This is a genomic window from Marinimicrobium sp. LS-A18, from assembly GCF_000463525.1.
GTDB classification, from domain to species: domain Bacteria; phylum Pseudomonadota; class Gammaproteobacteria; order Pseudomonadales; family Cellvibrionaceae; genus Marinimicrobium; species Marinimicrobium koreense.
In genome coordinates, this window is record NZ_AWEP01000005.1 from 401,998 (window position 1) to 458,540 (window position 56,543).

A 56,543-nucleotide genomic window follows, 5' to 3' on the forward strand; every position below is an offset into this window, starting at 1 on the left:
CTACCAGACACTTGAGGGATAAAGCCGGCTTCTCTGAAGTAGATCTGCCGGAGCCCGAGTTCATATACCATTATATTATTCCAAACTTTCTGTTCCACGCGAGTATGGTCTATGCAATAGCCCGGGCAAATGGTGTCAAGCTGAGCAAGGGAGATTACGACGGTATTCACTCATATCCAACCGGCTTCAGCTTTGTGTAAACTCTGCATACTGGGACGCATGCCGTAATGCCTCTTGAGGATCGTCAATGGGAGGCGCTGGTTAGTAACACTTGAGGCTTGGGTTCTTGATTCCGACCATTCCTAATTGATACAGGATGTTACCTATGAAAAGCATAAAAATTGAAGTATTTGAAGGCGAAGAAAGGGACGCCACGATAAAGATTCCCGTACCGGTACTGCGCGTGGCGGCAAAGCTCTTTCCGCGAAAATATCTATCTTCCCTTGAGAGCAATGATGTTTCGCTCTCTGACATTATTGAGGCAGCAGACAGCCCCGACGTTTCTGGCCGCTTGATTGAATTTGAAGACCATCAGGACAATGAGCGGGTGGTCATATCGGTGTGCTAGCCCGCTCGGGGTCCTTACAACCACCGTCGTACTAACAGGCGATAATCCTGGTATTCGACTCCGTAGGCCCGGCTCAATGCGACTTCTTCGCAGCGCGCCTGCAGTACGATCACGACGGCGCCCACCAACAGACAAAGCAGGGTAAACACGCTGGGGAACGTCAGAAACAATCCCAACTGGCCAAGGATGATGCCGATGAACAAGGGGTTACGGGTAAGCCCATAGGGGCCCCGAGTCAGGAGCGGCTGACGCTTGTCCGGGTCGATGCCGGAGCGCCAGTCATTGCGCATATAGGCGTGGACATAACTGACGATGCTGTAGGACACCAGCAGCATTGCCATGCCGGTCAGTAGCACCGGCGCCTGATAGAGTGCGGGGAAGACGCCGAGCCACGGGTCGATGGGCCAGACGATGCGAGCCAGGCACACCCCCAGTATGGCGGCACGGAACAGGTTGAACGTCTGCCGGTACCACCAGGTGGCGGAGCCCCGGTTGCCGTAGCGAATGTGGCTGATGCCGGTACGCTTCCACAGGCCGACACTGGTGCTGGTGTAGTGCACCCCTATAAAGAGGAAATACAGCCCTAGGAAGTGTCTGGAGAGCTGATCGATATCGTACATGGAGTGTTCCTATTATCTCTCTAGCGCCCCGATACTAACGAACTGCCCAGGGCTGTGGCCAGTCAAATCTGGTTGATAGCGCAATCTTTACAATTCTCTGGAAACCCGTGTTGACGCTTCAACCGCGAAGGGCAGACTCAATGCATAGTCACAGGAACCCTGACATACTGTATCTGTCCAGACTTGTCAGTAAACTGTCACTATCGATTGGGTGGATTGGAGTATCGTTTAATGGGCAGCCTGCCAAATAATGATCACCGAAGTATCCCTGAGGTGCTGGCGGGGCCCGTGCTACGCCATTGCACTACCGACCGCCTGACGCTCTGGCTGGTCGCACGTCGGCAACTGTGCCTCAGGGTCCGCCTCTCCGATTCAGAAGGTCAGTATCTTGATCGAGAGGTACACCCCTCTGAGCAGCAAGTACTGCGCGTCGGTCAGCACGCCTGGCTCTACTTGATAGAGCTGCCCTTGGATACACCGTTACCGACCGACACGCGATTGTCTTACGATGTGGGCCTTTCGAGCGACCCGGCAGAGGAGCCCAGGTGGATAGCGGACTGGGCGCCCCACTTGTGTTACAGGGGCGACTTGACCCCCGGGTTCATGCTCTGTTCGCGAGCCACACGAGTGCTTCACGGCTCTTGCCGTCGCCCTCACCACAAGGCCCGGGATGGCCTTGCTCGAGTGGATCACGAGTTACAGAAAGCAAGGGAGGAAGGAAGCCCTCCCGCGCTTCTGATGCTGACCGGCGATCAGGTCTACGTCGATGACGTTGCCGGCCCCATGCTGCACGCCATACATTGCGTTATTCAACGACTGGGCCTGTATGAGGAGCAATTGGAAGGCGCCTCTGTCGACTCCAGCGCCGAGTTGGGGTCGCTAGCACATGGTTACTACCATCGGGAAAAATTGCTGCCCAGCACTCAATCCAACGAGAGTCTGGCCGAACGGTTTTTCGGTGGTGTCCGCAAACCCGTATTCACCACAGCACACGCGGGCAATCACCTGATTTCGTTCGCGGAAGTATTCGCAATGTATTTGCTGGTTTGGTCTCCCGCACCTTGGGCACTGGTTTCATCGATTGAGCCGGTGAGTCGTGAACCCGAGCTGTCCCGCTACCGTGACGAGAAGGTGAACATTGAGGCATTTCGGGAAACACTGCCTCAGGCGGCACGTGCGCTGGCCAACATCCCCGTCTATATGATTTTTGATGACCATGATGTAACCGATGACTGGAATCTGTCAGCATTATGGGAGCAGACCGCCTATGAGCACCCGTTTTCCCGGCGGATTATTGGCAACGCTTTACTGGGATATCTGCTCTGCCAGGGCTGGGGAAACCGACCCGAGCATGTTTCCGAGCTCATGCCCACTTGCCAGGAGCTGTTCGAATCCAGCCCACAAACTCATACCCTGGACAAAGAGCAGCAGAATGCGCTGATTGATCGGTTGTTGGCGTTTGGTCATTGGCACTTCACGCTGGACACGAAGCCCAAGATCATTGTCTTGGATACAAGAACGCATCGGTGGCGTAGCGAGATCAGACCGGGACATCCCTCTGGCCTGATGGACTGGGAGTCACTTACCGACTTTCAGCAGTCGGTCATGGGAGAGGAGTCCGTGCTGGTTGTGTCACCGGCCCCCATATTCGGCGTTAAACTGATCGAGATGATTCAACAGGTATTCACCTGGTTTGGCAAACCACTGCTGGTCGACGCGGAAAACTGGATGGCTCATCGTGGGGCGGCCAATGTACTGCTCAATATTTTTGGGCATTCGCGAACGCCCAAACATTTCATGATTGTCTCTGGCGATGTGCACTACTCATTTGCCTACGATGTTCGCTTACGACACAAGCAGAATGGCCCTCACATTTGGCAAATAACCAGCAGCGGCATCAAGAACGAGTTTCCCCATGGATTGCTCGAATGGCTGGACCGCCTCAACCGTTGGTTGTACAGCCCCCTGTCCCCGCTGAACTGGTTCACCAAGCGCCGGCGAATGCGGGTAAGCCCTCGATTGCCACGGGGTCGGGATCTGGGGGAGCGGCTATGGAATAATGCAGGCATTGGCGACCTTCATATTTCGTCGGACGGGAAACCCGTCCTTATCAGCCAACTTGGCGCAGACCACAACGACACCGTCTTTGAGTACCGGGAGGAGGGCCGCTTCGAAACCGAGGCCCACCCCGAGCAATGACCCCGACCGGCGCGTTGCTGTTATTTGTCACTCTGGTGACGCTGGCCGCCCTACCCAGTACCAGCGTGGCACTGGTATTAACCCGGTCGGCCGCCTCGGGGCTTGCGGCAGGCGCCGCCGTCACGGCGGGCATTGTGCTGGGAGACCTGCTGTTTGTGTGCCTGGCATTACTGGGCATGGGTGCCTTGGCGGAGGCATTGAGTGGTGCCTACTTCTGGGTGCGACTCGCGTGCGGCGGCTATCTGATCTATCTGGGCTGGTGTTGCTGGCGTGCCGCGCCGCAATCCGCGAACAGCCCGGTGACCGCTACGCCGAAACGCCTGTGGCGCGATACGCTGACGGGACTGCTGATCACACTCGCGGATGTAAAGGCCATCGTGTTTTACGCCAGCCTGTTTCCGGCGTTTGTCGATTTGTCCCGGATGACCGTTCAAGGGCTGGGCGTGGTGATGGCCATTACCATTGTGGCGGTGGGCGGCACCAAGCTGGCGTATGCCTACGGCGCCCACCGGATTACGCAGGCGACACTGATTCAGCGCTTCGAGCGCCCGGCGCAGCGAATCGGCGGAACATTGCTTGGCGTCATTGGTCTGTATCTGATCATCGGAGCCTGAGTGCGCTCTGCTACACTGACAGCGTGTTTCCGCAATGGCGGGTTCGCGGATCATTGATTCACCAAAACGGAGCGGTGACATGAAGTACCAAGCGGGACTTTTGTTCGTAATCCTGTTGTCTGGTTTGACCGGATGCGCGCAACTTGTGACGGACCAATACCTGGACCGCCACTGTGACAAATCTCATATCGATTGCCCAGGCCGGGAAACCGTCGAGCGCAAAGCACAGAAAGCCGACATGGCGGCGTTTCGGGCCATTGGTGAGCAGTTTGAAGACAAAGGCAACACGCTTGAACCCGCTCCATCCTATCGCGACCCCGCCGAGCCCCTCTGCCCTGACGGGCAGAAGAAAGTGTGCTCGGCCAGTGCCGGTTGCCGCTGCGAAGCGGACTGAGCCGGTTATTCTCCCAGGGTGAATTCGAACTCGGCGGTTTCACCGGGTAACAGCTCAATGGCCTGCTCAACAGGCTGGCCATTGATCGTTACCTGATACGTTCCATAGAAACCGCGCTCGCTGAACTCCCCATCGCCATTGGTGGTGCCGGTAAAGTCGTTCCACCAATCATTGAAAATGGCGTCTTTCCAGGCAACGGCGTTGGGTTTTTCCCGCCAGTCTTCGGTGTACATGGCACCATCCGGCGTCCAATGGGCACCCGCCCAGAAGCCCCACTTCTGCACCCCGACGGTGGCCGGATGACTGAACACGGCGGTGAGGAAATCCCGGGTGTAGTCCGCTTGCAGCGCTTCATCCGTGGTGTTGATATCGAACTCGGTCACCCGGATGGTCAGCCCGGGAAAAGCCTCGTGAAAGCGGTCCAGAATTTCCAGTACTCGGGGAATGGCCGTAGGTGATGGGCCAAAATGACCCTGCATGCCAATGCCATCAATGGGTGCGTTCTGGTCAACCAGATACTGGATGGTCTGCTGGTAGTGGTCCTGATGCGCGGCGTCGCGTCCACCGCCGGACAAAATGGAGTAATCGTTGATGTAGAGCTTGTGGTGGGCCAGGTTCAGGCGCGCCCGCTCGAACCAGTCGACCATCACCTCGTCGCCAAAGGCGTCCATCAGGTAGTGGTTGTCATAGGGTTCGTTGAGCACATCCCACTCATCCAACACATCCGCCGTGGCACTGGCGATATCGTCGATATGATCGAGGACGATCTGCTTTGCTTCCGGGTCGGCGTTTTCCGGTTCGCCTTCCGGCAGGTACTCCTGAATCAGCTCCGGCAGGTTGCGCTTGGACGGCCAGACCATGACGTGGCCTCGGGTGTAAAAGTCGTGATCCTTAAGCCACTGAAGGGCATCTTTGGTGGTCTGCTGACTGAAGTCCTCACCCCACTCGCCCGCCCAGGGCGCCCATTTCAGGTCATTCTCCGGGCCGCTCTGATTGAACAGTTCCAGCACCTTTTCCCGGTAGAGGTCGTTATCGTCGCCCTCGCCCATGAGGATGTGGCCGACGGTCACCGAGCCAAAGTGATAGGCATGGCGGGTCATCTCAACCGCCACCTCGGCACCCTCGACCGGTTGACCTTCACCGTCCAGTACCCGCACGGTGAAATCCCCTTTGCGGTGCTCATCAATGCGGGCGGCGGCTTCATCGCGCCAGTCGGCATCCGCCTCCCGGCCGCCGTAACTCAGCTCGGTTCGGGGCAGGTCGTCCACCGCCAGGCTCTGCCCGAAATGCAGCACTTCCACGCCGCCAATGTCGAAGCTCTGGGGGCGGTCACCACCACCAAAACCGATCTTCAGGATCAGGTCGTTGGCGGCCTCGGCCCCGGACATTTCCAGCGGAATGTCATAGGCCTGCCAGTCTCCAGTACTGGTGATTTCCCGTTCGGCGTATTTGGTGTAGTCCGGTCCCGGACCTTCCAGGAAGGCGGTGGCGAAGGTCGCGCCGGTTTCATCGGTGGTACTGACTGAACGCATATAGAGGCGAATCAGCATCACATCGCCTTCGGCCGTGGCCCGGAGAATGGGGTACTGCAACTGACCATTGAAAAACGCGCCCGGGGGATTCTCGGCGTGAATGCGCACCGCCTGGGTGAAATCGGAGTGGTCTGCGGCCACGGTTTCCGCCCGGCCGACCGGCTCACCGTCGTTGTCGCCTTCCCAGAAGCTGTAGTCGGTGGCGGGCGATGCGGTGATCACCAACTCACCCTGGTCTAGGGGGTCACCGTCAGGGTCAGGCTCAGGCTCAGGCTCAGGCTCAGGCTCTGGTTCGGGTTCAGGCTCTGGTTCCGGCTCGGGCTGCGGTTCTGGATTTTCGGTAGATGGCGTCGAGCCGCCACCGGAGCCTCCACCGCAGGCGGTCAGTTGGACGGTAAAACCGAAAATCATCAAAAATATGAGCAGGGCGCGATACATGCGGGAAACTCCAAAAGTTATTCGTTATTGTTTATATGACTTTATGCTACCCCGTCTACGGCGTGATCACAATACATCCTCCGGCGCCATCTGAACGTACACCCGTTATAGCCCATCACTATCAAGGAATGGACATTACCCCGAACGCCATCCTGAAAGAGAGCACTGAATGACCCGCACCTCAGTCTTCACCCGGCATTTTGAAGCGCCCGTCGCTGTTCACGAGCCGCTGTTCACCCTGGAGCCCCTGGCGCCCCAACACAACGACCTGGACTACGACGCCTGGCAGTCCAGCGTAGAGGAGCTGCAGGGGATTTTTGGTCCGGGCCATGAGTGGCCGAAGGCGGAGTACAGCAAGGCCCGGAACCTTGAGGACCTTCAGCGTCATTACCGGGAGTTCGAGCAGGGTGAAGCTTACGCCTACACCATTCTGAGCCCGGACCAAAGCCTGTGCATCGGCTGCGTTTATATTCAACCTCCGCTGGTGCACCCTTACGATACGCACGTCGACTTCTGGTTCAGGAGCTCCCACAAGCACCTTGAGGCTCCCTTCATGGCCTGGCTCAAACAATGGCTGGCGACAGACTGGGGGCTCAAGACCCCAGCCTTCCCGGGCCGGGAGCTGTCGTGGCAGGACTACCACCAACGCCGGGATAAAACGACTGATCATCCCGGGGCGTAATCGGGCGGTATCAGCAGTCATAGCATTAAACCCACACATAGACAGGAGGCCCCATGCGCTTACTTTTACTGTTCGTAGCTCTGATCAGCCCGCCCCTCTGGGCCGACGACATGGCCGAGGCGATTTTTGCCGGCGGCTGCTTCTGGTGTATGGAGCCACCCTACGATGAGGTCGAGGGCGTGAAGGAAACCATTTCCGGTTATGTCGGTGGCACGGTCGCCAACCCCAGCTACGAGCAGGTGGTGGCTGGGGGCACCGGGCATACCGAGGCGGTCAAGGTCGTGTACGACCCGGCCAAGGTGGACTATCAGGCGCTGCTGGAGATTTTCTGGCGCAATATTGATCCTCTGGATGCCGGTGGTCAGTTCTGCGACCGGGGTGACTCCTACCGGGCCGGGATCTTTTACCTGAACGATGAGCAGGAAGCCCTGGCCCGATCGACCAAAGCCGAGGTGGAGGCGCGCTTTGAAAAGCCAGTGGTCACCGAAATCACCGAGGCCACGGCGTTCTATAAAGCGGAGGGCTACCACCAGAATTACTACCAGAAAAACCCCGTGCGTTATAAATACTACCGCTACCGCTGCGGCCGGGACGCACGGCTGGATGCACTGTGGAAATAGATTCGCAGCGGGCTGGCCCAACAAGCCTACTCCCGGACAGGCCGAACGCGTAAACTGTCGCTTTTGAACCGGACAAGCGACGCACTTATGCACATTCACATTCTCGGGATTTGCGGCACCTTCATGGGCAGCCTGGCGCTGCTGGCACGCGAGCTGGGGCACACCGTCACTGGCAGTGACGCCAACGTCTACCCGCCCATGAGCACCCAGTTGGAAGCGGCCGGTATTAAGCTGCTGGAAGGCTACAGCCCCGAGCACCTTGAGCCCGCGCCGGATCTGGTGGTGATCGGCAACGCCCTGAGCCGGGGCAACCCGGAGGTGGAGGCGGTGCTGGATAAGGGCCTGCCCTATACCTCCGGCCCGGAATGGCTTCGCGAACAAGTGCTGCCAGGCAAGTGGGTGCTGGCGGTCTCGGGCACCCACGGCAAAACCACCACTGCCAGTATGCTGGCCTGGATTCTGGAATACGCCCATATGGCGCCGGGTTTTCTGATTGGCGGGGTGACCCAGAATTTCCCCCAGTCCGCGCGCTTGGGCGAGACACCGTTTTTTGTGGTGGAAGCGGACGAGTACGACAGCGCCTTTTTCGACAAGCGCTCCAAGTTCGTTCACTACCGCCCCCGCACGCTGATCATCAATAACCTGGAGTACGACCACGCCGACATTTTCCCGGACCTGGCGGCGATTCAACGCCAGTTTCATCACCTGGTGCGCACGGTACCGGGCACAGGGCTGATTGTCAGTCCCGCCGGGGTCGAGGCCATTGAACAGACGTTGGATCAGGGCTGCTGGACGCCCCGCGAAACCCTGGGCGCCGAGGGTGACTGGCAGGTGAAACTGACCGCCGCCGACGGCAGCGCGTTTGAGGTGTGGCACGAGAGCGCCGCCATTGCGACGGTGAACTGGGACCATACCGGCGAGCACAATGTGATGAACGGCCTGGCGGCGTTGATCGCGGCCCGGCATGTGGGCGTAACGCCTGAAATTGGCGCTCAGGCGCTGGCGGCGTTCAAAGGGGTCAAGCGCCGGATGGAGTGCCTGGCGGACGTGCACGGTATTCGGGTGTACGACGATTTTGCCCATCACCCGACGGCGATCAAAACCACTCTGGCCGGGCTGCGGGCCAAGGTGGGGGATGAGAAGATCATCGCGCTGATTGAGCCGCGCTCGAATACCATGCGTCTGGGTGTGCACCGGGAGGCGCTGAAAAACTGTTTCAGTGATGCCGATGCGGTATTGTGGTATCAGCCCAGCCACAGTGATTGGGATCTCGATGAGCTGGTGAATCACAGTTCGGTACCCGCGCAGCTGGAGCACACTATCGATGAGTTGATTCACGGGGCGCTGTCGTTGGCGGAGAGCGGCAGTCATATTGTGATTATGAGTAATGGCGGGTTTGATGGGATTCATCAGAAGTTGGTGGGTCAGTTGAATCGGCATGCGTTGTAATTTTTAGCGGAAAGTCCGGTAACGGCGGATGCGGGCTTCGCCCTTATCCGCCCTACGGCCGAGCGCAGCGGTATAAACTCGCGTAGGGCGGATAAGGGCGAAGCCCGCATCCGCCGTAACGATCAATGAAACGGGGACCCACTATGGACTACCAACGTACCGTCACCCTGGCCATGACCGGCGCTTCCGGGGCGCAATATGGTCTGCGGTTGTTGCAGTGTCTGCTGGCGGCGGACTGTCGGGTGTATCTGCTGTTGTCGAGTGCGGCAGAGGTAGTGATTCGCACGGAGACCAATGTCGAGCTGCCCAGTGACCTGGAGGAGCAGCAGTTGCTGCTCAGTCAGATGTTTGGCGCTGAGGATGAGCAGTTGCAGTTGTTTTCCCGGGAAGATTGGTTTTCGCCAGTGGCTTCGGGGTCGAGTTCGCCCAGTTCGATGGTGATCTGTCCGGCCAGTGGCGGGTCGTTGTCAGCGATTGCGCATGGTGCAAGCAACAATCTGGTTGAGCGGGCGGCGGATGTGGCGTTGAAGGAGCGGCGGCAGTTGATTCTGGTTCCGCGGGAGGCGCCCTATTCCGAGGTGCATCTGGAGAATATGTTGAAGTTGACCCGGATGGGCGCGGTGGTGGTGCCGGCCAGCCCGGGGTTTTATATGCAGCCGACCCGGATTGAGGAGTTGGTGGATTTTATTGTGGCGCGGGTGTTGGATCAGTTGGGAATTGAACAGGATTTGATGCCGCGTTGGGGGGAGGATTAGCCCCCCTACAAATACCGCCGGATCAACGTCAGAGTTTTTTCCAACGCCCCCCGGTTGGCTTCCGCCACTTCTCTGGCCGCCTGGCCCCGCACCGTGCGCAGCTCCTCGGTTTCGATCAGGCTGATCACCTGCCCCGCCAGATCCTTCGCGTTTTCAACGACCTGTAAGGCGCCCGCTTCTTTCAGCAGGTCCGACACTTCCGCAAAGTTGTACAGGCTGGGGCCACTCAGAATCGGCAGGCCCCAGGCAGCGGGTTCGATCAGGTTGTGGCCGCCGTTGTCGATCAGTGAGCCGCCCACAAAGGCGATGTCGCTGGCGCCATACAGGGTCAGCAGTTCGCCCATGACATCGCCCACCAGTACCTGAACATCCGCTCCCGGGGCCTCTCCGGTACTGCGCCGGGCGGTGACGAAACCGCGCTCGTTGCTCAATTCGGCCACCGAGTCAAAGCGCTCGGGGTGACGGGGCACCAACACCAGCAGTGGGTTGCTGGTGGTTTGCGCGCGCACTTGGGCAAACGCCTCCAGTAGGGGGCCGTCCTCGCCGTCGTGAGTGCTGGCGGCGATCCAGATGGGACGCGCCGGGTTGCCTTGCCACTGGGTTCGCAGCGCCGCTGCGCGTTCCCGGACGCTGTCATCCAGGGTCAGGTCAAACTTGATACTGCCAGTGATGTGGGTGGCATCCGGGCGCAGCCCCAGGTCCTGAAAGCGCTCGGCGTCCGCCCGGTTCTGGATGCCGGCCTCGGTCAGGCCCTGAAGCATGGGTCGGGTCAGGCCCGCAAAGCGCTGATAGCCCCGGGCGGACTTTTCCGAGAGCCGACCGTTGATCAGCACACCGGGAATTTCCCGCGCCCGGCAGGCGGCCAGGGTATTCGGCCAGAGTTCGGTTTCCATCATCAGATACAGACGGGGCTGCACCCGGTCCAGAAACCGGCGCACGCTGCCCGGCAGATCAAAGGGCGCATAAACGTGTTGAACCTGATCGCCAAACAGGGCCGCGACCCGGTCGGCACCGGTGGGCGTGGTGGTGGTCATCAGCAGTTGCAGACCGGGCTCCTGCAGCAGCGCGCGGGCCACCGGCGCGGCCGCCAACACTTCACCCACCGAGGCGGTGTGCAGCCACACCAGGGTACGGCCGGTCTCCTGAGGCGGGACCCGGCCAAACCGCTCCCCCCAGCGCTGCCCCCAGGCCGGGTTGCGCCGGGCGAGCAGGCGCAGCCGCAGCAGCAACAGGGGCGTGAGCAGATAGAGCAGCAGTGTGTACAACCAGCGCATGCGCAGCGTCATCCTTTCGTGGGGCGGACGCACAGGATACCACTGCGCCCAAGCCCAGGCTAAGCCAGGTCTTTCAGCGACCGGGACAGGAGTTCGGACACCAGGCTGGGCATAAACTCCCGGGGCAGGGTGATGGCGAAGAAGTTCTCGAACAGATTGGGGAGGCGCTCGTAGCGGCGCAGGCGGCCCTGCTGCAGCTCGTCTTTCACCACTACCTCGGGCAGTACGGTAACGGCCCCGCTATCCCGCGCTAACAGGCGCAGCATGGCCATATCATCCACTTCGGCGAGAATGTCCGGCTGGTACTGATGCAGGCTACACAGGGCGTCGAACCCCCGGCGAATTTCTTGGTTAGCCCCAGGCAGCACCCAGCGCAACCCTTGATACCCCTGAGGAAACGAAGCCTCCGGGTCCAGTTCAACCGGACCGATGATAGACAACGGCTGGCGCGCCAAAAGCTGGCTCTGCCAGGCCACCGCCGGTGCCCCGGAGGGCTGTATCTGGGTGTTGGTCAGCACCACATCCAGCTCGTGTCGGGCCAGGCCGTTGAGCAGATTGGTCATGCCCATGGCGTGCAGACTGAAACTCACATCGCGCTCATTGCGAGCCAGCAAGGGCTCGATGAAGGACTCAATGAAATTACGGGACATGGTCGAGAGCATGCCAATGCGAATCGTCTGCTGCTCCGGCTCGATGCCCCGGCTGATCAGGGACTCCAGCTCCTCACCTTTGGTGAAAATCACCTCGGCGTAATTGAACACCTGACGCCCGGCCTCAGTGAGCACCAACTTACGGTTGCGCCGCTCGAACAGGGGCTTGCCCATGCGCTCTTCCAACTGGCGGATCTGGGCCGACAGGGCGCTCTGGGAAACGTGCTGCTGCTCGGCTACCCGCGTCAGTTTGCCCTCACTGGCCACCCGCCAGAAATAGTAAAGATGGTGGTAGTTCAACCGGCTCATGCGTGGAGCGCCCCTTAATCGTTCTTTTCTATAGAACGTTTAATACATTTATATCTATTTTACTTAAATTATCACCAAAGGGATACTCCGCTTCAACCGTTTACGGACTCAAAAATGATGACTGTGGAGTCGATGCATGAACTGGAGTGAAGCCCTCCCCACCCTGCTACTGAGCGCCGTTCCCCTACTGCTGGCCCTGGGAGCGGCATTCAGTGCCCGCCAGACAAGCCCCGACCCGGCCTGGCGCCTCGCCAAAGTCTCTACATCCGGCACGCTGCTACTGGCCATCGGCCTGTTGGCCTGGGCGCTGGTTCCGGGCGCTGAGGCCGGATTCTGGCAGTCCGCCCCGCTCAACCTGGTGATGCTGACGCTGGTGAGCTTCATCGGCTTTGTGGTGGTCCGTTACAGCGCCCAATATCTTCAGGGGGAGCCTCGCCAGACCCGCTTCGCCGCTCTGGTTCAGGCGGTGTTCGCCGCCGTCAGTGTCGCGGTGCTGAGTGACCACTTACTCCTGTTTCTGGCTGCCTGGCTGGGCATCAGCCTGGCCATGCACCAATTGCTGATGTTCTACCCCGAGCGGCCGCGCGCCGCGCTGGCGGCCCACAAGAAATTCCTGTTTGCCCGAGCCGCCGAGCTGTGCGCTCTGAGCGCCTTTGCGCTGCTGTACCTGCACCACGGTACCGGGCACATCAGCACCATCGTCGCCGCCTATGCCGAGCCGGTATCCCTGACCCTGACCGAGCACTTGGCGGCCAGCCTGCTGGCGATGGCCGCGCTGATCAAATGCGCCCAGTTGCCGCTGCACGGCTGGCTGATTCAGGTGGTGGAAGCCCCCACCCCGGTATCCGCCACCCTGCACGGCGGGGTCATCAATCTCGGTGGTTACCTGCTGTTGATGTTTGCCCCGCTGGTGCTGCAGTCCGCTCCGGCACAGGCCCTGCTGCTGGTGGTGGCGGGCCTGAGCAGTGTGCTGGCCGCCTTGGTGATGATGACCCGCATCAGCATCAAGGTCCGCCTGGCCTGGTCCACCAGCGCCCAGATGGGCCTGATGCTGGTGGAGATCGCCCTGGGCCTGGTGGAGCTGGCGCTGCTGCACCTGCTGGCCCACTCCTGCTACAAGGCTTACGCCTTCCTCAGCTCCGGTGAAGCGGTCGTTCAGGACCGGCAGCGGCGGCTGGCCCCGGCCCGCACGCCAGCGACCGGCCAGTGGCTTGGTGCCGGGCTGTGCAGTGTTCTGCTGGTGGCCGGACTGCTGTCTGCGGGTCACTACGGCCTCGGCCTGGCCTGGCCGGAAACCTTCAGCCCCTGGGTACTGCTCGCTTTGGCGCTGACCACCTTGGTGGCCGAGCGCGACAGCCGGCTCAGCGCCGGCTCACTGCTGCGCTTTGCGGCTCTGGCGGGCGTACTGGCCATCGTCTACTTCGGTCTGAAAACCCTGTTTGGTCTGTTTTTCCCCGACTACCCCCGGGCCACCCCGCTGTGGGCGGACCTGTGGATGAGCGTCCTGTTCGCTGCGCTATTCATGGCCTACGCGCTGCTGCGCCACGGCGCCCACCGGCCCGCGGTCCAGCGGCTGGCGGTAGCGCTCTACGCCGGTTTCTATCTGGACGAGTGGGTCACCAAAAACACGCTCAAACTCTGGCCGCACCGGCTCCCGACCCGGGCGCGCCCCAAGCAGCTACACCCCATCTCTGAGGAGGGTTTGCTATGACCGCGTTCGAGAAGACGTCCGCCCCGCTGACCGGGGAGCCCGACACGACTGAGCAGGCCCAACTGCTGACCACAGCGCAAGAGCAGGCGCTGGATCGCGCCTGCGCCAGCATCGCCCCCAACTGGCCGCTGGACCGCATGATTGCCGTCAACCCGCTGTGGGCCATGCGCGAGCAGCCCATCGACAAGGTGGCCGCGCGCCTGTCATCGCTGGCCTATATCCACTCCCTGATGCCCCCCAGCCATTATCTGCAACGCTGGCAGAACGGTGACATCCAGGAGGAGCACCTGACCCGGGCGGCGGCCGAGCTGGACTATCCCGGCAACTACCAGAACCTGCTGAAAGTGGTGAAAACACTGAGTGAACTGCCCCACTGGCACAACATCAGTGATCTGGTGGACGCCGCCCGGGACCGGCAGCACAAGATGGCCTGGCGGGACGAGATCATCCACCAGATCAGCCAGTTCTGTGCCGCCCATTACCAGGAGGACGGCCCGTTCAACACCGAGCGGCTGAATCCGCAGGGCGAGCGCTCATCCAACCCGACCCTTTATCAGCAGTGGCTGCGCATTACCCGCGTGGACCGGGGCATCGCCATTCTGATGGCGGAGCCCGGTCTGGGACGGTTTTTCGACACCCTGCCCGCCACCGATGAAGGCCTGTTCCAGGCGGCGGCCGCCGAACTCGGCGTCAACGCCACGCAGCTTGGCGACTACGCCCAGGCGCTACTGCTGGACATCAACGGCTGGGCCGCCTGGGTGGCCTATCGGGATTGGCAGCGCGAGCTGGGCGAAAACGACAGCGCCCCGGCCACGGAGATGCGCAGCCTGCTGGCCATTCGCCTGGCCTGGGAGCTGGTCCTGTGGCGTTACCTGCACCGTCGCCATCCGGAGCAGGCGCAGAACCTGAGCTGGCTGTGGCGGCGCGAGCTGGACAGCCTACCCGAACTGTTCGAGCGCCACCGCCAGGCCCAGCGGCCCCTGTGGGTGTGGCAGCGAGCGGCCGAACTCGCCTATCAGCAACCGCTCAACCGGTCGCTGACCCAGGCGGTGCACGCGCCCCGCACAGTGGCGGACACCCCCTCGCTGCAGGCCGTTTTCTGCATCGATGTGCGCTCGGAGCCGCTGCGCCGGGCCCTGGAACAGCAGCACCCGGACATCCAGACGCTGGGCTTCGCCGGTTTCTTTGGCCTGCCCCTGAGCGTGGTCACCCCCGGCTCGGAGCTGGCCCAACCGCACCTGCCCGGACTGCTGGCACCTCAGGTGGAAGTGCGCCTGGGCACCCCCGAGCAGGCCAACGCCCGGGCGCGACAGCTCAACTGGAGCGCACGTTTTCAGGAGTGGTCGCAAACCGCGGCGGCCACCTTCACCGCCGTGGAAGCCGGAGGCCTGCTGTACGCCGGCAAGCTGCTGGGCCGCTCGCTGTTGCCGGGCAAGGTGCCCAAACGCCTTGAGCTGAGCTCACTGCGCTGGCACTGGCGTGACTCTGGCGAGCCCTTGACCCAGGCCGACCAGGTCACCCTGTTGCGCAACGTGCTGACCGCCATGGGGCTGACCGAGCGTTTTGCCTCCCGGGTGCTGCTGGTGGGCCACGGCAGCCACACCCAGAACAACCCGCACGCCGCGGGCCTGGAGTGCGGCGCCTGCGGCGGTCAATCGGGGGAAGTCTCGGTACGCGCCTTGGCCCGCCTGCTCAACGATCCGGCACTGCGTAAGCCCCTGGCGGAGGCGGGCATCACCCTGCCCGACGACTGCCGCTTCGTGCCGGCCCTGCACCACACGGTGACCGACCGGATCGAGCTGCTCGAGGGCGAGGATTGGCTGAGCGCCGAGACCGCCGAGTGGTTGCGCCGGGCCAGCGCCGGAGCGCAGCGCGAACGCGCGGCCACCCTGGGGTTGAGCCCCGATCAGGCCGACCTGGATCAACAACTGACACAGCGCAATAGCGACTGGTCCCAGACCCGCCCGGAATGGGGCCTGGCCAACAACGCCGCGTTTATCGCCGCGCCGCGCTCGGTGACCGCCCCGATCGATCTGCAGGGGCGGAGCTTTCTGCACGATTACAACTGGCGTACCGACCCGGAGTTCAGCCGCCTGGAGCTGATAATGACTGCCCCCCTGGTGGTGGCCCACTGGATCAACATGCAGTACAACTGTTCCACCACGGACAATCGCAAATTCGGCAGCGGCAACAAGGTGTTGCACAACGTGGTCGGCGGACATATCGGTGTATTTGAAGGCAACGGCGGCGACCTGCGCATTGGTCTACCCCTGCAATCGCTGCACGATGGCGAGCAGTGGCGGCACGAGCCCCTGCGCCTGAGCGCCTACCTGGCCGCGCCGACCGGGGCGATTGATGCCATCATCGCCAAGCACCCGGTCCTGCAGGCGTTGACCAACAATGGCTGGCTATACCTGTTCAGCCTCGACGATGAAACCGGAACGGTGCAGGCCTACCACGACGGCCGCTGGACCCGCACGACGGACTGAGCCCTGAGCGCCAAGGAGGGCGCGCGCCACCTCAATGGCGATGCGAGCCAAAAAGCCGGCGGTGAATCGTGACGCCGCAGGCCCGGGGCTGCTACACTCTCGCTCCGACTAACCGCTTGCGAAGCGCCAAATCACCATGAGCACCCCGAATACCCCCGACAACACTCAGAGCGCCTGGCTCGATCAGGTCAAATGGAACGACGACGGGCTGGTTCCCGCCATCGCCCAGGACGCCGACAGCGGCCGGATTCTGATGATGGCCTGGATGAACCGCGAATCCCTCGCCCTGAGCGCCCGGGAAAACCGAGCCGTTTACTGGTCCCGCTCCCGGGGTAAGCTGTGGCGCAAAGGCGAATCCTCGGGCCATGTGCAGGAACTGAAAAGCATTGAGCTGGACTGTGACGCCGATGCCATTGTGCTCAAGGTGAAACAACTGGGCGGTATCGCCTGCCACACCGGCCGGGAGTCCTGTTTTTACCGGACCCTGAAAGAGGGCCAGTGGCAGACCATGGAGCCGGTTCTGAAAGACCCCAACGAGATTTACTGAGCATGAGCACACCGAACACCGAGCAGGTTCTGGCCGAATTGACCCGCGTTCTGGAGGCCCGCAAACAGAACGCGGACCCCGAGTCATCCTACGTCGCCAGCCTGCACGCCAAGGGGCTGAACAAGATTCTGGAGAAAGTGGGCGAGGAGTGCACCGAAACCCTGCTCGCGGCCAAGGATGCCGAACGCAATGGCGACAACCAGCACCTGATCATGGAAACCGCCGACTTGTGGTTCCACAGTCTGGTCATGCTGTCGCATTTAGGCGAAAATGCCGACGCGGTGCTCAACGAGCTGGCGCGGCGCTTTGATTTATCCGGCCACGCCGAAAAAGCGGCGCGCAACAACCAAACATAAGTAGAGGGTAAGGTTATGGGATTTGGTGGAATTGGCATTTGGCAGTTGCTGATCATTCTGGCCATTGTGGTTCTCTTGTTCGGCACCAAGCGTCTGGGCAGTATTGGCAGCGACCTGGGTAAAGCCATCAAGGGCTTCAAGAAGTCGGTCAGCGATGACGACGCCGAGAAAGACAGCGAAAAAGACGACGACAGCGCCAAGCGCAACGTTGAAGACAAAACCGACCCGAACAGCGCTCAGACCCAGCAGGAAAAATCCGCAGCGGAAGACAAGAACCGCTCGTGATCCCCGGCAACGCCCTCGGGCGTGCCCTGACTGAGCCAGCGGTGCAACTCCCGGGCGGGAGGGCGCCAATCCAGTGTCTGCCTTATTTGAAAGGTGTTTGAGTGTTCGATATCGGTTTCTTTGAGCTGCTGATCATCGCGATTGTGGGCCTGGTGGTCATTGGCCCGGAGCGCCTGCCCGAAGCGGCGCGCGCCGTGGGCCTGTGGATCGGCCGGCTCAAGCGCAGCCTGCGGGAAACCCGCAGCGAGCTGGAAAAACAGCTCGGCGCCGACGATATTCGCCGCCAGTTGCACAATGAAGAGGTGATGCGCAGCCTGGAAGCCACCCGCCGCCAGGTGCAGGAAGCGGTGGAAGAAGGCTCTTTCAAGACGCCACTGAAAAAATACAAGGATGAAGACGAGCCCGAGCTGCCCGATCACGCGCACACTGAGCCAGACGAGCAGACTGGGCCAAAGAACAGCGACCCGTCCAGCCATACCGGTGCCGATACCGACACCCGCGAGGCGGACGGCAAGGGCACGGATTCCGAGCCCGCCGATGCCTCATCCGAGCCGGCCAAGGCACCGCGCGATTCACAGACGCCCTCTTCCTGAGCCCGAGCATGACCGTAACCCCGAACGACAAAGAGCTGCCCCTGGTTCAGCACCTGATCGAACTGCGCAATCGCCTGCTGCGGATCATCATTATCGTGCTGGTGATCTTTCTGGGCCTGTTCTACTTTGCCAACGATATTTACACCCTGACCGCGGCCCCGCTGCAGAAATTCCTGCCCGAATCGGCGGGGATGATCGCCACCGACGTGGCCTCCCCCTTCCTGACACCGTTCAAACTCACCCTGTTTGTGGCGGTGCTGCTGGCGGCGCCGTTTATCCTGCACCAGATCTGGGCCTTTATCGCCCCCGGCCTGTACACCCACGAGAAGCGCCTGGCTCTGCCGTTGTTGGCCTCCAGTGTAGTGCTGTTTTACGGCGGTATGGCGTTCGCCTATTTTGTGGTGTTTCCGCTGATATTCGGGTTTTTCACCAGTGTCGGGCCCGAAGGTGTGGCGGTGATGACCGATATGGCCAAATACCTGGACTTCGTGCTGAAGCTGTTTTTCGCCTTCGGCGTGGCGTTCGAGATTCCCATTGCCACCATCCTGATGATTCACGCCGGCATCATCACTCCGGATGGCATCGCCCAAAAACGCCCTTATGTGGTCGTCGGCTGCTTCGTCATGGGGATGATTCTGACTCCACCGGATGTGATCTCCCAGACGCTGTTGGCACTGCCCATGTGGCTGCTGTTCGAGGTGGGCGTCTTCTTTGGCCGCATGGTGTACCGGCGGGATCGCGCCCGTGAGGCAGAGGAAGAGAAGGAGCTCTAAACAGAGATATTTGGCGCCACTCTGACGTGTATATTTTTCCGACCTGTGCTATAAATGGTAAAAACTACTATAAGCAACCATTGCAGCAGGGCCTCCTATGCTTCGCTCACTCTCTTTCAAACTCATGGCCGCCATGGCGGCGCTGATGCTCACCGTGGCCGCCATTATTCTGGCCGCCAGTTACACCTATCTGGCGCGACAGCAGCAGAGCAACTTCGAGCAGGAAATTGACCGTAACCTTGAGCTGATCAACTCCTCGCTGCTCGAGCCACTGTTCGCCTACGACTTCCAGCAGCTTGAGGCCATCGCCGAATCCCTGGTCAATACCGCACTTATCGACCAATTGGAAATCACCGACCACCGGGGTAAAGCCATGGCCGATGCCCAGGTCAGTGACCCGGCCGCGCCCGGCAATCAACACCGGCGCGATGCCGTGGAAGTGATCCGCGACGGCGATGTGATCGGCCGCTACAACGTGGTGTTCTCCTCGGAGCAGATGGCGCAGGTACTGAGCAATCAGGTGTCCATGGGCGTGATCATGGTCGTAGCCCTGTTGGTGGCGGCGTTGTTCACCTTAGCGCTGCTGGTTCGACGCATCGTTCTCAAACCCCTGAACCTGATTACCGACAACCTGAGCCATATCGCCGAGGGCGGTGGCGACCTGACCCGGCGCCTGCCGACCGACAGCGGGGACGAAATTGCGCATCTGTCCCACAGCTACAACCGGGTGATCGACCAGATTGCCGCCATCATTCGCGGGGTGGTCGAGGTGACCAACACCTTTGATGAGCACGTCCAGCAGATGAACCAGGCGTCCAACGACAGCTCCCACTCGACCGACGAACAGCTCAAGCAACTGGAGCAGGCCTCCACCGCCATCAACCAGCTCTCGGCGTCCGCCGAAGAGGTCGCCCGCTCCTCGGGCGAAACCGCCGAGCGCACCCGGGACACCCACGATGCCTCCAGCCGCGGAGTCAGCGTGGTGCAGTCATCCCAGAGCAATATTCAGCGCCTGACCCAACAGATCGAGCAGACCGCCGACAAGATTACCCTGCTGAAAGACAGCAGCCAGAATATCGGCAAGGTCATTGAGGTGATTCGCGCGATTGCCGAGCAGACCAACCTACTGGCGCTGAACGCCGCCATCGAGGCGGCCCGCGCCGGAGATCAGGGCCGCGGCTTTGCGGTCGTGGCCGATGAGGTCCGCACCCTGGCCCAGCGCACCCAGAGCTCCACCGAGGAGATCGAGCAGATTGTGTTGCAACTGCAGACTCACGCCGATGAGGCCCACGATGCCATGGAGCAGAATACCCACTGGGCACAACAGACCGTGGAGAGCGGCAAAGAGGTGCAGCAGGTGCTGGAAAGCGTTCAGGCCCACATCAGCACCATCAACGACATGAATCATCAGGTGGCCACCGCCGCCGAAGAGCAGAGCTCGGTGGCCAGCGAGGTGAATCGCTTCATCGAGTCCGTTTTCGCCCTCTCGGGCAAAGTGTCGGACAACGCCCGTAGTATGCGGGCCAGCTCCGACGAGCTGCTGCAGGAGAACAACGAGCTGCAGCGGCGCATGCACAATTTCAAAGTTTGAGGCTCGCCATGTCACACAGGTTACAGCGGCTGCTCGCCCACGCTCGACGCGGATGCGGAATACTGGCTCTGATCGGCATCACCGCCGCCAGTCAGGCCCAGACCACGCTGCGCGTCAATCAGACCGATCACCCACTGGATGAGTTTGCCGTGGGCGCCCTGCGGGTCGCGCTGGAGTTTATGGACGGCGACTACGAGCTTGCCATCAGCGATGACCCTATCACCCAGACCCGCGCCATTGAGCGGTTGGAATCGGATCAGATGGACGTGATGTGGCTGTCGTCAAACCAGGAAGTGGAAAACCGCCTGCGTCCCATCCGCTTCCCGCTCTTGAAAGGCCTGCTGGGCTACCGGGTCTTCATCATCAACCCGGACCGCCAATCCGCCATGACCCGGGTGGAAGACAGGGCTGACCTGAGCCGCCTGACCTTCGGACAGGGCGCCGGCTGGCCCGATATTGCGATTCTGGAGGCCAATGGTCTGGAGGTCATCACGACCAGTAAGTATGACAACCTGTTCTATATGGTGGAGGGCGGTCGGTTTGACGCTTTCCCGCGGGGCGTTCTGGAGCCCTGGACCGAGCTGGCGGCGCGCCCGGACTTGCCGCTGACGGTGGAGGAGCGCCTGGTTCTGGTGTATCCGCTGCCGTTTTACCTGTTTGTCAGCCAGGAAGATGCGGCCCTGGCGGAGGCCATTCACAGCGGGCTGGACCGAGCCTTGGAGAGCGGGCGCTACGATGAGTATTTCTTCCAGCACCCGATGATTGAAGATGCGCTGACCCGCTCGAACCTCGCCGAGCGACGCGCTTTCCCGCTGGAGAACCCGACCCTCACGGAGGAAACACCCCGGAGCCGCGAGGAGTACTGGCTCGACATGGAGCGCTTGCGGGAGCAGAGCGCCGAGGACTAGTGGGCCGCCCGGCGCTCCAGGCGCTTCCAGCCGAGCTCGTGAAAGTGGTAGGCCACGGTGTTGATCGCCGGCTCGATCAACGCCACGGCGCCGCCCAGCACCCAACTGCCGGTGATCACATAGGCCACGCTGAAGGCCACGGTAAAGTGCAGCACAGCGAACGTCATTGTTTTGGTCATGATCGCCTCCCGACCCTCTGAACATCATAGTGGCGAGGGAATTCCCGCCCTTTACAGCCATAATAATGACTCCCATTTATAAATAAACTTGATTTGCCATATCGCCCTGATAGTGCTGGACTAACGACCAAGAAATGTCGGCCAGTGTAAATATGGCGCATTTTTACACTTTTTTGCGCCCCCGCATGACGCTATTTGGGGAGAACTTGTCTATACTGAACTCGCCGGCCGTCCATCGAGAGGGTGGGCATATCCATCACGTATAAGGCATCCAAGAAGTGCCGTTCAAACGCAAAGGGCTGGTTTTCATGTCGCAATCCGAACCCCAGATAGCCACAGGCTGCAGTCGCTGTCGGGATCTCCCCTCACTCCCCTTCGAGTTCACCATGGCGTTTCAGCCGATTGTGGATATCGAAAAACGCGAAGTGTTCGCCTACGAAGCGCTGGTGCGCGGCACTCAGGGCGAAGGCGCCTTCCAGATTCTCCAGAAAGTCACCGATGACAATCGCTACCAGTTTGATCAATCCTGCCGGACCAAAGCCATCGAGCTGGCGGCCAAGCTGGGGATGACCACATTCTTGAGCATCAACTTTCTGCCCAATGCCGTCTACGAACCCAAAAGCTGTATTCGCGCTACCCTGGCGGCGGCAGACAAGTACGATTTTCCGTGCAACCGCATCATCTTTGAGGTCAACGAATCCGAGCCGGTGGGCGATCCCGGCCACTTGGAGGGCATTTTCGAAGAATACAATGCGCAGGGCTTCACCACCGCCATTGACGATTTTGGCGCCGGCCACGCCGGGCTCAACCTGCTGGCGGACTTTCAGCCCGGGATCATCAAGCTCGATATGGCCCTGATCCGGCATATTGATACCAACCGGATTCGTCAGTCCATCGTCCATGGAGTGGTGAACACCTGCCGGGAACTGGGCGTGGAAGTCATCGCCGAGGGCGTGGAAACCGCCGGAGAGCTGGCGACGCTGCGCTCCATGGGCGTTCACCTGATCCAGGGTTATCTGCTGGCCAGGCCCGAGGTGGAAGCCCTGCCAGAGGTGGATTACAGTGCACTTTGATCAATTATAGGGGGCGGCCCCAACGGCCGCCTTCATTGACAAGGGCCAGAATTACTTTTATTTATTGGATAACCCGGCGCTCCGGCGCTATGTTGTTGAGCTATAAAGCTCTCAAGCGAAAGGTATAAACGCGCGGATCAGTGACGTACCGCCTCCCTGTTTTTAAAACTGCAGGAGAATGATGGATTATGGCGAACACCACCTCAGCCCCGGAAGCAGCAGCGCAAACCCCACCCAGCACCGAGAAACACACCGCCGCCGAGCAGTTTTTCATTGAACTGGCGGCCGAAGCCGACATCCGCATCAACGGTGATCGCCCCTGGGACATTCGGGTGTACGATCCCTCGTTTCTGTCCCGTGCACTGTCTTCGGGCGCGCCCCTGGCCTTTGCCGAAGCCTACATGCAGGGCCACTGGGACTGCGATCGCATCGATGAGATGATGACCCGCGTTCTCCACGCCCACCTGGAGCGTCGACTGAAAAAGTTTGGCACGCTTCAGCTATTGAAGGCGTACCTGAGCGCCGCGGTGATCAACAAACAGGACCCCAACCGGGCCTTCAAAGTGGGCGAGGTTCACTATGATATCGGTAACGACCTGTATCGGCGTATGCTCGACTCGCGCATGATCTACAGTTGTGCGTACTGGGCGGACGCCGACAACCTGGAAGAAGCGCAATACCAGAAGCTGGACGTGATCTGCCGCAAGCTGGAACTGAAACCGGGCATGACCCTGTTGGATATCGGTTGCGGCTGGGGCGGACTGGCCGAGTTCGCCGCACGCCACTATGGTGCCAAGGTCACGGGCATCACCATTTCCAAAGAGCAGCAGCGACTGGCCCAGGAGCACTGCGCCGGGCTACCGGTGGAGATCCGTCTGGTGGATTACCGGGCCCTGGAAGGTCAGTTTGACCGCATTGTCTCGGTGGGCATGTTCGAGCATGTCGGGCACAAAAATTACCGCACCTACTTTGATACGGTCAGCCGCCTCCTTGCCGATGACGGTCTGTTTCTACTGCACACCATCGGTACGGACCGGCAGCGAAATGGCGTCGATCCGTTTATCGAAAAATACATTTTCCCCAACGGCGAAATTCCCTGTCGCAAGCTGATCAACGACACCAGCCTGGGGCTGCTGCGTCTGGAAGATTGGCACAACTTCGGACCGGATTACGACCGCACCCTGATGGCCTGGTGGCACAACTTTGACGCCGCCTGGCCGGAGCTGAAAGACAAGTACGATCAGGGGCATTTTTACCGCATGTGGAAATATTATCTGCTGAGCTGCGCGGCTTATTTCCGCTCCCGTGAAGGGCAGCTCTGGCAGGTTGTTTACAGCAAGCCGGACAGCATGCGGGAGTATCGTAGTTTGCGGTGAGGTGGTAACGGCGGATTGAGGTTACGGCGGATGCGGCCTTCGGCCTTATCCGCCCTACGCGAACTACTGTGCTACCCGCCGTAATCCCCCCACGGCAATTCAAACCAACGCTGCAATATACGCAAGCCACCCCGGCTGGTTATCCATCTTCTTGCGCTCCCGAAAACTGCCATCGGCCACATCCCAATAGATGTGCAGCTTTTTAAAGCCCGCCTCAGTCAGCAGCTCACGAATCTCCACCATGGACCACTGGCGCCATACGTATTTAAACGCACGCTTCATTTCACTGCCGTCCCGAAATCGGAAGTGAATGTAATTGACCGCCACATTGGTCATCGGATCGAAACTGTGTTGGTCCCACACGTAGGTAAAGCCGCCCTCGATCTTTCGGGCCTCCTCCATGACCTCCTGGGATTCCCATCCGCCGTACATATCCAGGAAGAATATGCCGTCTTTCACCAGAGACTTTCGCACCGCCTTGAAGTAGCGGACCATCTCCGCCCGCTCCTGAAAAATCCAGTAACTGAAGTTCATGGCATTGACCAGGTCGAACTTCTCCCGGGTGACCTGACGCACATCGCGCTGAGCCAGTGTGACCCGATTGCCCGGTTCCCCTAAGGGCTTGAGGTTGTTTTCGACTCCCCACTGCAACACATCCGGATCGATATCCACGCCGAGCGCCGTGCGTTTTTTGTGGCTGTCCACCCAGTGGCCACACAATAGCGCGGTACCACAGAAGTCTTCACGCATGGAGTAAGGGCGGCGTTTGCGCAGCTTCTTGAATGTTTTGTCAAAGAACTCCACCTCGAACTCCGGTGCCTGAACACTGCGCTGATACAGATCGTGTCGGTCCGAGTTCTTGGCCGTAAAACGGGGTTTGGACTTTCTCTTTGGCAAAGTGACCTCCGGGTTTTGAGTGACAGCGGGTATAATAGCAGGCCCATGCACCCCACCCCCAAACAGTGCTAAAGTAGCGCCCATGACCTCATCGCTGATCCCCGAAAAACCCCTGCTGTTCTCGCCCTCACTGGCTGCCACCATCGGCCTGGAAGAAGCGATTCTGCTCAGCGCCCTCAGCGATGTTGCCCACTACCGGCCGGGTACCTACCGGCAGGGGCACCACTGGCTGAAGCTCGAAGCGCCGCAACTGCAATCGCTGCTGCCCTTCTGGAGCGACCAGGACCTGCAGCGGGTGAGTAAAAGCCTGCGGGACAAAGGGATCATCCTGATCGAGTCCGCCCCCTACACCGAAAGCCGCCAGCTGCTGTTTGCCTTCAACGAAACCGACCGGACCCAGAGCGCCCCGGCCGCTCCCGCCGCCCACAACCCGGACCCGCAGACCGGAGCCAACCGGATCAGCCCCCACTGGCGACCGGATGCCGAGCTGATGCGGCACATTGCCCAGCACAACATTCCAGACCATTTTGTGCGCGAGCAATTGCCGGAGTTCATTGCCTACTGGCGCGAGCGTGGCGAGAGCCACCACGCCTGGGGAGCCAAGTTCCTCAAGCATCTGCTGCGCCAGTGGCGCGAGGCCCAGACCGAGCACCAGGTCCGCCGCGACCGGGAGGTGGCCATGCACAGCGGCTGGCGCCCCAGTCGGGATGCGCTGGAGGTGCTGGTCAAGCACGCCAATATCAGCCTGGCGTTCATCGAGGACGCCATTCCCGAGTTCGTGCTCTACTGGCAGGAGCGGGGCGATGTGGGGCGCACCTGGAACAGCAAATTCATCCAGCACGTCAAACGCCAGTGGCTCAGGTATAATGCTGCTCTCGAGCACGATACCGAGCCGCGGCGCATCCCGGAAAACTGGCAGCCCAGTCAGGATGTGTACGACGTGCTCAAACTGGCCAATATCGACCTGGCGTTCGCCCAGCGTCAGGTGCCGGAGTTCGTGCTCTACTGGCGCGACAGCAACCAGGTGCACAGCTCCTGGAACACCAAGTTTCTGCAGCACGTAAAGTATCATTGGGCACGCCAGCACGCTCTGACCACGCACAACCCACAGGCAGGCCAACATGCAGGACAGCAAGACCCTACTCGACCAGGCACAACGCGCGATCGCAGCCTCGTCCAGGACCTCACCGACCGAAGCTGGGCCCGCTGAGCAGTCGCGCCGGGCCGCCACCGATGGGCATATTGATGCCCTCAATGAGGCCTTTGCCCTGTTCCGCATCAATTACCATAACCAGTACTACAAGGCCTACAGCGACACCCAGGTGCTCAACCAGATCAAAAAGCTCTGGCTGGACAGCCTGACCCGCTTTGAACCGGACACCATCCGCCGGGGCGCGCGCAAGGTCATTGAAGAGTCCGAGTTCCTGCCAACCCTGAACCGCATGATGCGCGCCTGCCAGGGCGACCCGACCGAGTTTGGCCTGCCGGACGCACACAGCGCCTATGTGGAGGCCTGCCGGGCGCCCAGCCCCAAAGCGGCCCAGCGCTGGAGCCATCCGGCGGTGTACCATGCCGGCCTGGCCAGCGACTGGTTTTTCCTGGCCAGCAGTGCCGAAAAAGTGGCCTTCCCGGTGTTTGAGCGTCACTACCAGCGCTTTTGCGAACAGGTGATGAACGGCGCGGAGTTACCCCTCCCCCAGGCGCCCGCCCTTCCCGAAACCACCGAAACGCCTCTGTCAGCCGATGAGAACCATCAGCGGCTGGAGGCGCTGCGGCGCGAGCTGGATCTCTGATCCTTTGCCCGCCCGACGACGTAACCCTTTGTTTGGATTGATGTATTAGAAGGTGATTGTATGAAGCAGGGTTTCACCCAGTGGCTACTGGGCCTGGGCCTGGTGGCCTTTCCCCTTGGCTGTCTGGTGCTGACGTTTTACCTGGCCTACCACCCGCCCCAGCCCATGGAAGAGTCCGTGGCTGGTCGGCAGGAGCCACCAGCGGTACCGCGCCCCGCCGAGGTAAAGCAGCTACCGGATTTTGCCAGCATAGGCCATATCCCCGATCGCAAACGGGCCTTTTTTGAGATGCTGGTTCCCATGGTGGAATGGCGCAATCACCAGTTGGAGCAGCTGCGCGAAGACGTGATCGACATGCGCTCGGTGCTCGCCGCCGACAAGAGCCTCAGCAGCCGCCAGCGGGCCCAGCTTGAGCGCCTGCGTATCCATTTCCGCGTGAATGAAGACAACTACCCGAACGCCTCGGACGCCCTGGACGAGCTGCACAAGCGGGTGGATATACTCCCCCTGGAGATGGTTCTGGCTCAGGGGGCGGCAGAATCTGGCTGGGGTACCTCGCGCTTTGCCCAGGAAGCCAACAATCTGTTCGGCCAGTGGTGTTACCGCAAGGGCTGCGGCTTGGTGCCCAACGCCCGCTCGGACGATATGAGTCACGAGGTACAGAAGTTTGCTACGGTCAACGAGGCTGTGTCGACTTACTTCCGCAACATCAACACCAACCGGGCCTACCGGGAGGTGCGGGAAATTCGCGCTCAACAGCGTGCTCAGGACATGGTACCCACGGGTATGGCAATGGTGCAGGGGCTGATCCGGTATTCGAGCCGCGGGCAGGCGTATATTGAGGAGCTCAAGGAACTGATCCGCTACAACGAGCTGGAGCAGGTACATGAAGCCTGGTTGACGCCGGAGGAGCCCGAAGTACCCGCAAAGGCCGAAGCCGAGTCGCAGACCGAGGCGGGGTAACGGCTGCAACTGCCGGATTATGAGCTGCGCGCTCCGACGTGTCAGACCGGCCCGGAACAAGCTGTGAACCGGGCTGGCAATCGTCGGGTTACGCCTTCGGCTAACCCGACCTACGGGGTAGCTTACTATGCCCCGTGCCTGGGGTTGTCGGGTTACGCCTTCGGCTAACCCGACCTACGGGGTAGCTTGGTGGGTGTTCCTGGGTCTGCGTAGGTCGGGTTAGCCGAAGGCGTAACCCGACAATCACTGCCAAATCTCAGTTCTCGTGCACCCAGCGACCGTCTTTGTCGGTCACCAGCCACTGCTGGGAGAACCAGTAGAAGCGGCCGGACTCCCCGGTGCCCGCGGTACAGTTATAGCGGGTACGACCCGGCGTCAGGGGCTTGCCGGGCTGAGTGATCAACTGGCGCCCCTCCACACGGGTCTCTATGGCCCCCTGGCCACCGGCAAAGCAGTTGATGCGACCGGCCAGGTTGTCCTGTTCAAGGTTCAACACCAACACCGGCCGGGCGCCGGCTGCCACCACCACTTCATCCAGGGGCTGTTCCAGTTCCGAGTCCGCGTACAGCTCGACGGACTCTATGGGCATGGCGCGGGTTTGCGCCTTGGTGGCAAACTCTTCAATCTCGCCATAGGGGCCACCAAACGGGAAGCGCGGCAGGGCCCGCAAATCGCTGTGGTCGCCGATCGGGCCGGACTGCTGGCCGAAAGCCACGTAGCCCAGGGACGCCAACAGGTCTTTCACTTCATTGTTGTACTCGCCATAGGGGTAGGCCAGCATCTTGTGGTTCTGGCCGGTCTCTTCCTTGATGCGCCGCTCGGCGTCCACCACCTCGGACTCAATCCGCTCGCGCCACTGCCCCTGGCTTTCACCGGCTTTGCGGCGCTGCAGGTGGTTGTGCTTGGTGGAGTGGTTGGCGATGGTGGCGCCATGTTCGGCCATTTCGCGCAGCTGATCCCAGGAGGTAAAACCGCCCTTGCCCTGATCCAGCGGATCAGTGTTCACAAACACTGTGAACGGCCAGCCCCGCTCCTTCAGCATCGGGTAGGCAGCGGAGTAAACCGACTCGTAGGCATCGTCAAAGGTGATGGCCACGGTGCGATCGGGCAGCGGCTCGCCGGAGCGCAGCGCCTCAACCAGCGCCTCCAGAGGCACGACGTCAAAGTCATGGCTTTCCAGATAGTCCATATGCGAACGGAACCGCTTGGGCGTCACACTGGTCGAGGCGGGGGTCGACTCGCTCACATGGTGGTACTGCAGTACCACGGCGGCCTGCGCCGGGCTTCCCGCCGCCAGAGACAACAGTAATCCCAACACCCCGGCGACCAGGGCCACCAGAGCCAGGGAACGCCTGACCGGCTTAGTGACGAGCATACAACCTCCGCTAATCCTGAAGAAACTTCAATCCGATGCCGTCGGGTTCGGTGCGCACGACTTCCATTTTCACCACCGGTGCCTCCACCGGCATGCCCTGAACCTGCCCGGTCACCACCGACCCAATGGGCGGCATCTGATCCGGCTCGAGCACCACGAACACTCCACCATCGGAGATATCACGGGTTTTGACCATCAATTCGCCAATGGTTTCATGCTGAATTTTAATCCGGCAGGCCAGGGGCGTGCGCGTGTACTCCCGCTTGTCACTCATAGTGCGTCCTCAGGTTATTATTGTTGGTCCGACAGCCGGCGGCCCCAAGACTCGGGAGACCAGGCCTCAGGAGACCTCGGCCCGGTCCACCTTCTGGAAGCCGCGCGGCAGCTTGTTGCCCCGCCGGCCACGCTCGCCCCGGTAGTGGTCCAGATCACCGGCCTTGAGCGTCAGGTGGCGCTTACCCGCGTGCAGCGTCAGCGACTGCCCCTCGGCGATGACGCCCACCGCAATCACATACTCCTCGCGGCTTTGCACCCGGGCCGACGGAATATTCATGATCTTGTTGCCCTTGCCGCGGGCCAGCTCGGGCAGTTCCGTGACCGGGAACACCAGGAGCCGGCCCTCGTTGCTCACCGCCGCCAACAGATCTTTCTCGGGGTTTTCCAGCACCTGGGGCGCCAGTACCCGCCCGCCCTTGGGCAGGCTCAACATGGCCTTGCCCGCGCGGTTTTTACTGTAGAGATCCCCCAGTTTGGCCACAAAGCCGTACCCGGCGTCCGACGCGAGCAGCACCCGCTGCTCATCACTACCCATCAGGGCGCCCTCGAAAGTGGCTCCATTGGGGGGATTCAGTCGTCCACTCAAGGGCTCACCCTGCCCACGGGCAGAGGGCAGATTGTGGGCCGCAATGGCGTAACTGCGTCCGGTGGAATCGAGCAGCATCACACTCTGGTTGGTCTTGCCGCGCACGGCAAACTTGAAGCTGTCCCCGGCTTTGTAGTTGAGCGCCGCCGGATCGATCTCATGACCTTTCGCCGATCGGATCCAGCCCTTTTCGGACACCACCACGGTCACCGGGTCCACCCCGATCAACTCGGTTTCACTGAATGCCTGGGCCTCCTCGCGCTGAACGATGGGCGAGCGGCGATCATCGCCGTATTCCTTGGCCACCTGCTGCAGCTCTTTGCGAATTAGGGTTTTCAGACGGGTGGCGGAGCCGAGGGTTTTCTCGAGCTGATCCCGCTCTTTTTCCAGGGCCTCCTGCTCGCCCCGGATCTTCATTTCCTCAAGCCGCGCCAACTGGCGCAATTTGGTGTCCAGAATGTAGTCGGCCTGAACGTCGGACAGCTTGAAGCGCTCCATCAACACCGCTTTGGGCTCGTCCTCGGTGCGGATGATGTGGATGACCTCATCGATGTTCAGATAGGCGATCAGCAGGCCTTCCAACAGGTGCAGGCGCTTCTGCACCTTGTCCAGCCGGAACTGCAGACGACGCCGGGTGGTGACCGTGCGGAAGCTGAGCCACTCGGACAGAATGACATCCAGGCTTTTCACCCCTGGACGACCATCGATGCCGATCATGTTCATATTGACCCGGTAGGTTTTCTCCAGGTCGGTACTGGCGAACAGATGCTGCATCAACTGCTCGGCATCCACCCGGTTGGAGCGCGGGGTGATCACCAGACGGGTGGGGTTTTCGTGGTCCGACTCATCCCGCAGATCGGTGACCATGGGCAGCTTCTTGGCCTGCATCTGAGCCGCGATCTGCTCCAGAATCTTGGCGCCGCTGACCTGATGGGGCAGCGCGGTAATGATGATATCGCCGCTGTCCTTTTCCTTGGTCCAAACACCGCGCATGCGCAGACTGCCCCGGCCGGTCTGGTACATCTTGATCAGATCTTCCCGGGGCGTGATCAGCTCCGCCTCGGTGGGCATATCCGGGCCCTGAATAAACTGGCACAGCTCGTTCACATCCGCCTTGGGGTTATCGAGCAGATGAATACAGGCCTCGACCACCTCCCGCAGGTTATGGGGCGGAATGTCCGTGGCCATCCCCACCGCAATGCCGGTGGTGCCATTGAGGAGCACATTGGGCACCCGGGCGGGCAGCACCTTGGGCTCATCCATGGTGCCGTCGAAATTCGGCTGCCAATCCACCGTACCCTGGCCCAACTCCTCCAGTAGCACCTCACTGTAGCGCGCCAGACGCGACTCGGTGTAACGCATGGCGGCAAACGACTTGGGGTCATCCGGCGACCCCCAGTTCCCCTGCCCGTCCACCAGGGTGTACCGGTACGAAAACGGCTGAGCCATCAACACCATGGACTCGTAAGCGGCCGAATCCCCATGCGGGTGGAACTTACCGATCACATCGCCGACCGTACGGGCCGACTTCTTGAACTTCGCCGTCGCCTTCAGCCCCAGCTCGCTCATGGCATAGACAATACGGCGCTGAACCGGCTTGAGCCCGTCACCGATATTGGGCAGGGCGCGATCGAGAATGACGTACATGGAATAATCCAGATACGCCTTCTCGGTATAGTCTTTGAGGGGAATGCGCTCTTCAGCGTCGGGGGATACTACGACTTCGTTCATGCAAATTCCTGGTCGTTATCGTTAATACTGCAGCTTGATCTCGCCCTGCTCCGAGACCCGCATGGACGGCAACCACTGGCTGAAATCCAACTTGGCGTCGAAATTGTAACTGACCCGGTCACTGACCGCCCGCTGGCTGAAGTGCTGGACCAACCGGGCAATGGACAACAGGTTGGCAGAGACCTCCACGGTCACCGGAGTCTCCTCATACGCCTTGAGGGTGGGCACTCGGCTGGAAACGCCACTCAAGACATCGATGTTTTCGATGCCGATGTTATAAGAGATCCCGCGCACGGACAAATCCCGCGCATTGGGATTGGTGATACCGAGATGAACCGCAATGCGCTGCTCCATACCCTGAGCCGGCAAAAGCTCCAGCCCCGTGACCTTGACCTGAGGCTCCTGAATACCGAAAGGAATCTGCGAGCAGGCGGCGAGCATCAAGGCCACCACGGCAAAAAGCCCGGTACGAAGCACTGAGGCGCGGATAGGGGTAGACCGTTCCTGGACCGTAGAGCGCGGGAAGCGCGGTTGCGAGCCCCCAGGGGCCGCTCCTTGGCATCCATGCCATCGCGGCATTCGTGCATCCATGCACATCATGGGTTTACGGCGTGTCCAGGAACGGTCTACCCCTATCCGTGCCGGACGTCCTGCGCTCATCAAACGTTCTATAACCGTCAACAATTGATACCACATGCGCTCTACTCTCCTATTCAGCAGCAGACTGAAACCAGTCCAGTAATGTTTCCAAGCAGACTACACCACCCCGTGGATTGCAGTGACGGCCCCTGAAGCTTTTGTGAGGTATATCACATGACGTCAGGGAGCGCTGTGGTGTAATCCCGCACAGACTGACCCAAATGGACCACCCCAACAAGAATCAACCGAGCCAACAACACCGAGAGAGTCTATGCCCAAGCACCCGCTCAGCACCGACGAACTACTGGGCAGCCGGGAAATTCGTTTCATCGATCGCCAGGAAACCAACTACCCCAATCTCATGCGCCTGTGCCTGGACTTCGACTTCTGCGTCCTGCAATTGTTGCACAAAACCCCCGTACCCACCGCCAATAAATCCTTCGTACTCGTCACCCGGGACTACCGTCTGACCCCCACAGCCGCCATCAGCCCCGCCTTCGCCGAACTCGAACAACTCGAAACCTACGTCCACCTGCACCAGGTCGACATCCTCCACGACTACCTGTTCGGATTCGTCGACGAAGACATCGCCTCCAGCGCCAGAGGCGGAGAATAACCGCTCCCCACCCCAACCAGTGACTGTCAGAATTACCGGCACTCCGTAGACGCTGGGCACCGGGTTCGCTATGCTCTCGGCTTTTGCCTGAGCGCCGTTGTTATGCGAACTCTGCTTCTGGCCGGTGGCGGCCTGACGCACGCCCTCTACCTGGCCAACGCCCGCCACCTGCTACCCGACGATGTGCGAGTGATACTGCTGTCACCAGAGCGGTTTGTTCCCTACTCGGGCATGCTGCCCGGGCTGATTGCCGGGCGCTTTCGCTTTCGGGATTGCCACATCGACCTGGGCCAGCTCTGCCGGGCCACGCACACCGAATTGCAGTTCGGCCGCCTGGCCTCCCTGAATCTGGAACAGCGCCTGGCGACACTCGACAATGGCGACGCCATTGCCTTTGACCTCCTGTCGGTCAACACCGGCCTGCAGGCCACCGATACCATCCCCGGGCTGGCCGAGCACGGCATGAGCACACGTCCGATCAGTGGGTTTTTGCCCCGCTGGCAGGAAACACTGGCAGATCTCTGTGCCCGAAGCCGGAACAACCCGGCCAACCTGGGCGTGATTGGCGGCAATCTCGATGGTGTGGAAATGGCCCTGGCCGTTCGCCAGCGGCTGCTGCATGAAGATAACCTGAAGGCACCGGTGAGCATCCACCTGGTCCACGGTGGCGGCAAGCTGCTGCCCGAGTTCCCCCTCGCCGCTCAGCTAAGAGCCGCACAATTACTGCAGGAGCGGGAGATTCGGGTCCACCCCCTCTTTGATGTGGCACGCGTGGATGGCCAGCAGATCTACACCGATCGCCACCAGCACCTGCCCATGGACAGCGTGATCTGGTGTGTATCCGGGCAACCGGGCGCCTGGGTCAGAACATCGGGGCTGGCACTGACCGACCGGGGCCGGATTCAGGTCAATGCACATCTACAGGCGGTCAATCATCCGTTCGTGTTCGCCGCCGGCGCGGTCGCCAGTGTGTCTGGCGGGCCAGAGCCCGGAGCCGCAGCGAGCCTGGCGCTGCGGCAGGCGCCGGTGCTGGCCGCCAATCTGGCCCGCGCTCTGGCCGGTGAACCACTCAGACGCTACAAGCCCGGCCGACGAACGCTGTCGATCATTACCACCAGTAATGATTACGCCCTGGCCCGTTACGGCAATCAGGTCTGGGGTGGCAAGTGGATCGAACGCTGGAAATATCGGCGGGACCGGAAGGTCATGGCGAGTTTCCCCCGGGCCTGAAGGCCCGGAGTGGGGGCGGATCAGGTAGGCAGTCGCTACTCCATTTCCTGCTCAAATTCCTCGAGCAGGTCCATGGGCTCAATTTCTTCCCCTTCGAGGGATTCATCCCAGTTCACCCCGACCAGCAGTTCATCGTCGTGCATACCGGGCAGCCAGTCGTCCAGAAACTCTTCCAGATCGATCGGCACGGGTTTGTAGTCGGTCCACTCCTCCCGACAGTGCACCTGTGCCAGGGCCAGCTCGGACCACAGGGGCATCACATCGCTGTCATCATATTTCTCGGAAGGACACAGCGCCCAACCATCCGGGCCTTCGAGCCCGTAAACACAGCCGTGGTCCATCGCTTCGACAATAAAACGATCGAGGTTTTCAGCGGGGTCATCGCTCAGTGCGGTCATGATGGGCGTTTCCTTGGGCTTCTAACGACAGGGGTTACAATACCAGACAGCGGCCATTGGCCTTAAGCCAATCCCGCTGACGGGGGTAATCGGGGCACACTTGTCCGACCAGTTGCCAGAATGCCCGGCTATGGTTCATGTGACGCAGGTGACAGACTTCGTGAGCGACAAGATAGTCCACAACCGCCTCCGGGGCCAGAAGAATCTGCCAGTTGTACTGAATCTCACCCGAGCGGGTGCAGTGCCCCCACTTTGATCGGGTCACTCTCACTTTGACCCCGGAGTGGCTCAGCTCCATCTGACGAGTCAACGCATCGGTTTTCGCGCGCAATCGCTCCAGTCCCTGCTCCCGGTACCACCCCTGCACCAGCCGCCGGGCCTGCGCCTCAGGTTCAAGCCGACTGCGTCGCGAGCAACAGACCGCCAATCGGTCACCCACCTGCTCTACCCGGCCACAACTCCCCATGGTCACCGAGAGCGTCAGTTGTTGCCCCATGAAAGGCAGGCGGGTGCCGGATACATAGCGATACTCCGGAATCCGGGCCAGCATCTGCTGCTGAGCGCGCACTTTGCGCGCGATCCAGTCGCTTTTCTGACGGACAAACCGGTCCAGATCCCGCTCCGCTATGCCGACCGGGGCTCGCACCAGCAACTGGGCATCGCGTACCTCCAGGCTGACCGTGCGGCGGCGCGAGGATCGTTTAATGGTATAGCGCACAGGCAGGGCTCGCTTTGCGTAACATCAAATTTTTATTCCCCCGGACCGGACAACTCACGGGACAGAATCACCGCGGTACGCAGCCGGCTTCGGCCGAAACTGGTCATCCGCTCGAAATCGGCCCGCGCCAGAGGAAGGTATTGGCAATCCAGCGCGGTCTGCCCCTGGCCATCCGGATCCGGGTCGTGAACATAAATACACTCTTCGTCATAGCCACTCATGACGACCCAGTGGGGCGCTTTTTTGCTGTCCATCCGGTAGGTGCTGATCAGGATGATCGGCACCCCACCGCGATCAAACGCCGCGATCAGATCATCCTGACGAACCTCGCGATAGTGAACCGGAACGGCCCGCTCCTCAAGCGCGTGGCGATAATCCTCATGCACCAGCATCATGACCGGCTTTTTGGTCTCATCGCGCACCCCATCGAGAAACAGCGGCCCATCATGGTTGACCCAGACTTCCGCCCGGTAGCCCCGGGTGTCGGCAGCCAGGGCCATGCCCATGGGGTGGCAACCACCGTGGCCCGAGGTCATGAAGATGGTCGTGGACTCGCGCCACAGGCGCAGTTCCTCGGTATCGGAAGGCTGGTAGTCCGGCTTCAGGGCGGCCATGGCCATCATCAGCGACGCCGGACCGCAGGTAAAGCGGGTACTCTGGGCCAACCAGGGAATGGCCCGGTGATAGGCGGTATCACCCACCACCCGGATCCGCTTCTGGTAACGCAGCGCATCGGTGTGGTCCTCGTAGTAGTCCTGATACAGCCCGAACTGTTTGTACCCCAGGGTCTCGTAAAGGGCGATGGCGCTGGTGTTTTTACTGCTGACCTCCAGGCGCATATAGAACCGGCCACTGTCCCGCGCGCCGTCTTCCCCGGCGCCGATCAGGCGCCGCGCCAACCCCTGGCCCCGGTAGTCCGGATCCACCGCCAGCGAGTACATGCGCGCCAGGCGCGTCCCCCGGTGAAACAGAACCAGTATGTAGCCGGCCAGACGGTCGCCATCGCGCGCGACCAGAAGTACCCGCTGGTCGCCCTCCAGCCAGCGGCGAAAGCTGCGGCGGCTGAGGCGGTCGCTGGTAAAACAGCGTTGCTCCAGAGCGACGAGGGCGTCGAGATCATCGGGCCTTACGCTCTCAAGGGGGAGGGAGGACATGGATACCGCCTTCATCAGATTCACTTGCGATTGTTTCGAACACTCAGGGCTGTTTTCTGAGCTCAGGGCTGTTTTTCCTGGGCTCAGGGCTATCCATTACTTGAGCTCAGGGCTGCTGATAATTCAATTCCCGGGTATGTACGTCGATGCGCCCGATGTGCACGGCAACCCGCTGCAGCCAGCGCACGACCTCCATCCGGGCGACGCCCTGCCTCAGCTCCAGTCGCCCCTGGGCAATGTCGTTCATGGTCTGCCGCCGGGTAGTTTGCTCGATTTGGGTGATTTGTGCGACTCGTTCCTGCACCTGATCGGCGGGAAGCGAACGTTTTCCCCAGAGCGACAACACCAGCGGGCTGAGGGCGGCCTTGGCCTCGGCCAGATCGTCCCCGTTGCGCAACGCCACGGCCACGCTTTTATTGTCGCAACGCTCCAGCAGACGCTGCAGATGCTCGACGATCTGAATCGCAGCCAGTAGCCGCTCCCACTGACTGCCCGAGGTCCCTTCCAGGTGAATGGCATCCAGATATTCCTGCACGTCGGACAGCTCTCGGGCAAGATCCACCAGGGGGACCGAGCGACCCGACTCTCCGAGAATGTATTCCAGCTGCTCCGCCACCCGCTCAAACTGGGAGATCATGACCTTCTGCACCGCGGTCAGCGCCAACTCGGGGTATTTGAGCAGCCCCCGGTCCAGAACCTGTTGATAACCAAAAGGCTTGTCCGGGAACAGACGCTCGATCATGTGAGCAAACTGTCCCGCAAACGGCACCACCAGCAACACGCCCAACAAATTGAACGCGGAGTGGAAACCCACCAGCGCAAACTCCTCGTGAACCACAAATGCCTCGGGCGCCACAAACTGCCAGGCGGTGATGTAGGGCACAATCAGAAACAGCGCCAGCGAACTCACGCCGGTGTTGTACAGCACATGGGAAAAACCGGTGCGTCGCACCGACACGTTGCCACCGATGGTGGCCGCTGCCGCCGTGAAGCTGGTGCCGATGTTCATTCCCACCACCAGCGATGCGGCCTGCTCAAAGGCGATGGTATCCGTGTGCAGTGCCGTCAGTGCCGCCACCACACCTGCACTGGACGATTGCGTCACAATGGTGAACAGAACACCAATGACCACCAATTGAAACTTGCCCCACAGATCGTCCGCCGGAAACTGACTGAAGTCCATCTGCTCCCGCAGGCCTTCCAGCCCGCCCTGAAGCGTATCAATACCGATGAAAATCAGACCAAAGCCGGCCAGCGCATACCCCAGCCCGCCCAGAGACCGGCGCCCAAACAGCTTGAGCATGGCCCCGGCAAACACAAACAGGGCGGCCAGCAGGGACAGCTTGAGCTTGAAGCCGATCAGAGCCACAATCCAGCCCGTAACCGTGGTCCCCAGAGCCGAACCGAAAATGATGCCCAGTGCCTGGGAAAAACCGATCAGGCCCGCCCCGACAAAACCGACGGTGGCCACAATGGTGGCACTGGAGGATTGCAGCACGGCGGTGCCGACCAGCCCCGCCAGAACTCCGCTGACCGGGCTGCGGGTAAAGCGCATCAACACCCGGCGAATGGCGTCTCCAGCCATGGCCTTCAGGCCCTCGGTCATGAGCGTCATTCCCAGCAGGAACAAGCCCAGGCCGCCCAACACTTCCACCAGCACCCGAATTAATACCATGATGACCCGTCGTTCGACCCCCGTCAGCCTGCCAGAGGGATATTTGCTATGATGGCGCCTCCGGAAACCGACCCTGCAGGCCCCCTGACACCATGAATGAAAAACTGTTCGCCGCCCTTCAGTATATCACCCCCCAGCACGGGCTCTCCCGGGCGGCGGGTTGGCTGGCCAACCAGCGTACGGACTGGATCAAAAATCACTTTATCGAATGGTTCATCCAACGCTACGGCGTGGACATGAGCGAAGCGCTGGAAGAAAACCCCCGCGCCTATGCCCACTTCAATGACTTCTTTACCCGGGCGCTCAAGCCCGATGCGCGGCCGCTTGATGCTTCAGCGGACAGCATCGTCTGCCCCGCTGACGGGGCCATCAGTCAGCTCGGCGCCATTGAGGACGGGCGGATTTTCCAGGCCAAAGGCCAGCTCTACACCACCCGGGAGCTGCTCGGTGGCAGCGAGGCGCTGGCCGCCGAATTCGACCAGGGACAGTTTGCCACCGTCTATCTGTCACCCAAGGATTATCATCGCGTTCACATGCCCTTTGACGGCCAACTGCGAACCACCGTGGCGATACCCGGCGACCTTTTCTCGGTCAATACCGCCACCGCCAACCAGGTGCCGCGACTGTTTTCACGCAATGAGCGACTGGTGGCAATTTTCGATACCGACATCGGCCCCATGGCGGTCGTGTTGGTCGGCGCCATGATCGTGGCGGGTATCGAAACCGTGTGGGGCGGCGAGGTAGCGCCGATCAAGCGGACGATTCAGACCCGGGACTTCCGACCCCGCGCGCCCATCACCTTGAATAAGGGGGAAGAAATGGGCCGCTTCAAGCTAGGCTCCACCGCCATCGTGTTGTTTGGCAAGGACCGAGTGCGCTGGGATGAGGCTTATCAGGCCGGCAGTGGAACGCGGATGGGGGAACGGCTGGGCGTCAGGCTGTAAGGGCAACTACGCATTGCCCTGGGGCGGCCTAGGGCGTGAGCTTGTCGAGCAGTGACATCAGACCGGACTTCTCTTTTTTGAGGATATAGTTGTCGCGTATTGCGGCGACGTCCACCTCGTATGAGCCGGGCTCCAGGTCTCGGGCAATTTCAATTTTTTCCACTTCCGCCGCGGTTTTTTTGCCCGAATCGATCAGTGCCTGCTTGCGCTTATCGTCCTCGGCCAGATCAATCAGTTGCGGATCCATGGGAGACTTGACGGCGTCCAACACCAACATGATCTTGGGCTTGAGGCGCCGCTCAAAATTCTGCTCCACCACCACACCCACCTCACCGGAACTCAACTCGACCAGAGTGCCGGTGGGATAAAGGCCGATGGCGCGAATGAACTCCACCACCAGCTCTTCCTGAAACTGGGTATTGCGCAGTTCGTACAACTTGCTGACCGCCTTGGAAGGCGCAATGGGCTGACTGGCACCCCGCGGATTGGTGGTATTGTCATAGAAGGTGACAATCCCGGCGATCTTACCCAGCAAGGGAATCTTGTCGCCCTGCAGGTGCAACGGAAAACCACTGCCGTTCAATCGTTCGCAGTGGGTCTTCACCACGCTGATCACCCTCGGTTCTACTCCCGGGGTTTTGCGCAATATCTCAACGCCCTGCTCCACAAAGGTTTCATACAGACGCTCTTCATCGGAGGAGCGGGACACTTTGGTCAATAACCCCTGGTCGAGTTTGACCTTGCCCACATCCTTGAGCAGCACGCCCATGGCAAGCACGTCCAGGTCCCGCTTGGGCAGGCCGATATGGCGCCCGAACAGGATGGCCCAGACCGAGCAACGGATGGCGTGACTGTAGGTATATTCGTCTTTCTCCTGCACGCGGGACAGCCAGGTGAAGGCATCCGGATTGCGCAGCACACTGTCCACCATATCGCTGGCCAGCCGCTTGGTTTCGACAATCGGTACCCGATGCAGCTCATTGTTGCCCAGGTAATCGAGCACCTCGCCCACGGCATGGTAGACATTCTGGTGCAGCTGGCGGGCGCGTTTGATTTCTTTTTTGAGCGGCTGGACCGGCGGGTACTGATTGCGCTGTATGCGCAGGGGAGCCACTTTGACGTTGGCCGGGGTATGGACGTTCTCCCGGGCGCTGATCCGGCTGCGCAGGCTTTCCTGGGGCAGTGTCTGTAAATTGGAGGAGACTGGCGGGCGACCTTTGACGACGTCGATGTAGACGTGTTTACACAGGCTTTTCAGTTGTTTGATTTCGTCCAGGTCACGGACATAGAAGCCTTGCAGCGGGAATGGAGTCTGAGTCCACGGACGGTCGAGTCCGGAGACATACATGCCAACAGTGACTTCGTTGACGTCGACTTTGACTTGCTTGATTCCCACGCGTTGTCCTCTCTGCCGGCGGTGCGGCAAAAATCCGTCTATGGCGCCAGTTTAGACAAAAAACGGGCCGGAGGATAGGGATAGTGGGGCATGCAACGGGCGTCGTCAAGCCTGTCGGAGGGCTATACAGTAGTGGTGAGAAGCGGGTCACAGGGTTCGGTTACAGGATATGCGATCAGTTCAAATCGCGTCCGGGCCGAGAAGGGGAAGCCCTTTCAAGACACGCCGTAAACCCATCCCTGGGGGCTCGACGCGCGGAGTCCCTCCGCTTACGGTCTTGAAAGGGCTTCCCCTTCCCGTCCCTCTGTGCCACCCAAAAACTTTTTACTTACTGACCGTGGTACTCGGCCGACAACTCATGGACCGCGCGGATAAAGGCGCCGGCGTGTTCGGGGTCGACTTCCGGGGTGATGCCGTGGCCCAGGTTGAAGATATGGCCGGAACCCTTGCCGTAAGAGGCCAGAATCTGCCCCACTTCCTCGCGAATCCGCTCGGGGCTGGCGTAGAGGATTGTGGGGTCCATATTGCCCTGCAGCGCGACCCGGCCACCGACCCGGGCGCGGGCGCGGCCGATGTCGGTGGTCCAGTCCAGACCCAGCGCATCGGCGCCGGTGTCGGCCATGGCCTCCAGCCACTGACCGCCGCCTTTGGTGAACAGAATCACCGGTACCTTGCGGCCGTCGTGCTCACGGATCAGGCCGTTGACGATCTGCTCCAGGTAGCGCAGGGAGAACTCCCGGTAGGCGTTGTGGGACAGGGCGCCGCCCCAGGTGTCGAAAATCTGCACCGCCTGGGCGCCCGCCAGTATCTGGCCGTTCAGGTAGCGGATGACGGACTGGGCCAGGGTGTCGAGCAGGTGATGCATCAGTTCGGGCCGGTCGTACATCATCTGCTTGGCGCGGCGAAAATCCCGGCTGGAGCCACCTTCAATCATGTAAGTGGCCAGGGTCCAGGGGCTACCGGAGAAACCGATCAGGGGCACCCGACCGCCCAGCTCGCGGCGAATGGTTTTCACCGCATCGAGGACGTAAGGCAGTTCCGCTTCTGGGTTGACCACATCCAGTGCCATGATATCGGCTTCAGTACGTACCGGCTTTTCAAACTTCGGGCCTTCACCGGGCTCAAAGTACAAGCCCAGCCCCATTGCATCAGGGATGGTGAGAATGTCCGAGAACAGAATGGCCGCATCCAGCGGGTAGCGCTCCAGGGGTTGCAGCGTCACCTCACAGGCCATGTCCGGGTTGCCGCACAAGCCCATGAAATTGCCGGCCCGCTCGCGGCTGGCCCGATATTCCGGCAGGTAGCGACCGGCCTGACGCATCATCCACACCGGGGTAACGTCCACCGGCTCGTGGGCCAGAGCGCGCAGGAAACGGTCGTTTTTCAGCTCGGTCATAGTGATGGTCCGGTGCGGTCAAAGAGGGTGGGGGAGCGGCGGATGCGCTTTGCTTATCCGCCCTACGCGTGGCTGCGGAGGTGTCGTAGGGCGGATAAGCGAAGCGCATCCGCCGTTACAACACTTAAACTTCGAGGTAGTCCATAATCCCTTCGGCCGCTTCGCGCCCTTCCCAGATGGCGGTCACCACCAGGTCGGAACCGCGCACCATGTCGCCACCGGCGAACACCTTCGGGTTGGAGGTCTGGAACTTGTACTGCTGGGTTTCCGGCGCTTCCACACCGCCCCAGTCGGATACCTTGATGCCGTGTTCATCAAACCAGGGCGCCGGGCTCGGACGGAAACCGAAGGCAATCAGCACCACATCAGCCGGCAAGACTTCTTCACTGCCCGGAATCGGTTCGGGGCGGCGGCGGCCATTTTCATCGGGTTCACCCAGTTCGGTGGTCACCACTTTCACGCCTTCGACCTTGTCTTCACCGACAATGGCCACGGGCTGACGGTTGAACAGGAACTGTACGCCCTCTTCTTTGGCGTTGGCCACTTCGCGGCGCGAGCCGGGCATGTTCTCTTCGTCACGGCGGTAAGCACAGGTCACGCTCTCGGCGCCCTGGCGAATGGAGGTGCGGTTACAGTCCATGGCGGTATCACCACCGCCGAGCACCACCACGCGCTTGCCTTTCACGCTGATGAACTCGCTCGGGTCTTTTTCAAAACCCAGGTTGCGATTGACGTTGGCCACCAGGAACGGCAGGGCGTCGTGCACACCGGGCAGGTCTTCACCGGGGAAGCCGCCTTTCATGTAGGTGTAGGTGCCCATGCCCATAAACACCGCATCGAATTCCTTAAAGATCTCTTCCATGGTGATGTCGGTGCCGACTTCGGTGTTCAAACGGAATTCCATACCCATTTCGGTGAAAATTTCACGACGACGGGTCAGGACGTTTTTCTCAAGTTTGAATTCGGGGATGCCGAAGGTCAGCAGGCCGCCGATTTCCGGATAACGGTCAAAGACCACCGGTTTGACGCCATTGCGCACCAGCACGTCGGCGCAACCCAAGCCGGCCGGGCCGGCACCGATGATGGCGACTTTCTTGTCGGTCCAGGTGACCTTGGACATGTCCGGCTTCCAGCCCATGGCGAAAGCGGTGTCGGTGATGTACTTCTCGGCGTTACCGATGGTCACCGCACCGAAACCGTCGTTCAGGGTACAGGCACCTTCGCACAGACGATCCTGGGGGCAGACACGACCGCAGACTTCCGGCAGGGAGTTGGTCTGATGACTCAGCTCGGCCGCTTCAAAGATGTTGCCTTCGGAAATCAGCTTCAACCAGTTGGGAATGAAGTTGTGCACCGGGCACTTCCATTCACAGTAGGGATTGCCGCAGGAAAGGCAGCGGTGAGACTGGCTGGCCGCCTGGTCCTGATCAAACGGTTCGTAAATTTCCACAAACTCATGCTGGCGCACTTCCATGTCTTTTTTGGCGGGGTCCTGACGGCCCACATCAATAAACTGGAAGTTGTTGTTTAAACGTCCGGCCATAATCACTGCCTCAGCTAATCGGTGTGAGCCCGCGCCGCACTGGCGATCGGGCTCTGTATCGTTCTAGTGTCCTGTGCGCCCGAAGGCGCACCGGCGGGTTATTCGCCGCGTTTTTCCATGTCGTTGAGCAAGCCGCTCAGGCTCGCTGCCTTGGGCTTGACCAGCCAGAATTTACCGACGTAATCATCGAAGTTGTCCAGCAGGTTCTGGCCCCACTCGCTTTCGGTCTCTTCGGTGAACTCGGCAATCACCCGACGCAGGTAGTTGCGGTGTGCTTCCAGCGATTCACCGTCCACCCGATGGATATCCACCAGCTCGTGGTTGTAGCGATCCACGAAGCTGTTGTCCTCATCGAGCACAAAGGCAAAACCACCGGTCATACCCGCACCGAAGTTGACGCCGGTGCGACCGAGTACGGTCACCACACCACCGGTCATGTACTCACAGCAGTGATCCCCGGCACCTTCGACGACAACGTGAGCGCCAGAGTTACGAACGCCACAACGCTCGCCCGCCTGACCGGCCGCGAATACCTTACCGCCGGTCGCGCCGTACAGGCAGGTGTTACCCATGATGCTGGTGTCCTGGGACTTGAAGCCGGAGTTGCGCGGTGGGCGCAGCACCAGTTTGCCGCCGGCCATGCCCTTGCCGACGTAGTCGTTGGCATCACCTTCCAGGTAAATGTACAGGCCACCGGCGTTCCACACACCCAGACTCTGCCCGGCCACACCGGTCAGCTTCAGCGTGATGGGGTTATCCGCCATGCCCTGGTTGCCGTGGCGCTTGGCAATTTCACCGCTGATGCGCGCGCCGATGGAGCGGTCGCAGTTGGTCACGGTAAAGGCGTATTCACCGCCGGACTTGCTCTCAATGGCCGGCAGCACTTCCTTGACCATCGCCTCGGCCAGCTCGCCCTTGTCGAACGGCTCGTTACGATCCACCGCGCACAGCTGCGGCTTGGTTTCCAGGAACTTGTCGGTGTGCGTGATGCGGCTCAGGTCCAGACGCTTCTGCTTGCTGGTCTGGCCTTCGATCGCTTCGAGCAGGTCGACGCGACCGACCAGGTCACCCAGACTGCGCAGTCCGAGGCGGGCCAGCCACTCACGGGTTTCCTCGGCGATAAACTTGAAGAAGTTCATCGCCATGTCCACGGTGCCGATGTAGTGGTTTTCACGCAGATCGTCGCGCTGGGTGGCCACACCGGTGGCGCAGTTGTTCAGGTGACAGATCCGCAGGTACTTACAGCCCATAGCCACCATCGGACCAGTACCGAAGCCGAAGCTCTCGGCGCCGAGCATGGCCGCCTTGATCACATCCAGACCGGTTTTCAGACCGCCGTCGGTCTGTACCCGGACCTTGTCGCGCAGATCGTTGGCGCGCAGGGTCTGGTGGGTTTCACTCAGGCCCAGCTCCCAGGGGGAGCCGGCGTAGCGGATGGAGGTCAGCGGGCTGGCCGCGGTACCACCGTCGTAGCCGGAAATGGTGATCAGGTCCGCGTAGGCCTTGGCCACACCGGCGGCAATGGTGCCGACCCCGGGACGGGAGACCAGCTTGACCGACACCTGGGCGTCCGGATTGACCTGCTTGAGGTCAAAGATCAGCTGCGCCAGATCCTCAATGGAGTAAATGTCGTGGTGCGGCGGCGGTGAAATCAGGGTCACCCCGGGCACCGAATAGCGCAGCCGGGCGATCAGATCATTGACCTTGCCACCGGGCAACTGGCCACCCTCCCCGGGCTTGGCGCCCTGGGCAACCTTGATCTGCAGCACTTCGGCATTGACCAGGTAGTGCGGGGTCACACCAAAGCGGCCCGAGGCGATTTGCTTGATTTTGGAGACCTTATCGGTGCCAAAACGGGCCGGATCTTCACCGCCCTCGCCGCTGTTGGAGCGGCCACCGAGACGGTTCATGGCCTGCGCCAGACACTCGTGCGCTTCCGGCGACAAGGCCCCGAGGGACATACCGGCGGAGTCAAAGCGCTTGATGATGGCCTCGATCGGCTCCACTTCGCTCAGTGGAATGGCCTGAGAACTGTCTTCTTTGACTTTCAGCAGGTCGCGCAGCGTCGCCACCGGGCGCTCATTGACCAGGCTGGAGTAATCGCGCCACAGGCTGTACTCACCGGTCTGCACGGCACGCTGCAGGGTCTGGATCACGTCCGGGTTGAAAGCGTGGTATTCCTGACCGTGAACGTATTTGAGAATGCCGCCCTGCACCAGGGGCTTACGCGCCAACCAGGCGGTACTGGCGATGATCTTCTGGTCTTCTTCCAGGTCCGGGAAGCTGGCGCCCTGAATGCGGGACTGAGTACCTTCAAAGCAGGTGTCCACCACTTCATCGGCCAGGCCGACTGCCTCAAACAACTGCGCACCGCGGTAGGAGGTGATGGTGGAGATGCCCATTTTGGACAGAATCTTCAGCAGGCCCTTGTCGACGCCCTTGCGATAGCCCTTGTACGCCTGATCGGTATCCAGCTGCAGTTCGCCGGTTTCCATCAGGTTGTTGAGCACGTAGTAGCTCAGGTACGGGTAAACCGCCGTCGCACCGTAGCCGATCAGTGTTGCGATCTGGTGGGAGTCGCGGGCCGTGCCGGTTTCCACAATGATGTTGGCGTCACAGCGCAGCCCCACCTTGGTCAGGTGGTGGTGCACCGCGCCGGTGGCCAGCAGGGCGTGGATCGGCAGCTGGCCTTTTTCCAGATGGTTGTCGCTCAGTACCAACAGCACCTTGCCCGCCTTCACCTGCTCGGCGGCGTCATCGCACAGCTTGGCGATGGCCTGCTTGAGGTTGTACTGGGCCGGATCGTAATTGAGTGACAGAACGGCCGCCTCATACCCCGGACGGGAAATATCCATCAGGGCACGGAACTTCGCCGGGGACAGCACCGGCGAGCGCAGAATCACCCGATCGGCGTGCTCTTCGGTCTCTTCATAGACCGACAGTTCGCGTCCCAGACAGGTTTCCAGGGACATGACGATGGCTTCACGCAGCGGATCGATCGCCGGGTTGGTCACCTGGGCGAACTGCTGGCGGAAATAGTCGTACAGCGGGCGCTGCTTGGCGGACAGTACGGCCATGGGGGTATCGTCGCCCATAGAGCCGACCGCTTCCTGGCCGCCCTCGGCGAGCGGACGCAGCACCTGATCACGCTCCTCGAAGGTGACCTGGTACATTTTCATGTAGGCTTTGAGCTGCTCTTCGGTGAGGCCGTTTTCGGCCACATCGTCTTCCAGAGTGGACTCGATGCGCAGCGCCTTCTCTTTCAGCCACTGTTTGTAGGGCTGGCGACCTTTGAGCTGCTCGTCGATGTCTTTGGTGTGGTACAGCTTGCCGGTCTCGGTATCCACCGACAGAATCTGGCCCGGTCCAAGACGGCCCTTGGCCACCACGTCTTCTGGCTTGTACTTGTACACACCGACTTCGGAAGCCACGGTGATGATGTCGTCTTTGGTGATCACCCAGCGCGACGGACGCAGGCCGTTGCGGTCCAGGGTACAGACCGCGTAGCGGCCGTCGGTGATCACCAGGCCCGCCGGGCCATCCCAGGGCTCGACGTGCATGGAGTTGTATTCGTAGAACGCACGCAACTGCGGATCCATGTGCTCGACATTCTGCCAGGCCGGCGGCACCAGCATGCGCACCGCACGATGCAGCTCCATGCCGCCGGTGATCAGCACTTCGAGCATGTTGTCCAGGCTGGAGGAGTCGGACCCATCGCGGTTGACCAGGGGCGCCACGCGATCCAGATCCGGCAGCAGCGGCGTGCTGAACTTGGAGGTGCGGGCCACGGACCAGTTACGGTTGCCCATCACGGTATTGATTTCACCGTTGTGCGCCAGCATACGGAACGGCTGGGCCAGGGGCCACTGGGGCAGCGTATTGGTGGAGAAGCGCTGGTGGAACACGCAGATGGCGGTTTCCAGGCGCGGGTCCGCCAGGTCGGTAAAGAACTTGGGCAGGTCCACCGGCATCATCAACCCTTTATAGGAGATGACCGTCGAGCTGAAACTGGCGATATAGAACGCCTTGTCTTCGGCCAGACGCTTTTCCGCCTGACGCCGGGCGAGGAACAGCCGGGCATTGAACTGCTCGAGACTCAGGCCGCCATCGTTGTTGATAAACAGGTGGTTGAAGCGCGGCAGTGACTCCAGGGCAATCGGCCCCAGACAGCTGCTGTCCACCGGCACCTCGCGCCAGCCCGCCGGGCTGAGCTCCTGAGCGCGCAGCTCTTCCTCAACCACATCGCGGGCCTTCTGGGCCTGGGCGTCGTCGGTGCTGAGCATGATCGAGCCGACGCCGTAGACGTCAGTCAGCTCGGCGCCGCAGGCCTCCTTGGCCACGGTGCGCAGGAAGCCATCCGGCTTCTGCAGCAGCAGGCCGCAACCGTCACCGGTCTTGCCGTCCGCCGCGATACCGCCGCGGTGGGTCATGCAGGTCAAGGACTCGATGGCGGTTTCCAACAGGCGATGACTGGCCTTGCCCTTCAAATGGGCAATCAAGCCAAAGCCGCAGTTGTCTTTAAACTCATCTAACCTGTAGAGGCCCGTGGTCATACGCTGTCTCTCTCGATACCGATAGAATCCGGAACATGGCTCGCTCCGCTCACGCCCCAGACAAAAAAGCCCCTCCAAAAAGGGGCCAGGCAAATGGGCGCAGCATATTACCCGCAAGTGGCCCCGAAGGCAAGACGAGCGGGGCTCTCAGCGCCCAACAGTAAAGCTAATTTCGGCAAAATGGTGGTAAAAAGTCGAAATATTCAGTGATTTTCCGAGAACTCCCCCGGCTCCAGACAGACTGCCTGAATGACCGCTGAAGCCGGGCCCGTAGCACCGTCCGTCAGAACAGTCAGCAACACGGAGGGCCCACTCGACAAGCTACCACAGTTTTCCGAAGATACCTATATCCCGGACGAATGGTCATGAATGGCTTCCCCAGAGGGATGGACACCTTATTCAGTTGATCGATAGAATAAATTGTCGGCAGGTCACCAAGCCGGGAGTCGGCTCTCTGACCCCAACGCCCCAAAAAGACAACAAGGAATCGCCTTCATGCCAAGCATCGCTTTACCAATGTCAAGCTGTCGAATCGGCAAAATCCTAATTACCACCCTGTTATCACTGACGCTTTTTTCCGGCTGCGAATGCGACACTGCATGCGATGAACGCGTAGCGGGTGACAACGGCCCCAGAGACGATTCGGGCGGGGAAAATCCTGATGAAAATGGCGCTGGCGGAGGTGGTACCGGCACTGCCGACGATATCAACATGGATTGCTCGCAGTTAGACCCAGATGCCGTTTATCTGGTGGGCACTCTTCAGGAGGGGGCTGGCGACCGTCGCGCGTTAATTGACCCAACCAACCCCGAAGCCATTTGTACCGGATTCCCCGATGGCATCGCATCGGGCCCCCTGACCGACATGGGTCACCTTATTTACGTCCATCACGACAACAATGTAACAGCGGATGGTGGCGCAGCCTATCGGTTCGTACAGGATCCGTTGACGCTCGACAATGAAGGGTTGGAGTGGCGCTACCCTCTCCAACCCAACAGTAACGATGAAGCGTTGCTATTTTCCGAGTCCGAACAGCTGTTTGTTCATAACGACCCTGACTCAGCGAGCATTGATGTCTTCCAATCAAAATTGCTATCGCTGGACAAGGTGGTTTATCGCAATAGCGAAGAGGAACCTTACTACCGACTGGAGCGGTTCGATGTGTTTGACTCCCAAGTCTACATGCTTGGCGTTACTCCCGATGGCTCCCTACTGATGGGAGACTCGCAGACCGGGCTCATTCTCGTGGACTCTGACAAGCAATTGACACGACTGACGCCGGCCGGCACACCGCCCTACCGCTTCAAAGAGACCTCCCGGCTATATATCGATCCTGTCACCGGAAATCAAAGTGTTTGGGTTGTTCTTGAGGACTTTAACGGACCTGACACAAGAAGTGATTGGCGGCGCTGGAGTCTTGACCTGGCCACTCTAACAGTTACTAATGAAGGTTTATTTGCCGCCTCACCCCAAGAGATCAACCGTGAAACCGATGAAATCAAACTTGGCGCTGACGGAACGCTTTGGCAGATATCGTACAGCCCACTGGACAGCAATGATGACCTGACTTCTTACCTTATCCGTCGCCCCACGGTTGCCTCTGGAGAGAGCTCTGAAGTCATTTACAGCGATGCCTACAACCCCGACGACACCCTCTCTTGGACTCGGCAGGCACGACCTTTCGTCAGAATTGATCTATCCGGCGAACTGGTTTCTGGCCAGTAGGCACGCCACTCAATTAAAAATTACGCAGGGCTTCTATTTCGCTCTGTAAATCACCCACCTGGCGGGGCCACGGCCCCGCTTTTCGCTGGTCTTCAGGCAGGCTGTTAATGGCCTTTCTGGCCGCTTCACTGCTTGAATAGCGACCGGTTACTACCACAAACCAAGGCTTTCCCTGACGCCGGGATTCGAAGCTGAGCAGCTTTTCACGACTGGGTTGATCCTGAATATAACGCTCTACCGATTCTTGGGAACTTGCACCGAGTAACTGCAGCGTATACTCCGAGGCGCGCCAGGAGAGCAGCACTTGCTCGTCTTCCGGAATGTCGGGCAAGCTGGAAGCCTGAGCAGCGGCCGGCTCTTCCGTAGAGGACTGCTCAGCCGGCGTTTCCGCCTGGGCCGCTGGCACCGATGTCCCGTCGGGCTCAGACGCTTCATCGGGCTGTGGGATCTCCGGATGCTCCTCCGCCGACGGTTCGGGGGACGGCGATTCGGGCAGCGCCCGCTCTGGCGCGGCCGACTCGGGGGTCTGGACGGTTTCTTTAGCGGGCTCCGGTTCTGTAGAGGGTTCAGGCTCTGTGCGGTTGGACGCTTCGTTGTTGGAAGACAGCGTCAGAGTCTGGGTTTCTCTCGACTCGGGCAGCCGTGTCGTCGACTCCCGCTCAGAGGTGTCGGAGTCCCCCTGATAGATAAACACCATCAGCAGCACACCAAGCAGCACAGCAATCACCACAATATGCACCAGCGGCAGGGCATTGCGGCGCTCCCCCGGCCTGCCCGAGCTGGCGCGGGCGGAAACCGATTCAAGCAGCCAGCGACGGGCCTGCTCGTGCAGCCGGGGAATCCGCCCCTCAGCCCGACGCCACCAGGGTTCCACCTTTTCCTCGGTGAACAGCTCCGGCCCCATATAGTCGGCCATTTCCATGCGGAAATTGAGGTAATCGGTGGCTTCTTCAAGGGAGAGTGTCGCCAGGTCGAAATCGTGGATCAGCACGTCGTGCATGTTGAACTGATCCAGCCGTGTGACCATCTCAGAGTCGGCAAACAGCACGATGTGCAGGCGCCGACCGGTGGAGTCCTGCCCCTGCAACAGACTGATCAGGGCTCCAAGTGTTTTCTCATCCAGATGATGGGCATCATCGATGATGGTCAGCGCCAGGCGGTCTTCTTCATCCGCTATCTGGGCGAAATGACGAAGCGCGGCGAGCAACCGACCCACCGAGGGGTTGTCGTCTACCGAGAGGGCAAAGTGCCTGGCCATTTGCCCCAGCACCGCTTCGGCGCCCGCGCCAGGCTCGGCGGTGAGCAGGCAAATATCATCATCGAACTGGAAGCTGTTGGCCAGCTCAAGGGCAACGCGACTTTTACCCACCCCGGGTTTGCCCAGCACCGCCAGCAAACTGGCACTAAATTGACACAGGTGCTGTAACTGTTCGAGTAGAGCGCGTCGGCCACCGCCGCCAAAGAACGCAAATTCCGGGTCATCCCGGAAGGGATCTTCACTCAAACCGTAGTATTGACGATAATCCGCCACTGGGAATTCCGGGGCGGCCGACTGACCCGCTAGGTTGTCGTGCTCCGAGCTGTCTGTTGGGTCGGTGTTCATAAACGCTCTCCCGGAAAGGGTTGTCGCTAGACGCCCGGTGGCGCGGTATGTTCATCCGCCCGACAGGCTGCAAATGTTTCCTGTAACAGATCCTGCTCGATATCGCTGGTGATCAACGCTTCGCCGAGCTTGCTCAGCAGCACCAACCGCAGCCGGCCGTCGAGCACTTTTTTATCCACCCCCATCAACTGCAGAAAGTCGTCGGGGGTCATGCTGGCCGGCGCCTTCACCGGCAGGTGAGCCCGCTCCAGCAGGCGAACAATCCGGTCCAGCTCGTCAGCCGTAATGGCCCCTCGCCGATGGGACAGGTCCGCTGCCATCACCATACCCGCCGCGACCGCTTCACCGTGCAACCAGACGCCATAGCCCTGATGGGTTTCAATCGCATGGCCAAAGGTGTGTCCCAGGTTGAGGATGGCGCGCAACCCACCTTCTCTTTCATCCCGAGCGACGACCCACGCCTTGTTCTCACAGGAACGTTTGACCGCATAGGTCATCGCTTTCGGATCCCGCGCCAGAAGATCGGGCAGATTGGACTCCAGCCATTCAAAGAATTCCCGATCCGATATCAGGCCGTACTTGATCACTTCGGCAATACCGGCGGACAGCTCGCGCGGGGGCAGAGATTCCAGCACGGACATGTCCGCGATCACCGCTTGCGGCTGATAGAAAGCGCCGATCATGTTTTTGCCGAGCCGGTGATTGACACCGGTCTTGCCCCCTACCGAAGAATCCACCATGGACAACAGGGTGGTCGGCAATTGAATGAAGTCCACACCACGTTGATAACACGCCGCGGCGAAGCCCGCCATGTCGCCCACGACGCCACCGCCCAGGGCCATGATGGTCGTCGTACGATTGTGACGCGCCTCGAGCAGGCCATCAAAAATCTGATTCAGCGTCTCCAGGTTCTTGAATGATTCGCCGTCAGGCAACACGGTAGTATCGACCTGATAGCCATCGAGAAGTTCGATCAGAGCGGGAAGGTAAAGCGGCGCAATGGTATCGTTGGTGACGATATACACCTGCTTGGCGCGCACGTGGCGTACCAGCAGCTCCCGGTTCTTCAGGAGCTGCTCTCCAATATGAATCGGGTAGCTGCGATCGGCGAGATCAACGGTCAGAGTCTGCATAGTCGGCACTGCGTTCGGGTTGTCGGAAAACCCTCATCTTAGCACACCGTCCGAAACTTTAACCGAGCTCAACTCTGGCCGATACGTTCGGCAATATCACGCGCCACCACCTTCGGCGGGCGCCGGTCGGTCACCACCACCCAGTCCGCTACCGCCCGGTACAGAGGGTCGCGCTGCTCAAGCAAGTCGATGATTTTCTGGCGGGGGTTGTCCACCTGCAACAGCGGGCGCTTTTTGTCCTTGGCGGTACGTTCGACCAGGTGCTCCACCGAAGCGGTCAGATAGCACACGCGGCCACCGCGATGCATTACCTCGGCATTTTCGGGGCGCAAGATGATGCCGCCCCCGGTGGCAATAACCGCGCCGGGCTCCTCGGCCAGCTCGGCCAGAACCGCGGACTCGCGATCACGAAAACCGGACTCGCCTTCAACATCAAAAATCCATGGGATATCGGCACCAGTGCGCTGTTCGATAACACGGTCGCTGTCATAGAAGGGGACTTTCAACTCGGCCGCCAGAAGGCGGCCGATGGTTGATTTGCCGGCCCCCATGGGGCCGACCAGAAACACATTATTGGGCATGGATCAGTCAGTTAGGGTATCGGCCATGATTTTGGGGGTAATGAATATCAACAGTTCGCGTTTTTCCTGACTGGTAATGTCCCGCTTGAACATACGTCCCAGTACCGGGATGTCGCCCAGGAACGGAACCTTGTCCTCGCCCTTGACCTGTTCAACCTGGAAGATACCACCGAGCACGACTGTTTGGCCATTTTGCACCAGCACTTTGGTCATCACCTCGGTCACATCAATGGTGGGAATACCGGAGGCCTGATTCAGGGCACCGACAGAATCCTGGTTGATCACGAGATCCATGATAATGCGGTTATCGGGCGTGATCTGGGGCGTGACATCAAGCTTCAGTACGGCTTCTTTGAACGCTGTGGTGGTCGCACCACTGGCCGAGGCTTCCTGATAGGGAATTTCCGTACCGGACATGATGGTCGCCTGCTGTTTGTCCCCGGTAATCACCTTGGGCTGAGAGACAATTTCGGCTTGACCGTTATTCTCCAGAGCGGACAATTCCATATCGATAAAGGCACTGTCGGACAGGATGCTGAAAGCAAAGCTGCCAGCCGAGTTGTCGACCCCCAAGTCCACCATCATGTTCTCTTCCAGATCCAGGGTGCCGGTACCGGTAAGCCACTCGGCAGGCGAGCCCGGGTTAGAGTCGAGACCGGCTGTGGAGCCCGCCACTTCGACCAGCGTATCGGAGGAGCGGTCAAAGCCTACGCCACCCCAGCGAACCCCCATCTCACGACGGAAGTCGGTGTTGGCAATCACCAGGCGCGCCTCGATCATCACCTGGCGGATCGGAATATCAATCTGCTCCACCAGACGCTTGAAAGCTTCGATACGATCAGCGGTATCGGTGATGATGATGGAGTTGGTGCGTTCATCGACGATCGCATCGCCCCGTTCGGACAGAACACTGCCCGTCGCGCGGTTGCCGCCCTGACCGCCAGACGAACCACCACTGCGGCCGCCCTCGCCCTCTTCACCACGGAAAAGTTCGAACATCTCCCGGGCATTAGCGTAGCGAACCCGGATGTACTCGGTGCGAAGCGGTGCCAGCTCTTCCAACTGCTGACGGGATTCGAGCTCCTGACGCTCACGCTCAGCGATCTCGGCCGCTGGCGCCACCATCAGCACATTGCCGTTCTGACGCTTGTCGAGACCTTTGGTTTTCAACACCAAGTCCAGCGCCTGATCCCAGGGCACATTATCCAAACGCAGGGTAATCCGGCCCTGAACCGTGTCACTTGCCACGAGGTTCAGATCGGTAAAGTCGGCAATGATCTGCAGCACACTGCGCACTTCGATGTCCTGAAAATTCAGGGACAGTTTTTCGCCGGTGTAACTGAACTCCTGATCCCGAGCTTCAATTTCCCGCTCGGTCAACGGCTTCACGCTGATGACATACTCATTGTCGGCCTGGTAGGCCATGTAGTCATATTCGCCATTGGCATCAATATTCAGGATGGTGCCGCGACGATCCTGCGAGGCCGACACCATGGTCACGGGAGTAGCGAAGTCCACCACATCGAGGCGACGACGGAGCGCTTCCGGCAAATTGACCCCACCCAGCTCAAGCTCAATGCCTTTGGCCGTTTCGGTCACATCGGCACTGATATTGTCATCGGACAGGTTGATGATCAACCGACCTTCGCCTTCCTCACCACGACGGAAGTCAATATTGGTGACCCGAGGATCATTGTCGGAGCGCGGCGCCGTTTGCGACTGACGATCGCCCGCAACGCTGGTCGCCTGTGCGGGGCTGGAAACATAGCCGCCCTGGGCCGCACCCACCTCAAGCACATAGGTATTACCGTCCACCCGCGCACTGTAGCTGGTCAGCTCGCTGAGATTCAGAATCAGGCGAGTTCGACCTTGAGAGCTGAGCACCAGCGCGCTCTTGCTGTTCTCGAATGACAGAGGGAAACGCCGCTGCTCCAGTGCGCTGGTCACCTCCGGAAAGTCCAGCACGATGCGCGCCGGCTGCTCGATGGTGTAGCCCTCGGGCTCCGGCGGCATGTCATCGAAGCCTAACCGGACTTCGAATCGCTCCCCCGGTAGCTCGGAGAACTGGATATTGTTCAGTGACTTTGCCCACACAAGGGAAGGCGCCAGACAGACCAGTAACAAGGCTAGATTTCGCATGGTTAACCCCAATAAGCACAGTGCTCGCATGATGGCCTATTCCTTTTCTTGTAATTCAATAATTCTGGGACGCTCGACCCAGCCGTTGGCGCCATCGGCGACGATTTCCAAAAGTTCTATTTGTGACCGCGATGCGGACACAATGCGTCCATGATTTTTACCCAGGTAGTTGCCTTCCGTGACCGCATGTACACCGCCTTGGCCGTCGTTGATCAACGCCCAAAGCTGACCATCTTTGGTCAGGGTACCGACCATGGTCAGGTTGGCCACATTAAAGCTTTCCAGATACTCTTTTTCCCGGTTCAGATCCGGCTGAACCTGCTTACCACTCAACTGCGCGCGCCGCTCATCTTCCCTAACCGGTGGATCAAACGGGCTGCGCAGGGTCATGGCGCTGTAGGTAAACGGCCGGTATGGCTGGAACGCCGGCAGAGGCTCGATCTGCCCCGCCGGACGAGCCTTGGTCTGCTGAATGTACTGCTGCAGGTCGCGGTGATCGGACGAACTACCACAGGCGGTCAGCGCGGCCAGGCAGGTGGCTAAACTGGTAAACGTTATAATTCTATTCATCACTAGATTCATCCTGTGACTTATAGCGATAGGTCTTCGCCCCGATCTGCATGGTCAGCGTGCCGCTGTCTTGTTGGCGGGCAATCGTGAAGTTATGCAGCGTCACGATGCGCGGCATGCCCGCAACACCACTAACGAATGTCCCCAGGTCGTGATAGCCACCTTCAACGTCAATACTGATGGGCAGCTCCACGTAATACTCGGACTGCTGCTCAGACTCCAGGCGGATACTGTTGATCTCCAGCCCGCTCTCAGACCCCCGGGCATCAATATCTTCCAACAGACCCGGCACCTCGGTGTCACTGGGCAACCGGGAGAGCAATGCCCCGAAGGACTTTTCCATTTCAACCATCTGCGCCCGGTACTCCTCCAGGTTGGCGGCCTGGAAACTTTTGGTCTCGAAGGTCTGGCGCAAATTGGTCTCTTCAGCCACCACGCGATCAAGCTGGGTGTTCAGATCCTTGACCTTCAGGTAATAGGTAAGCGCAAAAACCACGACCACCAACAGCACACAGACGAATATCTTGCCCGGTAAGGGCCAGACACCGATGCGCTCAAAGTCGATATCGTTGACATCAAAATTTTTCAGTTGCTCCAGGGTATCGGAAAATGCCATGATCAGTTTCCTCCCTCATCAACACCGGCCTGATCTGCCGGCGCAGAGGTGCGTACCGACATTCTGAAGGCATTTGCCTGTTCACCCTGCTCCGGTGCGGCGGTCACCGAGCTCAAATTGGGCGCCGCGAACCAGTCGGACTCATCAAGATTGCGCATAAAACTGGAGACCCGATTATTGGACTCCGCGATGCCTTCGAGCAGAATCACTTCGCCTTGGCGCTCCAGCCGGTTCAGATAGACCCCGTCAGGCACGGCACGCACCATCTCATCGAAATAGCGCACGATTACCGGCCGCTTGCCCTCCAG

General features: G+C 60.3%; 53 protein-coding genes (2 of these 53 only partly in view). 27 read left to right on the plus strand and 26 right to left on the minus strand.

The genetic code is table 11. The features are described from left to right. Both N645_RS0109635 and N645_RS0109640 read left to right on the plus strand, forming a co-directional pair. Positions 1–200: the final stretch of a DUF1993 family protein gene (locus N645_RS0109635; RefSeq protein WP_024461302.1), read on the plus strand. The gene continues 289 nt to the left of window position 1, outside the view; only the last 200 of its 489 coding nucleotides appear in the window; its start codon lies beyond the left edge, outside the window; it ends in the stop codon at positions 198–200. A gap of 125 nt (positions 201–325) precedes the next feature. Beyond that, entirely contained in the window at positions 326–568 is a 243-nt protein-coding gene (locus tag N645_RS0109640; protein ID WP_024461303.1) for a hypothetical protein, read from the plus strand. Positions 569–582: 14 nt separating this feature from the next. Here the strand turns inward: N645_RS0109640 and N645_RS0109645 are convergent, their stop codons facing one another. Beyond that, complete coding sequence (locus N645_RS0109645) at positions 583–1,188, minus strand: isoprenylcysteine carboxylmethyltransferase family protein (protein WP_024461304.1); 606 nt, start codon at positions 1,186–1,188, stop codon at positions 583–585. A 684-nt stretch (positions 1,189–1,872) separates the two neighbouring features. Between N645_RS0109645 and N645_RS16890 the strand changes: the two genes are divergently transcribed. The 3 genes from N645_RS16890 to N645_RS0109660 all read left to right on the plus strand — a co-directional run bounded on the left by N645_RS16890 (position 1,873) and on the right by N645_RS0109660 (position 4,395). Continuing rightward, positions 1,873–3,387, plus strand: coding sequence for an alkaline phosphatase D family protein (locus N645_RS16890; RefSeq protein ID WP_024461305.1), 1,515 nt, complete (start codon positions 1,873–1,875; stop codon positions 3,385–3,387). Then, positions 3,384–4,001 carry a LysE family translocator gene (locus tag N645_RS0109655; RefSeq protein ID WP_024461306.1) on the plus strand — a complete coding sequence of 206 codons (618 nt, stop codon included), beginning with the start codon at positions 3,384–3,386 and terminating at the stop codon, positions 3,999–4,001. Before N645_RS16890 ends, N645_RS0109655 begins: the two co-directional genes overlap by 4 nt. A gap of 145 nt (positions 4,002–4,146) precedes the next feature. Beyond that, entirely contained in the window at positions 4,147–4,395 is a 249-nt protein-coding gene (locus tag N645_RS0109660; RefSeq protein ID WP_152521670.1) for a hypothetical protein, read from the plus strand. 5 nt (positions 4,396–4,400) lie between these two features. On the opposite strand, the gene N645_RS0109665 is transcribed toward N645_RS0109660, so the two are convergent. After that, positions 4,401–6,149 carry an endo-1,4-beta-xylanase gene (locus tag N645_RS0109665; protein ID WP_238559230.1) on the minus strand — a complete coding sequence of 583 codons (1,749 nt, stop codon included), beginning with the start codon at positions 6,147–6,149 and terminating at the stop codon, positions 4,401–4,403. Positions 6,150–6,163: 14 nt separating this feature from the next. After that, positions 6,164–6,289, minus strand: a complete 126-nt coding sequence (locus N645_RS18445; RefSeq protein ID WP_255327670.1) for a hypothetical protein — start codon at positions 6,287–6,289, stop codon at positions 6,164–6,166. Between the two features lie 245 nt (positions 6,290–6,534). Between N645_RS18445 and N645_RS17475 the strand changes: the two genes are divergently transcribed. The 4 genes from N645_RS17475 (at position 6,535) to N645_RS0109685 (ending at position 9,871) form a co-directional block, all read left to right on the plus strand. Then, entirely contained in the window at positions 6,535–7,047 is a 513-nt protein-coding gene (locus N645_RS17475; protein WP_024461309.1) for a hypothetical protein, read from the plus strand. Between the two features lie 53 nt (positions 7,048–7,100). After that, complete coding sequence (msrA, locus tag N645_RS0109675; protein ID WP_024461310.1) at positions 7,101–7,667, plus strand: peptide-methionine (S)-S-oxide reductase MsrA; 567 nt, start codon at positions 7,101–7,103, stop codon at positions 7,665–7,667. An 87-nt stretch (positions 7,668–7,754) separates the two neighbouring features. Then, positions 7,755–9,116, plus strand: a complete 1,362-nt coding sequence (mpl, locus tag N645_RS0109680; protein WP_024461311.1) for a UDP-N-acetylmuramate:L-alanyl-gamma-D-glutamyl-meso-diaminopimelate ligase — start codon at positions 7,755–7,757, stop codon at positions 9,114–9,116. Between the two features lie 125 nt (positions 9,117–9,241). Next, positions 9,242–9,871, plus strand: a complete 630-nt coding sequence (locus N645_RS0109685; protein ID WP_024461312.1) for a flavin prenyltransferase UbiX — start codon at positions 9,242–9,244, stop codon at positions 9,869–9,871. A 5-nt stretch (positions 9,872–9,876) separates the two neighbouring features. Here the strand turns inward: N645_RS0109685 and waaA are convergent, their stop codons facing one another. Together waaA and N645_RS0109695 are read right to left on the minus strand one after the other, a co-directional pair. Further along, entirely contained in the window at positions 9,877–11,145 is a 1,269-nt protein-coding gene (gene waaA, locus N645_RS0109690) for a lipid IV(A) 3-deoxy-D-manno-octulosonic acid transferase (RefSeq protein WP_024461313.1), read from the minus strand. Positions 11,146–11,204: 59 nt separating this feature from the next. Continuing rightward, positions 11,205–12,104, minus strand: a complete 900-nt coding sequence (locus N645_RS0109695; protein WP_024461314.1) for a LysR family transcriptional regulator — start codon at positions 12,102–12,104, stop codon at positions 11,205–11,207. A gap of 136 nt (positions 12,105–12,240) precedes the next feature. On the opposite strand from N645_RS0109695, the gene N645_RS0109700 reads away from it, so the two are divergent. The 9 genes from N645_RS0109700 (at position 12,241) to N645_RS16910 (ending at position 21,357) form a co-directional block, all read left to right on the plus strand. Continuing rightward, entirely contained in the window at positions 12,241–13,815 is a 1,575-nt protein-coding gene (locus N645_RS0109700; RefSeq protein ID WP_024461315.1) for an NADH-quinone oxidoreductase subunit L, read from the plus strand. Further along, positions 13,812–16,304 carry a YbcC family protein gene (locus tag N645_RS0109705; RefSeq protein WP_024461316.1) on the plus strand — a complete coding sequence of 831 codons (2,493 nt, stop codon included), beginning with the start codon at positions 13,812–13,814 and terminating at the stop codon, positions 16,302–16,304. The genes N645_RS0109700 and N645_RS0109705 overlap by 4 nt, the downstream gene beginning before the upstream one ends. Positions 16,305–16,440: 136 nt before the next feature. Next, positions 16,441–16,851: a phosphoribosyl-AMP cyclohydrolase gene (hisI, locus tag N645_RS16900; RefSeq protein ID WP_036160765.1), complete on the plus strand. Its 411-nt coding sequence runs from the start codon at positions 16,441–16,443 to the stop codon at positions 16,849–16,851. A gap of 2 nt (positions 16,852–16,853) precedes the next feature. Continuing rightward, the gene (locus tag N645_RS0109715) at positions 16,854–17,207 is read left to right on the plus strand and encodes a phosphoribosyl-ATP diphosphatase (RefSeq protein WP_024461317.1); all 354 of its coding nucleotides are present in this window, start codon (positions 16,854–16,856) and stop codon (positions 17,205–17,207) included. 15 nt (positions 17,208–17,222) lie between these two features. Next, on the plus strand, positions 17,223–17,492 hold the full coding sequence (gene tatA / locus N645_RS0109720; RefSeq protein ID WP_024461318.1) for a twin-arginine translocase TatA/TatE family subunit: 270 nt from the start codon (positions 17,223–17,225) through the stop codon (positions 17,490–17,492). A 101-nt stretch (positions 17,493–17,593) separates the two neighbouring features. Continuing rightward, complete coding sequence (gene tatB / locus N645_RS17755) at positions 17,594–18,085, plus strand: Sec-independent protein translocase protein TatB (RefSeq protein ID WP_024461319.1); 492 nt, start codon at positions 17,594–17,596, stop codon at positions 18,083–18,085. A gap of 8 nt (positions 18,086–18,093) precedes the next feature. Further along, on the plus strand, positions 18,094–18,858 hold the full coding sequence (tatC, locus tag N645_RS0109730; RefSeq protein ID WP_024461320.1) for a twin-arginine translocase subunit TatC: 765 nt from the start codon (positions 18,094–18,096) through the stop codon (positions 18,856–18,858). A 97-nt stretch (positions 18,859–18,955) separates the two neighbouring features. Next, complete coding sequence (locus N645_RS0109735) at positions 18,956–20,449, plus strand: methyl-accepting chemotaxis protein (protein ID WP_024461321.1); 1,494 nt, start codon at positions 18,956–18,958, stop codon at positions 20,447–20,449. An 8-nt stretch (positions 20,450–20,457) separates the two neighbouring features. Beyond that, positions 20,458–21,357, plus strand: a complete 900-nt coding sequence (locus N645_RS16910) for an ABC transporter substrate-binding protein (RefSeq protein WP_036160780.1) — start codon at positions 20,458–20,460, stop codon at positions 21,355–21,357. Here N645_RS16910 and N645_RS16915 read toward each other — a convergent pair. Continuing rightward, entirely contained in the window at positions 21,354–21,536 is a 183-nt protein-coding gene (locus N645_RS16915; RefSeq protein ID WP_036160783.1) for a DUF2061 domain-containing protein, read from the minus strand. The two genes, N645_RS16910 and N645_RS16915, sit on opposite strands and share 4 nt — an antisense overlap. 308 nt (positions 21,537–21,844) lie before the next feature. Here N645_RS16915 and N645_RS0109750 point away from each other — a divergent pair, with 308 nt between their 5' ends. Both N645_RS0109750 and cfa read left to right on the plus strand, forming a co-directional pair. Further along, on the plus strand, positions 21,845–22,609 hold the full coding sequence (locus N645_RS0109750) for an EAL domain-containing protein (RefSeq protein WP_024461322.1): 765 nt from the start codon (positions 21,845–21,847) through the stop codon (positions 22,607–22,609). Between the two features lie 188 nt (positions 22,610–22,797). Further along, positions 22,798–23,985 (plus strand): cyclopropane fatty acyl phospholipid synthase, encoded by a 1,188-nt coding sequence (cfa, locus tag N645_RS0109755; protein WP_024461323.1) that lies wholly within the window; start codon positions 22,798–22,800, stop codon positions 23,983–23,985. A 99-nt stretch (positions 23,986–24,084) separates the two neighbouring features. On the opposite strand, the gene N645_RS0109760 is transcribed toward cfa, so the two are convergent. Then, entirely contained in the window at positions 24,085–24,882 is a 798-nt protein-coding gene (locus N645_RS0109760) for a class I SAM-dependent methyltransferase (RefSeq protein WP_024461324.1), read from the minus strand. Positions 24,883–24,964: 82 nt separating this feature from the next. On the opposite strand from N645_RS0109760, the gene N645_RS0109765 reads away from it, so the two are divergent. Genes N645_RS0109765 through N645_RS16920 form a run of 3 tightly spaced genes read left to right on the plus strand, consistent with a single transcriptional unit; the run spans position 24,965 to position 27,638 of the window. After that, positions 24,965–26,092, plus strand: coding sequence for a DnaT-like ssDNA-binding domain-containing protein (locus N645_RS0109765; protein WP_024461325.1), 1,128 nt, complete (start codon positions 24,965–24,967; stop codon positions 26,090–26,092). Further along, positions 26,004–26,675, plus strand: a complete 672-nt coding sequence (locus tag N645_RS0109770; RefSeq protein WP_024461326.1) for a replication protein P — start codon at positions 26,004–26,006, stop codon at positions 26,673–26,675. The genes N645_RS0109765 and N645_RS0109770 overlap by 89 nt, the downstream gene beginning before the upstream one ends. 60 nt (positions 26,676–26,735) lie before the next feature. Then, a complete protein-coding gene (locus tag N645_RS16920) occupies positions 26,736–27,638 on the plus strand; it encodes a glucosaminidase domain-containing protein (protein WP_024461327.1) in 903 nt (300 codons plus the stop codon). Between the two features lie 256 nt (positions 27,639–27,894). On the opposite strand, the gene N645_RS0109780 is transcribed toward N645_RS16920, so the two are convergent. The 4 genes from N645_RS0109780 to N645_RS18165 form a co-directional block, all read right to left on the minus strand. Beyond that, positions 27,895–29,013 (minus strand): polysaccharide deacetylase family protein, encoded by a 1,119-nt coding sequence (locus N645_RS0109780; RefSeq protein WP_081666009.1) that lies wholly within the window; start codon positions 29,011–29,013, stop codon positions 27,895–27,897. Between the two features lie 10 nt (positions 29,014–29,023). Beyond that, the gene (locus N645_RS0109785) at positions 29,024–29,287 is read right to left on the minus strand and encodes a PilZ domain-containing protein (protein ID WP_024461329.1); all 264 of its coding nucleotides are present in this window, start codon (positions 29,285–29,287) and stop codon (positions 29,024–29,026) included. Positions 29,288–29,353: 66 nt separating this feature from the next. Continuing rightward, complete coding sequence (gene parC, locus N645_RS0109790) at positions 29,354–31,606, minus strand: DNA topoisomerase IV subunit A (RefSeq protein WP_024461330.1); 2,253 nt, start codon at positions 31,604–31,606, stop codon at positions 29,354–29,356. 21 nt (positions 31,607–31,627) lie between these two features. Continuing rightward, the gene (locus N645_RS18165; RefSeq protein WP_193744964.1) at positions 31,628–32,047 is read right to left on the minus strand and encodes an LEA type 2 family protein; all 420 of its coding nucleotides are present in this window, start codon (positions 32,045–32,047) and stop codon (positions 31,628–31,630) included. A gap of 469 nt (positions 32,048–32,516) precedes the next feature. Between N645_RS18165 and N645_RS0109800 the strand changes: the two genes are divergently transcribed. Continuing rightward, positions 32,517–32,861, plus strand: a complete 345-nt coding sequence (locus tag N645_RS0109800; protein WP_024461332.1) for a hypothetical protein — start codon at positions 32,517–32,519, stop codon at positions 32,859–32,861. A 102-nt stretch (positions 32,862–32,963) separates the two neighbouring features. Further along, positions 32,964–34,091 carry an FAD-dependent oxidoreductase gene (locus tag N645_RS0109805; protein ID WP_024461333.1) on the plus strand — a complete coding sequence of 376 codons (1,128 nt, stop codon included), beginning with the start codon at positions 32,964–32,966 and terminating at the stop codon, positions 34,089–34,091. Positions 34,092–34,126: 35 nt separating this feature from the next. On the opposite strand, the gene N645_RS0109810 is transcribed toward N645_RS0109805, so the two are convergent. The 4 genes from N645_RS0109810 to N645_RS0109825 all read right to left on the minus strand — a co-directional run bounded on the left by N645_RS0109810 (position 34,127) and on the right by N645_RS0109825 (position 38,036). Further along, positions 34,127–34,489: a DUF2750 domain-containing protein gene (locus N645_RS0109810; protein ID WP_024461334.1), complete on the minus strand. Its 363-nt coding sequence runs from the start codon at positions 34,487–34,489 to the stop codon at positions 34,127–34,129. 34 nt (positions 34,490–34,523) lie between these two features. Next, on the minus strand, positions 34,524–35,207 hold the full coding sequence (locus N645_RS0109815; RefSeq protein ID WP_024461335.1) for a M48 family metallopeptidase: 684 nt from the start codon (positions 35,205–35,207) through the stop codon (positions 34,524–34,526). 32 nt (positions 35,208–35,239) lie between these two features. Next, positions 35,240–36,361, minus strand: a complete 1,122-nt coding sequence (locus N645_RS0109820) for a peptidase C39 family protein (protein WP_024461336.1) — start codon at positions 36,359–36,361, stop codon at positions 35,240–35,242. Between the two features lie 106 nt (positions 36,362–36,467). Beyond that, positions 36,468–38,036 carry a Na/Pi cotransporter family protein gene (locus tag N645_RS0109825; protein WP_024461337.1) on the minus strand — a complete coding sequence of 523 codons (1,569 nt, stop codon included), beginning with the start codon at positions 38,034–38,036 and terminating at the stop codon, positions 36,468–36,470. A gap of 92 nt (positions 38,037–38,128) precedes the next feature. Here N645_RS0109825 and asd point away from each other — a divergent pair, with 92 nt between their 5' ends. Continuing rightward, complete coding sequence (asd, locus tag N645_RS0109830; protein WP_024461338.1) at positions 38,129–38,980, plus strand: archaetidylserine decarboxylase; 852 nt, start codon at positions 38,129–38,131, stop codon at positions 38,978–38,980. A 28-nt stretch (positions 38,981–39,008) separates the two neighbouring features. On the opposite strand, the gene N645_RS0109835 is transcribed toward asd, so the two are convergent. The 4 genes from N645_RS0109835 to gltB form a co-directional block, all read right to left on the minus strand. Next, a complete protein-coding gene (locus N645_RS0109835) occupies positions 39,009–40,376 on the minus strand; it encodes an HD-GYP domain-containing protein (protein ID WP_024461339.1) in 1,368 nt (455 codons plus the stop codon). Positions 40,377–40,704: 328 nt separating this feature from the next. Further along, positions 40,705–41,772 (minus strand): uroporphyrinogen decarboxylase, encoded by a 1,068-nt coding sequence (gene hemE / locus N645_RS0109840; protein WP_024461340.1) that lies wholly within the window; start codon positions 41,770–41,772, stop codon positions 40,705–40,707. Positions 41,773–41,896: 124 nt separating this feature from the next. Continuing rightward, the gene (locus tag N645_RS0109845) at positions 41,897–43,315 is read right to left on the minus strand and encodes an FAD-dependent oxidoreductase (RefSeq protein ID WP_024461341.1); all 1,419 of its coding nucleotides are present in this window, start codon (positions 43,313–43,315) and stop codon (positions 41,897–41,899) included. Between the two features lie 98 nt (positions 43,316–43,413). Then, positions 43,414–47,868 (minus strand): glutamate synthase large subunit, encoded by a 4,455-nt coding sequence (gene gltB / locus N645_RS0109850; protein ID WP_024461342.1) that lies wholly within the window; start codon positions 47,866–47,868, stop codon positions 43,414–43,416. A gap of 495 nt (positions 47,869–48,363) precedes the next feature. On the opposite strand from gltB, the gene N645_RS0109855 reads away from it, so the two are divergent. Continuing rightward, the gene (locus tag N645_RS0109855; RefSeq protein ID WP_024461343.1) at positions 48,364–49,593 is read left to right on the plus strand and encodes a hypothetical protein; all 1,230 of its coding nucleotides are present in this window, start codon (positions 48,364–48,366) and stop codon (positions 49,591–49,593) included. Positions 49,594–49,606: 13 nt separating this feature from the next. Here the strand turns inward: N645_RS0109855 and N645_RS0109860 are convergent, their stop codons facing one another. From N645_RS0109860 to N645_RS0109890, 7 genes are all read right to left on the minus strand, one after another. Beyond that, positions 49,607–51,196 (minus strand): SPOR domain-containing protein, encoded by a 1,590-nt coding sequence (locus N645_RS0109860; RefSeq protein ID WP_024461344.1) that lies wholly within the window; start codon positions 51,194–51,196, stop codon positions 49,607–49,609. 26 nt (positions 51,197–51,222) lie between these two features. After that, a complete protein-coding gene (gene aroB / locus N645_RS0109865; protein WP_024461345.1) occupies positions 51,223–52,329 on the minus strand; it encodes a 3-dehydroquinate synthase in 1,107 nt (368 codons plus the stop codon). A gap of 68 nt (positions 52,330–52,397) precedes the next feature. Then, positions 52,398–52,910 carry a shikimate kinase AroK gene (aroK, locus tag N645_RS0109870; protein WP_024461346.1) on the minus strand — a complete coding sequence of 171 codons (513 nt, stop codon included), beginning with the start codon at positions 52,908–52,910 and terminating at the stop codon, positions 52,398–52,400. Between the two features lie 3 nt (positions 52,911–52,913). Then, entirely contained in the window at positions 52,914–55,049 is a 2,136-nt protein-coding gene (gene pilQ / locus N645_RS0109875) for a type IV pilus secretin PilQ family protein (RefSeq protein ID WP_081666013.1), read from the minus strand. 36 nt (positions 55,050–55,085) lie between these two features. Then, entirely contained in the window at positions 55,086–55,619 is a 534-nt protein-coding gene (locus N645_RS0109880) for a pilus assembly protein PilP (RefSeq protein ID WP_024461348.1), read from the minus strand. After that, a complete protein-coding gene (locus tag N645_RS0109885) occupies positions 55,612–56,235 on the minus strand; it encodes a type 4a pilus biogenesis protein PilO (protein WP_024461349.1) in 624 nt (207 codons plus the stop codon). Before N645_RS0109885 ends, N645_RS0109880 begins: the two co-directional genes overlap by 8 nt. 2 nt (positions 56,236–56,237) lie before the next feature. Continuing rightward, positions 56,238–56,543, minus strand: the 3' portion of a protein-coding gene (locus tag N645_RS0109890; protein WP_024461350.1) for a PilN domain-containing protein. The gene runs 270 nt beyond the window's last position; 306 of the gene's 576 nt are visible here — the last part of the coding sequence; its start codon lies beyond the right edge, outside the window; the stop codon is at positions 56,238–56,240.

What these genes read in the sequence shown, in the direction of transcription:
- N645_RS0109640 (WP_024461303.1), top strand. Translation starts at nt 326, where the DNA reads ATGAAAAGCATAAAAATTGAAGTATTTGAAGGCGAAGAAAGGGACGCC.
- N645_RS0109645 (WP_024461304.1), bottom strand. Translation starts at nt 1,188, where the DNA reads ATGTACGATATCGATCAGCTCTCCAGACACTTCCTAGGGCTGTATTTC.
- N645_RS0109655 (WP_024461306.1), top strand. Translation starts at nt 3,384, where the DNA reads ATGACCCCGACCGGCGCGTTGCTGTTATTTGTCACTCTGGTGACGCTG.
- N645_RS17475 (WP_024461309.1), top strand. Translation starts at nt 6,535, where the DNA reads ATGACCCGCACCTCAGTCTTCACCCGGCATTTTGAAGCGCCCGTCGCT.
- msrA (WP_024461310.1), top strand. Translation starts at nt 7,101, where the DNA reads ATGCGCTTACTTTTACTGTTCGTAGCTCTGATCAGCCCGCCCCTCTGG.
- mpl (WP_024461311.1), top strand. Translation starts at nt 7,755, where the DNA reads ATGCACATTCACATTCTCGGGATTTGCGGCACCTTCATGGGCAGCCTG.
- N645_RS0109685 (WP_024461312.1), top strand. Translation starts at nt 9,242, where the DNA reads ATGAAACGGGGACCCACTATGGACTACCAACGTACCGTCACCCTGGCC.
- waaA (WP_024461313.1), bottom strand. Translation starts at nt 11,145, where the DNA reads ATGCGCTGGTTGTACACACTGCTGCTCTATCTGCTCACGCCCCTGTTG.
- N645_RS0109695 (WP_024461314.1), bottom strand. Translation starts at nt 12,104, where the DNA reads ATGAGCCGGTTGAACTACCACCATCTTTACTATTTCTGGCGGGTGGCC.
- N645_RS0109700 (WP_024461315.1), top strand. Translation starts at nt 12,241, where the DNA reads ATGAACTGGAGTGAAGCCCTCCCCACCCTGCTACTGAGCGCCGTTCCC.
- N645_RS0109705 (WP_024461316.1), top strand. Translation starts at nt 13,812, where the DNA reads ATGACCGCGTTCGAGAAGACGTCCGCCCCGCTGACCGGGGAGCCCGAC.
- hisI (WP_036160765.1), top strand. Translation starts at nt 16,441, where the DNA reads ATGAGCACCCCGAATACCCCCGACAACACTCAGAGCGCCTGGCTCGAT.
- N645_RS0109715 (WP_024461317.1), top strand. Translation starts at nt 16,854, where the DNA reads ATGAGCACACCGAACACCGAGCAGGTTCTGGCCGAATTGACCCGCGTT.
- tatA (WP_024461318.1), top strand. Translation starts at nt 17,223, where the DNA reads ATGGGATTTGGTGGAATTGGCATTTGGCAGTTGCTGATCATTCTGGCC.
- tatC (WP_024461320.1), top strand. Translation starts at nt 18,094, where the DNA reads ATGACCGTAACCCCGAACGACAAAGAGCTGCCCCTGGTTCAGCACCTG.
- N645_RS0109735 (WP_024461321.1), top strand. Translation starts at nt 18,956, where the DNA reads ATGCTTCGCTCACTCTCTTTCAAACTCATGGCCGCCATGGCGGCGCTG.
- N645_RS16910 (WP_036160780.1), top strand. Translation starts at nt 20,458, where the DNA reads ATGTCACACAGGTTACAGCGGCTGCTCGCCCACGCTCGACGCGGATGC.
- N645_RS16915 (WP_036160783.1), bottom strand. Translation starts at nt 21,536, where the DNA reads ATGACCAAAACAATGACGTTCGCTGTGCTGCACTTTACCGTGGCCTTC.
- N645_RS0109750 (WP_024461322.1), top strand. Translation starts at nt 21,845, where the DNA reads ATGTCGCAATCCGAACCCCAGATAGCCACAGGCTGCAGTCGCTGTCGG.
- cfa (WP_024461323.1), top strand. Translation starts at nt 22,798, where the DNA reads ATGGCGAACACCACCTCAGCCCCGGAAGCAGCAGCGCAAACCCCACCC.
- N645_RS0109765 (WP_024461325.1), top strand. Translation starts at nt 24,965, where the DNA reads ATGACCTCATCGCTGATCCCCGAAAAACCCCTGCTGTTCTCGCCCTCA.
- N645_RS0109770 (WP_024461326.1), top strand. Translation starts at nt 26,004, where the DNA reads ATGCAGGACAGCAAGACCCTACTCGACCAGGCACAACGCGCGATCGCA.
- N645_RS16920 (WP_024461327.1), top strand. Translation starts at nt 26,736, where the DNA reads ATGAAGCAGGGTTTCACCCAGTGGCTACTGGGCCTGGGCCTGGTGGCC.
- N645_RS0109780 (WP_081666009.1), bottom strand. Translation starts at nt 29,013, where the DNA reads ATGCTCGTCACTAAGCCGGTCAGGCGTTCCCTGGCTCTGGTGGCCCTG.
- N645_RS0109785 (WP_024461329.1), bottom strand. Translation starts at nt 29,287, where the DNA reads ATGAGTGACAAGCGGGAGTACACGCGCACGCCCCTGGCCTGCCGGATT.
- parC (WP_024461330.1), bottom strand. Translation starts at nt 31,606, where the DNA reads ATGAACGAAGTCGTAGTATCCCCCGACGCTGAAGAGCGCATTCCCCTC.
- N645_RS18165 (WP_193744964.1), bottom strand. Translation starts at nt 32,047, where the DNA reads ATGCTCGCCGCCTGCTCGCAGATTCCTTTCGGTATTCAGGAGCCTCAG.
- N645_RS0109800 (WP_024461332.1), top strand. Translation starts at nt 32,517, where the DNA reads ATGCCCAAGCACCCGCTCAGCACCGACGAACTACTGGGCAGCCGGGAA.
- N645_RS0109805 (WP_024461333.1), top strand. Translation starts at nt 32,964, where the DNA reads ATGCGAACTCTGCTTCTGGCCGGTGGCGGCCTGACGCACGCCCTCTAC.
- N645_RS0109810 (WP_024461334.1), bottom strand. Translation starts at nt 34,489, where the DNA reads ATGACCGCACTGAGCGATGACCCCGCTGAAAACCTCGATCGTTTTATT.
- N645_RS0109820 (WP_024461336.1), bottom strand. Translation starts at nt 36,361, where the DNA reads ATGTCCTCCCTCCCCCTTGAGAGCGTAAGGCCCGATGATCTCGACGCC.
- N645_RS0109825 (WP_024461337.1), bottom strand. Translation starts at nt 38,036, where the DNA reads ATGGTATTAATTCGGGTGCTGGTGGAAGTGTTGGGCGGCCTGGGCTTG.
- asd (WP_024461338.1), top strand. Translation starts at nt 38,129, where the DNA reads ATGAATGAAAAACTGTTCGCCGCCCTTCAGTATATCACCCCCCAGCAC.
- hemE (WP_024461340.1), bottom strand. Translation starts at nt 41,772, where the DNA reads ATGACCGAGCTGAAAAACGACCGTTTCCTGCGCGCTCTGGCCCACGAG.
- N645_RS0109845 (WP_024461341.1), bottom strand. Translation starts at nt 43,315, where the DNA reads ATGGCCGGACGTTTAAACAACAACTTCCAGTTTATTGATGTGGGCCGT.
- gltB (WP_024461342.1), bottom strand. Translation starts at nt 47,868, where the DNA reads ATGACCACGGGCCTCTACAGGTTAGATGAGTTTAAAGACAACTGCGGC.
- N645_RS0109855 (WP_024461343.1), top strand. Translation starts at nt 48,364, where the DNA reads ATGCCAAGCATCGCTTTACCAATGTCAAGCTGTCGAATCGGCAAAATC.
- N645_RS0109860 (WP_024461344.1), bottom strand. Translation starts at nt 51,196, where the DNA reads ATGAACACCGACCCAACAGACAGCTCGGAGCACGACAACCTAGCGGGT.
- aroB (WP_024461345.1), bottom strand. Translation starts at nt 52,329, where the DNA reads ATGCAGACTCTGACCGTTGATCTCGCCGATCGCAGCTACCCGATTCAT.
- aroK (WP_024461346.1), bottom strand. Translation starts at nt 52,910, where the DNA reads ATGCCCAATAATGTGTTTCTGGTCGGCCCCATGGGGGCCGGCAAATCA.
- pilQ (WP_081666013.1), bottom strand. Translation starts at nt 55,049, where the DNA reads ATGCGAAATCTAGCCTTGTTACTGGTCTGTCTGGCGCCTTCCCTTGTG.
- N645_RS0109880 (WP_024461348.1), bottom strand. Translation starts at nt 55,619, where the DNA reads ATGAATAGAATTATAACGTTTACCAGTTTAGCCACCTGCCTGGCCGCG.
- N645_RS0109885 (WP_024461349.1), bottom strand. Translation starts at nt 56,235, where the DNA reads ATGGCATTTTCCGATACCCTGGAGCAACTGAAAAATTTTGATGTCAAC.